The following is a 57,671-nucleotide window of genomic DNA, read 5'->3' as shown; positions in this document are numbered from 1 at the left end:
GAGCAGCCGCTAGCTGCTCCGAAGACGGCACATTGCCGCATACAGTGCGGACTGCTTCCCAACGCTCGACAAGGCGCTGTGGCAGCTCCTGCTGTTCCGCTGAGTCTATCGCATCGAGCACTGTCAGGCCGTTCTCCGCGAGCACCTGATCGGCGATGCTCCCGTAGCCCGCCTGGATCTTCTCACGCATCCGTCCGGGCGTAAGCACATCGCCGCGTGCCTGCCGCTCGGCTATCGCAGAAGCAACGGCTTCCTTCGACATCGCAGCCGCCGCCTCGTAGAGCCTCGCCATCTGCACAGCAGCGACGCCGACCTTAGCGCCGTGCAGCAGCGCTCTGCGCTGCTGCTGAAGGAACCGCATCTCCCAGAAATGGGAGAGGTGATGCTCTCCGCCCGAGGCCGGGCGGGAATGGCCTACAAGCAGCATGGAGATACCTGACAACGTCAGGCCCTCCATCAGCTTGCGCATGCCGAGCTCGCTGCCTGCGGCGATCTCGTCGATATTGTCGACGCACATGGCGAGACCCTGTCGCGTCATGTGCGCAGCGAGCTCGCAATACGGCTCGCCGAACAGCACCTGCCCCAGCTGCCAGTCGGCCAGCGAGGTGTACTTGCCCAACATATCGCCGAATCCGGCGGCGATCAGAGCTTTAGGCGACTTGGCCAGCAGCGCCAAGTCGGCGAAGATAGCTTCCGGCGCGCAGGCCGGAATGGTTTGCTTGAAGCCGCCGATAATAAGCGGCGCTCCAACAGAGGCGAAGCCGTCGACCGAAGGGGCCGTCGGCACCGAGAAGAACGCGCGGTCCATTTTGTGCGACACAAAACGGACCACATCGTGAATCGTGCCCGAGCCTACGGCCACGATGGCCTGCACCGCAGACGTCACGTTCAGCATCAGCTGCACGATGACGCGCTCGTCGGCGGCGAGCTCTCCGTGCTCATCAGCCGTGAGCACACACAAGGACACCTTCAGCTGAGCGGCTTCGCACAGCTCAAGCAGCTCTCGCCCAGCAGCTTCCAGCGTGTTCTTATCGACCACCAGCAGCAGCTCGCCATACCCTCGTTCCTGCGCATAGACAGGCAGCGCAGCTAACGCCCCGCTATCAATAACTACTTTGCGAATTGATACGGAGTGGGACTTGCCGCAAACGCAATCCACACTTTGTCCCAGCCATGGATCTATTTGACCCGCTTGTTCTACAGATAACATTAACAAGAACCTCCTATAATACCTCGTTGTATTTGGATAAACTTGTAACACCGCTCCCGCTATTCAAAGCTCACGAAGCAAATATTTCTAAGAAAGCTTGTCATTCATAGGGCAATACAGTTAACTTTTTAAATAAGCATTTTATAGATTATGTCTGATCTTATACCATAACCTCGAATGATGTCATCTATAGTAAGGCTACTTCTTTTTTTTACAGGATATCCTGCTTGATAGCAGCTACTTCTAATCCAATACTACCAAACTTATGATATAATTACATTAATTTAGATAGAAATCCCTTTGAGTTATATCAACTCAATATTCGATCCCATTACTATGTTCAAAGGAGATAGAAAGACTGTGGCGATCAAAACCGAAACAGAGCTTTACGCACCAGTCAAATCGTATTTCGAACAGCTGGGGTATAACGTTAGAGGCGAAGTGCACCATTGTGACTTAGTTGCGATGAGAGGTGACGAACCGCCCGTTATTGTTGAACTGAAAAAAAACTTCTCTATCCCGCTGCTCCTGCAAGGTATCAACAGGCTGCGGCTGACCCGTCAAGTATACGTTGCTTTCGAGCTTCCCAATAAAGGCCGCGCTCCCCATGGAGCCAGTTGGCCAGAGCTTCGTAAGCTTTGTCAGATGCTCGGGGTCGGCATGATAACCGTACAATTCTTTAAACGAAAAAAGCCCGCAGTCCTTTTGGAATGCCATCCGGCCGCTGCGTCCCAATTTCATGTAGAAGGGCCATCATCAGTTAATGCTGAGCCAGTGCCTGCTCCTACCGTTCTGCCGCGTCATAATAAGCGGGCTGCGGAAAGAATCGTTCATGAATTTAAGGAACGCAGGGCGGACTACAATGTAGGTGGGAGTACCAAGCTAAAGCTGATGACCTCTTACCGGGAAAAAGCGCTTCACCTAGCCTACCTACTCAACCAACAGGGCCCTCTAAGCCCACGCCGTCTGCGTGAACTTACAGGCAATCCCAATACGTCAGGACTGCTTCAAAAAAACTATTACCGTTGGTTCCAGCGTGTGGAACGAGGCATATACAAAGTAACTCCGCAAGGAGAAGAAGCTCTTCGAACCTACTCCAAAGTCGTTGAAGAGCTACCCCCGATCCATTCAAAATAAGTTTGACCGCTTTTAACTTTTACAACAAATGATGAATTATTAGTCATCCCGCAGTCATAATCCATTCTATCGCAGGATATGCATAGAGTAATAGATTATCCATGAAGGAGTCTGTGCCTATGAAAGATCCGACACTTACAACCCATGCAGCCCTTGTAGCATTACTTCTTCGGCATCGCCGATGCTTTCTTGCACTGTGCTGCCTGGTAGTGGTGTGCTTCTCCATGCTGCCTGTCTTTGCCCAAGCTCCTGATAAATCGATCTCCGGTCAACCTTCTGTCGAACCTATAAATACACCCGGTTCTCTGCTTACGCCAATATATAAATCCAAATCGGACCCATCCTTTTGGTTTGCTTCTCCCCTTGTTGTCAATGCCTTCGGACACAAGCCGTCCTATATTGGAGGTACTGCGTCCAATACGCTGTTCGGATTTATATCAGATCCCAATAATCCTACATCAACGTCTACAATTTCTGATAGCGCTGCCATTACAGATATTTCCATAGTTTCTGTAACCACAGAAATGCCTACACTTGATGTACCACCTGCAAGCCCAGTAAAGCCAGATAAGCCTGCGCGTATTCCTGTTTTGAATTACCACAGCATCACCGTTGACCCAGGCAACCCAGCCACCATTACACCTGAAAAATTTGCAGCTCAGATGCAATACTTATCTGAAAAAGGTTACAATCCCTTAACCTTGAAACAATTCTCCGACATGATCGAAGGAATCGATAAAGGCCCCGATAACCCCATCCTGCTGACCTTTGATGATGGCTATGCGGATAATTATGAACATGCAATGCCGATTTTGAAGAAGCTGGGTTTTCACGCAACCTTATTTATGTCTCCAGGCATGGTAGAGGACGGCTACTTTCTGAATTGGGATCAAGTGAAGGAGATGCATGAAGCTGGGTGGGATATACAACCCCATGGCATGACCCATCCGCATTTGCCCACAATAAGCGCTAAAAACCAGGCCTTTGAAATTACTGAAGCAAGATTCCAGATTGAGCAGATGCTTGGAACCGTAGCCGATATATACTGCTATCCTTACGGTGAATGGGACACATCCACTTTGCGGATTTTGAAAGAGCATAATTTCCGCTATGCCTTTACCATAGAGCAAGGTATGACGACACCTAGTCAAGATAGGCTAAAGCTCAAACGTATTTTTGTAAACGGAGAGGAGTCGATAGAAAAGTGGAGGTACAGATTCGAAAAATAGTAATCCAATTGCAAAAAGACCCGATTCCAACTAAAAAACGCTGGATTCCGATCTCATTCCACTTTTGGATATTGTCTTATTAAGGCTTCATTATCTTTCTAAGGTAGACTTGTTTCTTAGCTTCAGCAGTTCCTTATGAATCCATATGGCCGCTTGAGCTCCTTCACCCATTGCTATCGTCAACTGCTCAGCATGAACTCCCACATCTCCTGCAGCCCACACACCAGGCACACTTGTCATCTTTGTTCTCGGATCGGTTACAATGTGCTTGTTTTCCAGCCGCTCTACACGAAGCTGTGAAGCCAGTTCCGACTGCACCTCATTGCCGCCAAAGGCGATGAATCCACGCTCGCCTATTATTTCTTGCCCATCTATCAAACGGACTCCATGAAAGTTCCCATCACCTGATGTTATAACCTCCTGAATGGCCTGTCCTTGATAGACGATCCCTTTATCCATAAGCTTTTCTAGCAAAGCTTCACTTACCGGTGCTATATCCGCCTCATGATTGATGTAAATTAAATCACAAGTCCAGTACAACAGGAGCAGCGCCATTGACGCCCCCACATCCCCTGCACCCATTACAACCGTGCGTCGGCCTTGGGTTTCGTATCCGTCACAATCCGGGCATACGTAAACGCTGTTTCCTAAGCAGGCTATCAATCCTGGAAGCTTGGGAAAGCGATCCAGCAGGCCCGTTGCAAGCAGCAGCGTATCTGCCTTGATAGCTTGTGATTCTCCCTTTATCTCAACACCGAAGCCATTCTCTTCTTTAATCACCCGTGTCGCAGTACCACTAACAAACTGAACACCCAGTCGTTCGGCCTGCAGCCTTCCTAAACGGCGCAGTTCTTTCCCTGAAACGCCATCTGGCCATCCAAGAACGTTATGGTAGCTTTTACACAACGTCGATCTGCCATAGCCCTTGTCAATTACAAGAGTACTATGCTTATAACGGCCAAGCTGAATCGCTCCTTGTAGCCCTGCTATGCCACCTCCGATGACAATACAGTCATAATGCGAAGCCATTTAAGTAACCCGCCCTCCTGCCATTTAGAGTGCTTCATTACTTCACCAAGCGGAAGTCAAATTAGCTTTCAAAGGATTTCCAAAATAACTTAATACTATTCAAGCTTGAAGCAAACTTGCTGCCTTCACTTCTTTGTATTTATTCATTTTATTGATAATAATCAACGTTATCTTTTAATAATTACATATTCAGTTTATTGCTTGACGCAGTTGATTCCTTGGTTTTCGAGCTAGAGCGCAGCAACCACACTAAGGCAATTTGCACGATTGCGGCCCCCAACAAAACCCACGGCAATGTTTCCTCACCTGCATAACGGTTTAAACAAATTAATACTAAGATCGCTATGACCCTGCCGCAATTAATGAATATCTCCCGCACAACCACTGACTCTACCCGGAGCTGTCCCTTTAAGGGCATCATACTGATCAAACGGAAATAATGTGTTGTCATTGTGTTACCCTGTAAAGGCGCACATATGGAGTAAATAATCATGAACAGAATAACTGTGATCAGCGTCAATTTCCAAACAATTAACAACGTCCCTGCTATAAACCCCACCGTGGAAATGAGCAGAAACAGTTTAGCCAGATCCTCTCGGCCATATTTAGAAATAAATATTCCAGTCCCGATGCTCACACTGGCATACAGCACACCCAAGTAACCAACCAAATCCTCGCGGCCAACAATCTGAAACAACAAAATAGTAGGCAAAAAGAGCATAATCCCCTGCAGCATTCCGAGTACCGAGAATCCAAACAACGATCCGGTCCAGATCTTGTTTCTACGCATTAATAAACCTGTAAACTTCAAATAATAAGCCTTGTGATGGGATAATTTGGATTTAATTTTAAAGCTGCCTATTGTTGCAAGAAGGAACATAAAGAACGCTACTGAAAATACAAATGTATACCCCTGGAGTCCGTCATTTTGCCTTATAATAAATCCCGCCAATGCTGGGCCGATTAATCCTGCGAGTGTAAAGATTATCATATTAGTTGCCAAATATCGAATTCGATTTTGTTCCGTAGAGACATCGTACATTAGAGTCAAATAGCCTACCCAATAAAAGGAAGAAGACAATCCTCCAAAAACGGCGAATAGCACATAATAGTCCACAACCCGCTCCTGAGCGAACACAACGACCAAATAGAACAAGGCGATTAACGCAATACCAAACCGGTATGTGAACATCCGGTCTTTCCGTTTGATCAACCATCCTCCTAGTGCAAATGCGAGAGGAGTTGCTGCATAGGTGACCACATAATACATCCCGTTAATCCATAGGCTATGTGTTAGCCTCCATAAATATAAGGTCAGGAACACACTGGACATCGATGCGCCGAACTGAAAGCAGAAGTGAATAAATAACGACACGACAGCTTCCTTGGATAATTTTTTATCTTCAGGTACTGCATGTTTTCTTGCCTCAAGCCACTCATTGAAGCCTCTTGTGAAACGTGTAGTCATCCTCATCCTCCGTTAGCCTAACCCTTAATTACCTTCCATTGTAACAGCGCGGGATGGCTTAAGTTAAATGAATAAAGCGCCTTCAAACAGGATAAAAGCGCTTTAGCTAGGATATCCCTCCATTTCCCCTTACTATTAGGTATGGAGCAACGCTTTTGGCTCCTATGCTCTCAATTGCGCTTGCTGCTGTAAAAACTTGCTGTGGGGAGTGATGAGTGTGGGATTCCGGCCGCTGTTGAAGCTCGTGTTCCTTCGAATTGTTGGCTTGCAGCGGTGGGAACACGATCTTCAAAGGGCGGATGCTATCTCTCATCAACCCAGCACCCTTGCCCTCTCTTGTTCTACTCAGTGCTTTGCGTTACTTTCCTTCCGCTCTTAAATTGAAAAAGCCCCAGCGCAAACGCGCCGGGGCTCAATCTATTACTTTTTCAGACTATCCCAAGTTTTTTGGAATTCGTCAAACATTTGATCCTTCGTTTTCTGCTTAGCTACATAGGCTTGCATAGTTGCTGCGAATTTCTTGCTGCTTGCTTCGCCGCCTGGGAACTTGAACCAGTTCCAGCTCATTGTTTTATTATCTTTGCTGTATTTAATAATGTCAGCTGCCAATGGGCCTAATATTTTTTCATCAGCTGGAATATTGGTAAACGCAGGAATGAATTTGAATTCCTCTGTTATATACTTTTTACCAATATCCGAAGAAACGAGCCAGTTCAAGAACTTCTTAGCCTCATCCTTATTAGCTGAGTTCTTGTTAATTACCCAGTTGTTCGGTACTCCAACTGGAAGCTTATCGCTTGCCGCAACATCATCGCTAATAGGCATTGGCAGGAAACCTACCTTGATATTCGGGTTCGTTTGCGTAATTTGCAGTTGCGTCCAGTTACCTTGCTGTGTCATGGCCGCTTTGCCTGTTGCGAATTCGGTAACCTGTGTCTTATAGTCGGTTTGCAGTGGGTTTTTGTTGCCATATTTCAATTGCAGATCGAACAGCTTCACCCAGTTTTCGAAGGCTTGGTTACCGGCAATTTTACCTGTACCCTTATTTAAGCTGTCGATGAATGCGTTAGGATCAGGCTGGTTCGCGAATGGAAGGTTAACGAAATGGTTTCCTAACACCCACCACTCAGCATAGCCGTTAACAAATGGCGTTACACCTGAAGCTTGCAGCTTCTGAGCCGCTGCGTCTAGCTGTGTCAATGTTTTCGGCAGCTCTGTAATGCCTGCTTTCGTAAACAAATCTTTGTTATAAATAAAGCCGTAGCCTTCCAGATTTAGCGGTTGGCCGTACAGCTTACCGTCCTTTGTCATTGGTTCTTTCGCAACAGTTACCATATCTTTAACCCAAGGCTGATCGGATAAATCCTCCAAATGCTCAATCCATTTATCCAAGTCTGAAAATCCACCGTTATTGAAAATATCCGGTTTATCACCCGAATTAAATTTCGCCATCAGCGCTGCGCCGTAATCGGAACCGCCACCTACGGTATCGATCTGAATTTTCACTCCAGGATTCGCTTTCTCATATTCGGCAGCAAGCTTAGCTAGAGGCTCAGCGATTTCCACTTTAAACTGGAACATCTTTAGCGTTACATTCTTTCCTCCAGCAGCACCACCCGCGTTAGTACCTCCAGGGCTTGGAGCTGTTTCCGTCTTTGCACAACCGGCTAGAACGGAAAGAACCAGTATAGCAATCAAGCTGATAATTGTTAATTTTTTCATATTCGAAATGCCTCCCTTTTTTTTCTTATTTCCCTTGCTTCATTTATTTTAAGAAATGCTTTAACAACCGAACACGGACAATATTGAACATTAAGGGGGAACTTATTGACCGCATCTCCCCGTCCCCCGTCAAAAGTCAGGTGTATTGGGATCAACCTTTTATAGAACCGGCTGTAATCCCCTCAATAATATGCCTTTGCATCGATAGGAAGAAGATTACGATAGGCAATACACCAAGAACAAGCGCTGCCAGAGCCAAATCCCACTGCTTTGTATATTGACCAAAGAATGAATAAGTTGCTAGTGGAATCGTTCTAAGCTCCGGTTTGCTCAATATAAGCATCGGCAACAGAAAGTCATTCCAAATCCACAGACTATTCAGCAATACAATCGTTACTGTCATCGGCTTAAGCAGAGGGAAAACAATTTTCCAAAAGACTCCATAAGGCGAGCAGCCATCTACCCTTGCCGATTCTTCAATTTCCAAAGGAACCGACTTAATAAATCCATGGTATAGGAACACATTCAACGAAACGCCGAAGCCAAAATAGCAAATGACCAAGCCAGTAATGCTGTCCATCAAGCCAACCTGGCTTGCAACCCGCACCAATGGAATCATAATGGATTGAAACGGAATAACCATAGCTGCTACGAAAGCCATGAAGATTAAATTATTGAAACGGGTCGGAAACCGGACTAACCGATATGCAGCCATAGAGCTAATAACCACCAAGCCGATATTGCTGAATACAGTGATCAGCAGGGAGTTCCAAAACACCTTCGGAAACTTCATGATGTCCCACACTTTGCCGTAATTTGCAAAATTAAGAGACTGTGGCAAGCTGGCGGAGTTAATAAGAATATCTCCAAAGCTTTTCATCGAATTCACAATGACGAAGTAAAAAGGTACTAGGAACAACAGACCAAGTATAAGTCCGATTATTTCCAGCACGAATATCCGCGGACCGTAAGAAGATTTAACTTCCATTATACCTCAACCTCCTTTTTCTTCGTCACCCATACTTGAATCGATGTAATTACCGCAACCACTATGAAGAACACTAACGACTTGGCAGTTCCTAATCCATAACGGTTATTGCGGAACGCTTCTTCATAGATGTTAAGGGCAACCGATTGCGTTGAATTGAAAGGTCCGCCTTGCGTTAATGACACATTCAGATCATACATTTTAAATGCCCAGGAAATCGTTAAAAACAAACATACAGTAACCGCCGGCATGATGAGCGGGACCGTAATATGACGCAATACCTGAATTCGGGTTGCTCCGTCAATGGTAGCTGCTTCCGTAATATCCTTCGGAACATTAGCGAGTGCGGCAATATAGATAACCATCAGGTATCCAGCCGTCTGCCATACACTTACAATCACTAGTCCCCAGAAAGCCGTAGGTGCATCACCTAGCCATGGGAGTTTAAAAAAAGCGAGGTTCGTCAGCTCCCCAATGGTTGTGAAGCCTTTGACGAAAATGAATTGCCAAATAAATCCAAGAAGCAATCCGCCAATAACATTCGGAAGAAAGAAAACCGTACGCAATATGTTGCGTGATTTCAACTTTTGCGTTAACAGCAACGCTAAGGAGAAACCTACAATATTAGCTAACAACACATTCGTTACTGAGAAACGTACTGTAAACCAGAACGATTTATGAAAATCTTCATCAGCTACAATAATCCGTTTGAAGTTATCGATTCCGATCCACTTCATATTCGAAGTAACTCCGTTCCATTCTGTGAACGAATAGTAGATGCTAAGCAGAAATGGCGCAACAACGATCAACGCGAAAAAGACAACCGCAGGGCCAACGAAAACCGACTGATGAATCCAATTCGATGAACGGCTTTTGGCTTTCATAGAAATCTCCCCTTTTTGCATAAGTTAGTGTTCAAAATTGTCAATCTGTATGAGTTAACTTTAGTATAGAAATGAATTCATTGTAAAAACACCCACTCTCGTGACCCATCAGGTGGAATTTATTGATATCCATTGATACAATGTTCATGCACGCTGGAAGCGCCAAGTAATTAATAGGAGGAATTTCCAATGATTCGCAACAGTATTCGTAATAAACTTATCGTGTTCCTTCTTGCTGCTACAATCATGCCTATCTCTACATCCATAGTTATCACCTACTATTTTACTAAGCAAGCCGTTTCCAACGAGACCATACAAAGCAATTCCAACCTGATTTATCAGGGCAAGACGAATATCATGAACTATTTAAAAGCAATTGAGCAAAATTCCCTAAACGTATACAATGACAACACCCTCTACACGATCATTTACAACGGAGATACCGATTATTTAAGCTATAACGAAACCGTAAGAGGTCTTCAAACCATTGCCAATTCGGTCAAGGAGATCAAGCAAATCTATCTGTATATGGCCAAAAGCAACCGTTCCATCTTAATTTCTCAAGGAAACCCCAATCGAAATGATAGTCCCGGACCCAAGTATCAGCCTGAAATGAACAACGCCGAAGTTAAGCTGCAGCCTACTCACTGGAATCATGATTACAAAGTTGGAAGTTTATTTTATTTTCCCCCAACAACAGTCGTCACTATGCATCGAACCCTTCTAAATTCCCTGACGCAAGAAAGGCTAGGTATATTGTCCATCGATTTCAGTATCGAGGTCATTAAGTCCATAAGCGAGCAGCTGTACACACTGGGACAAGATGAATTCTATATTCTAGACAACGACGGAGCTGTTATTTATAGCACAAATCCTAAGGAGTGGGGGCAAGTCCTTCAAGAGCCTTGGGTCGACCACCTGCTATCCATGCCGGAATCCTCAGGCAGCTTTGAATGGAAGAGCAAGCCGTTCACTGGCATTCATATTTACGATCGTATGAGCACACCTTACATGGAATGGACGCTGGTAAAACGGATTCCTTATGAACATCTCTATAAAAATGCGCGTGACTTAACCAAAATCAATACACTAATCTTCATCCTATTTATGGTTGTCGTCATATCAGCAACGCTCTATATCTCCTTCAGGTTCACCTCGCCGATCAAAAATTTAATGGGCTATATAAGCAAAATTCAGTCCGGTAACATGCAGGTGGACATTCAAGTAACCAGTAACGATGAAATCGGTATATTGGCACGCCGCTTTCGCATGATGATGCAGACGATCAACAACCTGATAGAAAGAGAATACAAATTGGATATTGCCAATAAAACAAATCAATTGAAGGCACTGCAGGCGCAAATTAATCCGCATTTCCTGTATAATGGTTTACAGTCAATAGGGACGTTGGCTCTCCAGCATCAGGCTCCCAAAATCTATTCTCTTATTTCTTCACTCGCCAGGATGATGCGCTACAATATGAATACAAATGAAACTTTAGTGCCGCTCAGACAGGAAATAGACCATATTAAATCCTACCTTGAGCTGCAAATGCAGCGATTTGAGGACGAGCTGGATGTAACCTTTCAAGTCACTGAGCAGACCTTAGATATTCTGATTCCCAAAATGATACTTCAGCCCTTAGTTGAAAATTATTTCAAGCATGGGTTCGACCCGCGAGAAAAAAAAGGGGCACTTCTTATAGCAGGGGAAATAACGGAGGATAATCAATTAAAGCTGATTGTTGAGGATAACGGAAGAGGTATCGATCCCAAACAGTTGATTATTCTGCAAAAGCAATTAAGCCTTCAACCAGATGAGATTGCAGAAACTTCAGAAAGCATAGGATTATTAAACGTTCATTTGCGGCTGCAGCTCTATTTCCAAGGAGCCTCTATGAAACTGGATCCGTGCTATCCCACAGGCGTCCGTGTTACACTGGTTATACCTAATACGCAACAAATTTCTTCTTAGGAGGTACTCTTACTGTGAAAGCCATCATCGTTGATGATGAAAAGCATGTCCGTGAAGCTATCCGGCTGTTGGTTCCATGGGAAGAACTTGAAATCAACGAAATATTGGAAGCTCCTGACGGTCAATCTGCTATTTCTTTAATTGAAGAACATAAACCCCAAATCATTTTCACGGATATGGTTATGCCCGTTATGGGCGGGGCTCAGCTGTTAGAATGGCTTCATACACATTACCCGTCCGGCAAAACTATCGTTATCAGCGGCTTCGATGATTTTCAGCTGGTACGCCATACCGTGCAGTACGGAGGGTTGGATTATATACTTAAACCAATCGATGCTGAGCAGCTGCGTTCCGCTGTTTTTAAAGCCGCTGCAAGCTGGAGGCAAGATGAAAGCGAGCGCCAGCGTGGACAGCAGCTCAATATCGAAATGAATCAAATTCGTCCAGCCTACTGGGACAAGATGCTATCTAACTTAATAACGGAGCCCTCCGGATTCGATGCTGTAACCCACTCTTTCGCCAGTGAATTCGGTTTGGATCGCAGCGTTCGCGAGTGCCGAGTGGCTATTTTATCGTTGGATACAATAAGCTCCATGCTGAAGCAAAAGTTCGAATCCAATATGGACCTACTTTTCTTCTCAATTACGAACATATGTAATGAGTTTTTACATGCCTCCAAACAAGGTATCGCTTACCGTTATTGGAACAGTGATGATGCCATTCTTGTTCTATTATATGGACAAGGCTCAGCCGAGCAAATTATGGCCAACATTCAGCAAGGTATTTGGTCTGTCCTTCGTAGTAAAGTCGAAATAGGTATCAGCAGCGTACATGCTGTTCCTTCAGGCTTGATATTAGCTTACACAGAGGCTAAGAATGCCTTATATATGCGTAATCTGCTGCTGAAAGATAAAAAGATTCATATGTATACCGGACAAGCTTCCAGCTTGCCACCTTTGATATGCTTTAGCGATTATGCTGAGCCTATTCATCTCTCGGTTCGCAGCGGCAGCGCTGAACAGATTCGTAAAGCTGTACAACTGTGGATAGATGCAGTGAAACAGCTTGATGTCATAGATCTAGGAATGCTTGAGCTTTGGTGGCAGGAATATACCGTACTGCGCAACCGCTGGCTCAACGAGTGGTTTGGAGATCAGTATCCCGATATTAAAATAGAATCGGACTCTTCTCGCTTTCAGCTTCCTATCGACAAGGACGGTTCCTTCTCCGTCATACTTTGGCAGGAGCAGCTAACAGCCGGGCTCATCGAGCTTTCTAAACAGCTGTTGGCTCATCAGCATCAAGATAACAACGTCATCTTTGAGATTGCAAAGTATATCCAAAACCATTATCATCAGGATATTACTCTTCAGGAGATTGCCAATCATTTCTATTTAAGTCGTGAATATATTTCCCGTAAATTCAAACAGCAATTTAAAGTGAATTTATCTGATTATCTCAGCGGAATTCGGTTGGAAAAAGCGAAGCTTCTGCTGCTAAATCCTAATCTGCGAATCGCTCAAGTAGCGGAGATGGTCGGCTATGACGATGAGAAATATTTCAGTAAAGTATTTAAGAAAATGAACGGCTTTTCGCCGAATGAATACAGGAAGGTGAATCAACCATGAATACGCCCATAGTACCTGCGGATTCAGAGCAGCTCGTGGCGCGAACTGGAAAACCGAGCAAAGTAAAAGGAAGAGGAAGAACCTATCTGTTCTTGTTTATGGGGTGGACCCTGCTTATCGCTTCTGGAGCTCTTGGCGCCAAGATGTACACGGATCAGCTGCGTCAGCAAATTGCCCAGGAGATTGCTCAGCAAACCGAACAGCAGCTGCAAACCGTTCAAGAGGATTACCAGAAGCAAATCGCCCAGCTCAAAGATAACGTCAGCAGTGACCTTGTAAAAATGCAAAGCAAAATCGATTCCCTGAACGAGCTTCTTGCCTTTACCAAGGATAGCGCCAATAGCAAGACAGACAACAGCAATCAACTGTATACACAGCTTAGCGAAGTTAAGAAAAAGCTTGACGATTTGAAGAAAAACCTAGATGTACTGCAATAAGGAAGTGATCTGCCCATGAACCCGATTCCATTAATAAATCGTACTCTGTTGCTTGCAGTCGCGCCTTTTATAGGTATGATTTGCTTCTTGCTTATTTTCCAGCTTTCCGTTCAACTCCCTGAGTTAAAGCGTTATGCCAAGACGGAATTTTCCATTCAAAATCAACTGCAGCAAGCTTCACAGCAGCTGGACAAGGCAAAGACCGATGCTGCGCAAACGCGGACAACCATCGAGCGTTTCTTTCAATTATATGAGCAAAGTGCAACAGATGTAGCTAATTTGGCCAAAACAGCCGATGCCGCGTCTTCCAAACCCGCGGCCATCTTCGATACCAGAATCAGCGCCAAGCTCGGAGCTAAACCCTCCAAGCAGACGACCAGCTCTAATTTGGATATGAAGCTATATTATCTAAATGAACCTAATTACAAAGCTTACGCTCTTAAGGTTGATATGAAATCCGATAAAGCGTTGAAGATGGTGCTTGGCAAAGACAAAATTGGCAGCAGTGAAACTACGCTAGAAGCAGCCCGTCGTTATGGAGCAGTCGCTGGGATTAATGCGGGAGGCTTCGCTGATGACAATAAGACAGGCAGACGATACCCCCTCAGCAACACCATTATGAATGGGAAATTCGTATATGGATTTGAGCCAACCTTTGAGAATTTAGCCTTTATTGGTCTAAGTACTGACCGCAAGCTCATAGGCGGAAGGTTTTCCCGTCAGGAGGATCTGGACAAGCTTAAACCGTCCTTTGGTGCAACCTTCGTTCCCGTTTTGCTGCAAAACGGCAAGAAACAGGCGATACCTGCACAATGGCAATCCTCACCAGCTCGAGCTCCGCGCACAATAGTTGGCAATTTCAAGAATGATCAGCTGCTGTTTATGGTTACGGACGGATATGATGAAAGAGGAAATTCCGGAGCAACATTAGCTGAACTGCAGGAGAAGCTGTTACAGCTTGGGGTCAAGGATGCTTACAACTTGGACGGCGGCGGATCTTCCAGCTTGATCTATGATGGGCAAGTGATCAACCACCCATCCGATGGTAAACTTAGACCGCTTCCTACACACTTTTTATTTTTTAAATAAATGTTCACTTTTATAAGTTTTCTTTTCATAAACGGTTGGTTATAATAAAAGGGCAGGGGGGTGCAAACGATGTCAGCAACATTTTGGATTATGAACTTGGTATTTTTGATTTTTATCGTGGCCATACTCACTTCTTCTTACAATGATGATAAAACAAAAGGTCTGTAATGAAGAATTAAACTACTTATTCCAGACACTTATTAAAAAGCATCACGTTCCTTTAAATAAGGAATACGTGATGCTTTCTGATGTTTTACTTCTTTGTTCGTAGCATAGATAGTACAAAATTCGCTCAACCTATACAATCACGCTCGTCCTCATTAAGAGTTCACAGTCGTTTATCCTCAGTTACTACGCTCTTTCTACCATTCCACTCATCTCGCCAAGACATTCTCCGCAGATATGCCGTTCTTTAAATTCACTCACTTGCTCCATCGAACTGCAGAAGACACATCTTGGACGATATCTCTCCAGAATAATATGATCACCGCTTACCAGTATTTCAACGGGATCCCCCTCGTTCATTTGGTATCTTTTTCTTAGTGATTTGGGGAGCACGATTCGTCCTAATTGATCAACCTTTCTCACGACACCAGCTGGTTTCATTATAAATTCACCTCACTTTCCACACAAAAAAACGAACAGCATAGCCAAGCGATTAAGGAGAACCTCCCTTCAAGTGCTTGCCTCTATACTATTCGTTACTTGTGTTAAAATTCCTGCCATAATCGACTCGTTTTTTGTTATTTCAACCCCGGAAACCCAGTCTGACGCAATCCCTCGAACAATACAATTGCCGCAGAATTAGACAAATTTAACGATCTCACTGCATCTGTCATTGGCATCCGAATCAAATGATCAGGATGCTCTGCAATGATTTCGGGAGGCAGCCCTTTCGTCTCCTTACCGAAAACAAAGAAATCACCATCCTGAAATGTAAACTCAGTGTAAACACGTTTAGCTTTAGTTGTAGCCAAAAAGAATCTACCCTCCGCGTATTTATCCTTTACTTCCTGGAAGGAATCGTGATATTCAATATTAACAGCATGCCAATAATCAAGCCCTGCCCGCTTTAACGTCTTGTCATCCGTCAAGAAACCCAGTGGTCTAACCAAATGCAGCCATGTTCCGGTTGCCGCGCATGTTCTTGCTATATTTCCGGTATTAGCCGGAATTTCAGGTTCAACTAATACAATATGAAAAGCCATAGTCTGTTATCACCTCACTTAAGTCTTTCATTATACTACAATAAACGCGCAAATTTTAACACTCGCTTTACCTTTCATTAATATACGGATGATAGTGCTCTGCAATAATAGGAGTATCAAGTGTTTACGAAGTTGTTTAAGTAAAGGAGATACGAGAGATGAAGAAGAAGATTCTTGTTGTTGACGACGAACCTTCCATTTCGATGCTAATAGAGTTTAATTTAAAACTGATAGGCTATGAGGTACATTGCGTTTATGACGGTGAAGCGGTATTTCAAGCTATTCAACATTTCCGTCCAGACGTCATTGTGCTCGATCTGATGCTTCCTAAGATGGATGGTATTCAAGTATGTCGCAAGCTGCGCAGTCAGAATAATATGGTTCCGATCATTATGCTCACAGCCATGCAGGATTTATCTGACAAAATCGCTGGCCTTGACAATGGAGCCGACGATTATATGACGAAGCCATTTAGTCCTCAAGAGCTGATTTCCCGGATTCAAGCTATTTTGCGCCGCATTCAGACACTTCCATCCTTAACTGAGAGTGCATCGGTTACGATAGGACAGATCGTGATCCAACCTGATCAACGTGAGGTGTCGTTAAAAGGAGAAGCAATAGAGCTGACTCCAAAAGAGTTTGATCTGTTATTGTTTTTGTGCAAGCATCGCGGAAAGGTATTAAGTCGACAGCAGCTGCTGCACGGCGTTTGGGACTATCATTTTCTTGGCGATACACGTATTGTTGACGTCCATATCAGCCACCTGCGCGATAAAATTGAAGGTAATGCCCGAACCCCTGAATATATTGTCACCATACGTAACGTTGGGTATAAATTGACTGAGCCCTCCTTAAAGGAATCCTTAGCGTAATAAGGAAAATTTCATGGCCTCATTACAAGATGAATGTCGCAAATCAAGCGGCATTCATCTTTTTTCACGTAAAAAAACAGCCCTGGATCTTAGGGCTGCTGACAACAAATTAACCGTTACGCTTCTGAAAATCGGACATAAAGTCAGCTAAAGCTTTACAAGCCTCGTATGGCACTGCAAGGTATGCGGAAGCACGAATACCGCCTACACTACGATGTCCAGCCAAGCCTACAAAGTTATGCTGCTCCGATTCCTTCACGAATTGTTTCTCCAGCTCTTCGCTTGGCAAACGGAATGTCATATTCATAATAGAACGGCTATCTGCATCGATATTGCCGGTGTAGAAACCTCCGCTTCCGTCGATGGCATCATAGACCAAGTTGCTTTTCTCGATGCTTTGTTTCTCCATTGCCGCTACGCCGCCGTTCTTTTTAACCCATTTCAGTACCAAATTCATCATGTATATCGAATGAACCGGCGGTGTGTTGTAGAGTGAGCTATTTTTCGCATGGTTGGAATAACGAAGAATTAACGGAATATGCTTAGGCTCTTCCTTCAACAGCTCATCACTGATAACCGCTACTGTTACGCCTGACGGTCCAAGATTTTTTTGTGCTCCTGCATAGATCATTGCATATTTCTTTGAATCGATTGGACGGCTCAGAATTCCGCTTGTCATGTCACCAATCAGTGGAATATTTCCCGTCTCCGGTATGTAAGAGAACTGGGAGCCTTCAATTGTGTTGTTCGTTGTCATATGCACATAGGCCGAGTTTGGATCAATTGTAAGATCGGAAGCTTTGGGAAGGCTTCTCCATTTGCCTTCTTTATTGGAAGCAACAATTGCTGCTTCACCAACTATCCGACCTTCATCATAGGCTTTCTCCGAGAAGCTGCCCGTAATGATGTAGCTGCCGATTTTGCCGGGTTTTAAGAAGTTCAGAGGAATCGTTGCAAATTGCATGCTTGCTCCCCCACCCATGAACAAGACTTGATAGCCTGACTCCAGTCCTAGCAGTTCAAGCAAAAGCTGCTGTGTTTCGGAATTGATAGCTTCGTATTCTTTGCTCCGATGGGAGATCTCCATCAAAGACATTCCGATTCCGTTATAATCTACAAACTGCTCCTGAGCTTGCTGCAATACTTCCAACGGAAGCGCTGCAGGACCCGGATTGAAATTGTACGCGCGTTTAGTCATGAGTTCACACCTTCACCTAGTTTTCAAATCGCATCTTTTGATATGATATGGTTAATGATAGCAAAGTTTATCCCTATCCATCAAGTAGTTATGCTCATTCTTCACATCATTGATACATATTTTCATTATTATCGGATACCCTTTTAATAAATTCTACTTCTAAGGAGCCATTCCGTCATGAATAAGGCACGATTATTTCTTGCGCTTCCTCTTAGAGAGGAGCATAGCGCTTACCTGGAACAGCTCATGAGAACACTACAACCTAAACTCAGCTTTCAAAAATGGGTTCATAAGGACGATCTGCACATCACTCTTAAATTTCTCGGGGATACCGATATCCATGCAATGCCAAGCATTCAATCACTAATGAATCAGGTTGCTTTAAATATCTCACCCTTTCAACTGAATTTACACGCATTAGGCGTCTTTGGTAAGCCCTTAACTCCCAGCATTCTATGGGTCGGTGTAGGCGGCGATCTAACTGCTCTGAACGTGCTTCAGGCACAGACGGAGTCAGCCATGTCATCCTTGGACTTCACATTGGAGGACAGGACTTACAATCCTCACATAACTATAGCTAGAAAATATTTGGGTGATGGTGCTTTCTCCAAAACTGCTTTGGACTGGGCAAATAATGAATTGAAGTTATCACCGATGCAGTGGACAGCCGACAAGATAGTTCTATACCGCACTCATCTAGGGCATAAGCCTATGTATGAAGCTGTTGATACTTATCCCCTTAGCCAAACATCAGCGCCGGTTAGCAGCTAGTTATAATAAAAGAATCACAAAAAACCAGCTTCGCATCCCATTGGGATATAAAGCTGGTTCAGTTACCACTTACATTATGGACCACAGACTAAATAAAACCAAGCTTTTCGTAGGCTCCATTCATCACTGTATTCGCATCGCCCTTTAACCAATTATCAACGAGAGTATAGTAAACGGAGCGGAAGTCAACCTCATACTTCAGATCACCATTATCTAAATTAGTAAGACTCGGCATAACGCCGTACATGCCACCTTTAACCTTGCCTCCCAAGATGAAAACTGGGGCAGCCGTACCATGGTCTGTACCGCCATTCCCATTTTCCTTCACGCGGCGGCCAAATTCAGAGAAAGCCATCGTAACAACACGCTCATGCAAGCCCTGAGTTTCCAGATCCGCATAAAAGGTACCAATTGCTTCGTCAAGCTGCTTCAATAGCTTGGCATGCTGTTCCTTCTCCTGTATATGATCATCGAAGCCTCCGAGCTCTACGTAAAACACACGCGTGCCCGACTTACCTGCCAACAGCTTACTTACCACCTGTAAATCCCTAGCTATATTTGTCTTTGGATACTCCACTTTATTCTGGTAACCATTAGTTAAGCTATGAATAGCCTCTACACTTTGATAGGCATCAGTCCCGCGTTGACATGTCACTTTAATCTGTGTTCCTTGTCGATCGGGATCATACATATCAAGAAAAGCCTTGGCCAATCGATTCTGATCCGCCTTCGGCGTTTTGGGATCAAATAAGTTATAGTTCTCAATCGATTGAATAACAGGAACATTAATAAGATCTGAGTTGAATGATTTATTCGCATTACTGCCTACCTGAAGCGCCCTTAAATAATTTCTGTCCTTCGATAGAGATGATTCGATATATCGCCCTAGCCAACCGGATCGAATAAATTTATCAGGTGCTGCTGTCTGCCATATCTCCATAGACCGGAAATGCGAATGATCCGGCTTAGGATAGCCTACACCCTGTATAATGGCTAGCTTCCCTCCCTGATACAGCTCATTCAGCTTCGTCAAGCTGGGATGAAGCCCTACTTCATTATTGATTGCGAGCACTTCGCTTTGAGTAATATTTAATGTAGGACGAGAGTCAAAATATCCGCCCATTCCATACGGTATCAGCGTATTGATGCCATCATTCCCACCAGACATTTGAATTACTACGAGTACAGGGGATTCGACGCCCAGCTCAGTACTGGCAGCACTGCTCAAGGGAGGCTCGTTCTCTGCAAAAACCATCGGCCCCCCGAATCCTAAAGTAGCCAGAAGTGCGGTACCCTTGATTAGAAAATCTCTCCTAGTCAGCTTCATTTCGACTCTCCCATCCCTTTCACTCACTTATTTCATTTGTGCTTCCGGGCTTACCATAATGAGCTGCAGGAGGCCTTTCATACCATTCGTTTTTTGCGTGGAATAAATAAAAGTATCCTCAGCAAATTTAGATAGTATTTTCACCGTTTGCTCACCAAGGAACCATATACCCGCATTTTTTGAAAATTGCAGCACCCAGTCCTCTGGCTTAGCTTGCGAGCCCAATGTAAAGTCAGTACCGCCGAGCACTTTGCTGTTTAGGCGTTTGGACACTGATTCGGCAAATTGGTAGCGAGACAATAAGCTCGTCGTCATAAGCCATGTATCCCCGCCTCTCCAGCCTGCAACATCAGGCGGCAGAAACAGCTCTTGACCCATTTTCCTGGCCGCTTGAGTGAAGCCTTTGGATAACGGAATATCTAAGGACTTCAAAATGCCCACTACGTATTCAATTGGCGTCTTAATTAAGCTGCCTTGAAGATCAGACTGATAGAAAGCATCCGACAAAAACAACTTGGATAATACTTCGCCTATATTACCGGACTTTGCAAAATCATCGGCCACTAAATCTATCCATTCTTTCGATGGCTCAGCTGCTGCAAAAAACTTCAATAGCTTGCTCGCCATGAAATGAGGTAAAGAATCCTGCTTAAAGATAACGTCAATTGCACTTGTCTCGTCAAAATTTCCCTTTTCCCCAAGAATGGTTTTAACGGTGGAATCGTGCTGGCCTTTATTATAAGTAACCTCATCTGTCTTTTTATTATAAGACCATCCTGTAAAAGCGCGGGCCGTTTCCTTTATATCCTGTTCTGTATAATTCCCGATTCCGAGTGTGAAAAGCTCCATCACTTCTCTAGCATAATTCTCATTAGGCTTTCCTTTTCTATTATTACTAGAATCCAGAAATAACATCATAGCAGGGTCTTTACCCACTTCTAGAACAAGCTCATAAAAATTGCCCATTGCCTGTTTTCGAAAAAGCTCATTTTGCCTAAGAATCAATGGTATTTCTCGTACTTTTTGATAAGAGGTTGCAAAATGCCCATGCCAAAATAATGTCATCTTCTCAACCAAGGGAGCTTGTGAATGAACCATCCTGTAGAGCCAATACGTTTGTTGATCACTAATAGAATCCGCTTTCAACTCTTTGCCATCAGCTAAAAGCTGATCCAAAGACTCAAGCTGCTCCGAGCTTCCGGTAAGCGACTCTCCAGCAATAAGCCGGCGGACCGTCTCCTCCTTGCCTAATTCCAGGCTTGCAGCGACTTCGTTCTTACCTGCAGTAAAGGCTGCACGGTTCAACAGGTGCACCGCTTCTCTTTCCGTCCATTGTATTCCCATCAGTACCCCCCTCAAGCATTGGTTTGATAGTTTTATTATAATGGAGATTTATTACAAAATGGTGACAATGAGAAAATAATTGAAGAAAATCAGTGGGGAGTGAAGTTAGGAGCAAAAAGCGGGAGAGCGGCTAAGATAGCGGGCGTCGAGGCTGCGTGCTTTGTCAGTTTCTCCGATCGCTGTTGTCGGTGGATTGCTTCTATTAAGAAGGCTGCCAGAGGTTGCAATCCACCGACAAAGGCGACCACTATCATTTCTCCGTTCTCTCAATTATATATTGAGAGGGTAGAGAGAACACGAAAGAGCCCCGGGGGTGCCGGGGCTCAACCTTTGAAACTATAAACTTCTATAAAGATAGGATAAGTTCGATAGAACCTAATAATCGATCTTACAGGTCGAAGTACAAGGAGTACTCATGCGGATGAATACGGATAGCAACTGCTTTAGCTTCATCACGCTTCAAACCGATATAGTTATCGATGAAGTCTTTAGTAAACACGCCACCTTCAGTCAAGAACTCGTAGTCTGCTTCCAATGCGCTCAATGCTTCATCCAACGTACCAGGTACGCTGCGAATTTCGCCTTTTTCTTCATCGGACATTTCGTAAATGTTTTTGTCCAACGGACCGTAACCTAATGCACGAGGATCAAGCTTCTTCTTGATTCCGTCCAAACCAGCCATTAGCATAGCCGCGAACGCCAAGTAAGGGTTAGCTGTGGAATCCGGAGTACGGAACTCGATACGACAGCCTTTAGGTGTAACAGCAGCAACCGGAATACGAACAGCTGCAGAACGGTTACCCTTGGAGAATGCCAAGTTAACTGGTGCTTCATAACCAGGAACCAAACGCTTAAAGGAGTTGGTCGAAGGGTTTGTAAGAGCGATCAATGCCGGTGCATGGTACAAAATACCACCGATGTAGTTCATAGCCATTTCACTTAGGTTACCATAGCCGCCTTTTTCATAGAACAAAGGCTCACTGCCATTGAATATAGATTGGTGAACGTGCATACCGCTACCGTTATCGCCAAACAATGGTTTTGGCATGAAGGTAGCCACTTTACCGTATGAATTAGCCGTATTTTGAACAATGTATTTATATTTCATAAGGTTATCAGCTGTTTTAGTCAATGTGTCAAAACGGAAGTTGATTTCGCCTTGGCCGGCAGTAGCAACCTCATGGTGATGGCGCTCGATGCGAAGACCGGCTTCCATCAACAAACGGCACATTTCACTACGGATATCTTGTTGAGTATCAGTAGGACCTACAGGTACATAACCGCCTTTGTGCTTAACTTTAAAACCTAAGTTGCCGCCTTCTTCTTTACGATTGGAGTTCCAATGTGCTTCTTCGGAATCTACGAAGTAAGAAGAGGAATTTTGTCCGCTCTCGTAACGTACTTCATCAAAAATGAAAAACTCGGATTCAGGAGCAAAGTATGCCGTTGTACCTACGCCTGCAGTTTGAAGATACTCTTCCGCTTTTTGAGCAATACTACGCGGATCACGGTCATAACGTTCGCCATCAGGCGTATAAATGTTACACATAATGACCACAGTAGGGTGTGCTGTAAAAGGATCTACATACACAGTCTCTGTGTCAGGAAGCATAACCATATCGGACTCTTCAATACCTTTAAAGCCTGGAATGGAGGAACCATCAAAAGCTACCCCGTTCACAAATGTTTCTTCCTCAACTTCAGAAGCAGGTAAAGAAATGTGGTGAGCTCTACCTGAAAGATCTACGAAACGAAAATCTACCCACTCGATGCCTTTTTCTTTGATGATATTTAATACGTTTTGAGCTGACATTGAATCACTAACCTCCTAAATTCCGAACATTTTTCACTGTTTGTTCGAACATTGTTCAAGTTTTTGTTAATCATGGTCATATTATAAAACTTTTCAGCGACAATCGTCAATATCTATGTAAGGTATTTTTTACGAGTGTGTAAGGTATGCTCACACACTCTTAAAATCTGTTCACACTTTCGACAAAAAGAAAACTTGGTCCCCTTTTATCAAAGGAACCAAGCCGAATCTTACCTCATTTTACGAATATTATTAAACGGCAAACTCTTCCTTCTTCGTATCAAATCTTCTGCCGCAGAGCGGTGCGAGCTTCTCCAAGTCAACCATCAGCTTAGCAAATTGCTCAGGGAATAAAGATTGAACACCATCACCTGTCATCGAGTTATCAGGATCTGTATGCATTTCAACTATCAACCCATTTGCACCGGCAGCCACAGATGCTTTGCACATTGGCTCCACCAATTCGCGGCGACCTGTACCATGACTCGGATCTGATATTACAGGCAAGTGGCTCAAAGTTTGCAGTGCAGGAATAGCTGCCAGGTCCAAAGTATTTCTGGTGTAAGATTCGAACGTTCGGATTCCACGTTCACATAGCATAACGTTTGGATTCCCTCCCGCAAGAATATATTCAGCCGCATTCAGGAATTCATCGTAGGTAGAACTGAAGCCACGCTTCAATAAAACTGGAGTTTTGATTGTTCCTAATTTGCGAAGCAGATCAAAGTTCTGCATATTCCGCGTACCCACTTGAAGAATATCAGCATACTCAGCGCATACATCGACGTATTCAGGAGTCATTACTTCGGTAATCGTCAGCAAGCCATGCTTCTTGCCGGCTTCCGCCATCATAACTAGACCTTCTACACCCACTCCTTGAAAGCTGTACGGTCCCGTTCTCGGTTTAAACGCGCCTCCACGAAGGACTTGTGCTCCTGCCGCTTTAACCAAACGTGCGATCTCATCAATCTGCTCTGCAGTTTCAACCGCACAGGGTCCACCCATGATAATGAGCTGCTCGCCGCCGATCTCTACATCTTTAATTTTGATAATTGTATCATCTGGATGAAAATCTCTGCTGGCCAGCTTGTAGGATTTGGAAATTTTAACCACTTGCTCAACCCCTGTCAGTTGGCGAAGCTGCTCGCTGAGTTTAGGATCAGCATTTCCGATAATTCCGACAACAGTGCGGTCCACACCTTTGGATACGTGAGCCTGAACACCGTTTTTTTCAATATGCTGAACTATTTCGTTTATACGTTCCTCGGATACTTTATTAGAAATGATAACGATCATAATAACAACACTCCCGGTCATAAGTTTTTTGATCCAATAGACTTACACGCTTCAACGCTTATACGCTTTTAAGCTTTTAATCACTAAAGTAACTATATAACAGAGATACATTGTCGTCAAGAAAAAATTCGCCTTTGTTAATTGAACCCTTCCGAGTGTATTTCTTGGTTGTTCCTTCCCCCGGGCGATCATCTTAATCAGGATAACATCACTATTGAACGTAGGTCATGCTTGCAAGCTCAGCGGCAACTCCTTTTCCACAAAAAAAAAATCGACTCAAGGAGTCGATTCTGTGCCAACAACAAGCTCAGCTTTTCTATTTTTACGCTTTTCTTTACGTTTCTCATGATAATATTCAAGGCCCCATTTGATTGGAAAATAAAACAGCAAACCTAAAAGAAGTCCGTCAATAAGCCCTCCGACAAAAAGCTTTAAGTTTGACTTGATAAAAAGATCTATCCAATCGGGCAGAAAATTTAACAGATGTCGGCCTGTGCCGCGAGGCAGTACCATACCTCCTACCTTAATATGAACGTAGGTCAGAGGTAAATAAATAATTTTACCAAACACAAAACCGATTAATGCAGCTGCCATACTTGCTCTGAACAAATAAACTAATGGGAAAATGAGAAAGAATGCCAATCCAGCGGTAGGAAGAGTGAACATTTCGACAGACAGGCCAATGGAAAATCCCAGGGCTACAATGCCCGGACCTCCCTTAGCTCGGGTCAGCAACAAGTATTTATATTTAAACCAACGCTTAATGTTTCCAAATTTAAAAGGCTTCTTGCTTCTAGTCACTTGCTCCTGCTGCATATCCCTTCCCCTATCCCAATTTCTTTATTGACTTACGGCTTTCTGTTTGGCTGTTGGGATCAACTTGTTCATGTTAATGGTACGTTTAATTTCCCACGTAGAAGGGTTTTCTAAATCAAACTGCTCCAGGTAATTTATTACTTCCTTGGTAATCGGTGTAGGTGTCGATGCCCCAGAGGTAACACCTACTCTTCGGACAGGCTTGAGCCATTCAACCTTCAGCTCTGAAACATCTGCTATCCGATAAGCCTTTACACCGGCAATCTCCTCAGATACCTGAGCCAAACGGTTAGAGTTATTGCTGCGAGGATCTCCAACAACCAACACTAAATCAGCATCCTTAGCTTGCTCAGCTACAGCTTCTTGACGAACTTGAGTCGCCAGGCATATTTCATTGTGAATTTCTGCACGTGGAAACCGCTCCAGAAGTCGATTCATAATATGCTTAATATCCCATTGGCTCATTGTTGTTTGATTAGTAATCGTGATCTTTTTGTCCGATATATTCAGCTCATCAACTTCTTCGAGCTTTTCAATTAAATGAACCCTTTCTGGATTGATGCCAACGGCTCCTTCAGGCTCAGGATGCCCCTTTTTCCCGATATAAATAATATGATAGTCCTCGGCTGTCTTTTCTCTTATCAAATCATGAGTTTTCGTAACATCCGGACATGTGGCATCCACCACTGTAAGACCCTTATCACGCGCGCGCTTTCTAACATCAGGGGAAACACCATGTGCCGTAAAAATAACTGTACCGGTTTCGATAGTTTCCAAAATTTCCAACCGGTTCGGACCGTCAAGTGTAATAACGCCTTCTTTATCAAAATAATCAGTTACATGGGCGTTATGCACGATCATGCCTAATATATATACAGGTCTTGGCAGATTAAGGTTTTTTGCTGTTTGCATGGCAAGTGCCATAGCATCTACAACCCCATAGCAATATCCGCGGGGCGAGATTTTAATAATATCCATTTCTGCACCTACCTCTTCTTATGTGCCTATGCCAATAAGCAGCTTATTGATTGAAATCGAAATCATATTCCGACTATTCTATTATACTCGATTCTAAGGATGTAGGAAATGGCACTGGATGCACATTGTCAGAAATCTCGCTTACCGGCAGCCAAATGATAAAGGTACTGCCTTCGCCCTCGCATGTAGTTACTTCGATAGAGCCTTGGTGCTCATCTATAATCCATTTTGCAATAGATAATCCCAACCCGGTACCGGATGTTTTACCGCGCGATAGGTCTGCCCGATAGAATCTTTCGAATATCATGGGCACCTCTTCTATATCCATTCCGATACCTGTATCTTCAATACGTATGCCTATTTGTTTCTCCATTAGAATAGCATCAAGCTTAACAAAGCCTTGCTCCGTATATTTAAAGGCATTTTCTAGAAAAATGTAAATCAACTGCTGAATATAATCCCTGTTTCCATAAACATATATGCCTGTCAAAGCGGACAAGTCCCCTTGCTTCCACTCCACCTCACGCGGGAACATAAAGGCCCTTCGGTTCACTTCCTCCACAAGAGGCCGCAGCTCGATATGAGTCTTGGACATCTGGAAGCCCGCATCAGCCCTAGCAAGAGATAGAAGATCATTGACCAATCGAGTCATCCGCTCCGCCTCACCTGCTATGTCTTGCATCGCCTCCAACGAAAGCTCCAATTGCTGCCGATCCTGATCAGAGCCTATAGAGGCTGTTTTCTTCCACATTTTCTCCAATAAATCGACATTTCCACGGATAGTGGTCAACGGTGTGCGAAGCTCATGAGAAGCGTCCGATACAAAACGCCGCTGCCTCCGATACGACTCTTCCAAATCAAAATATACTTTCTGCAGACGCTCCAGCATATCATTGATTGTATTTGTAAGACGCCCGATTTCATCATTAGGGCCGTTATAATTGACCCTGTTCTCAAGATCGGAGCCCTTGCTTATGGAATTGGCCGCCACAATAACCTGTTCAATAGGCTTGAGTGCTTTTCTCGCGAGAAACCATCCAAAGGAAGCAGCCAAAAGAACAGCAACCAATGCGGTAAAAGCCAAAATTCGCTGCACCAGCGAGAACAAATTCTCAGAAGTATCTATCAGAACAGCAGCCTGGAAAACTCCTGCTAGCTCCTGTTGACCATTCTTTATCACTATAATTGGCTTGTTATATATTAGGAATGCTAAGTTTTCAATTTTGGTTTTCTCGAATAAATATTTATTTTCTACAAACTGATGGCTCTGGGCATCTGTCAATTGTGGAACAGGCAAGGTCAGATTAGCTTCAGACAAATTCGTTGAGGGTCGAATAATTCCATTTTCAAAATTCGTTATTTGATAGAACTTACCTGCACTCCCTATATTGTCTCTTCCTTGTAGGGCAAAATCAAAGCTAATTCCGCCCCCCAATGTCGGAGTCATTCGAGGCTGTATCCGTGAAAATACGGTCTCCCCTTGCTGCTGCAGCTCGTCCTCAATGAAGCTATAGTAATTATAATGAAGCAACCAATAGAGCCCAATGCCAAAAAGCATTAATGTAACGGATAAAATCGCTGTATACCATAATGTCAGGCGCAGCCTAATGGACACGTCAACTCTCTCCCTTCATTACATATCCGGCTCCGCGTACCGTCTGTATCATCCGCTTATGCCCGTACTCCTCCGTTTTTTGACGTAAAAGTGCAATATAGACCTCAAGGACGTTGGATTCACCACTGTAGTCATAACCCCATATTTTTTCCATTATTACATCACGAGACAATACCCGTTTCGGATTTTGCATAAACAAATGAAGGAGCTCGAACTCCTTGGTCGTCAACTCAATCAGCTGACTTCCACGAAACACCTCGCGTGTGTCCAAATCCATAAATACATCCTGAAATTGCAATCGGTTCGTTTGCTGTTCAGCTTTCTCCGCACTCTTCCTGCGCAGCAGCACTCGCACCCGCGCCAGCAGCTCCTCTAAGGCGAAAGGCTTGACCAAATAATCGTCTGCCCCAAGATCCAGCCCTTTAACACGTTCGCCGATCTCATCTTTGGCTGTGAGCATTAATACGGGTACCGTCGCCCCTCCCTCACGTATACGTCGTACAACCTCCCACCCATCCAATTGAGGCATCATAACATCCAAAATAACCGTATCAGGATCATGCTCCAGTATTTGCTTCAAACCATCCATACCATGCTGTGCAGTAAAAACGGTATAGCCTTCAAAAGCTAATGAACGCCTAAGCATGGAAGTGATTTTTTCATCATCGTCTATAACTAATATTTTTTCTCTCATACGCAGCACCGCCTTCATTTTTAAACACGAAACAAGTTGTAGTTCTATTTTATCATCAAATTAGTTGGATACAAAAAGAAACAGAGCTTCACTAAATTTCGCTCCGCTCTGAGTCTTTTTGTGTTCATCTTTTTCTAACCTTTTTCTCTATTCTAGTTGTAAAAGTATTTATTTAGCTTCTGCGTTACGGTCACCAATCGTCACTGTAATGCTTTCCTTCTTACCGTCACGCATAATAGTCAAGTTCGCTTGGTCGTTCACTTTCAATGCTTTGATTTTGTCGACAAGCTCTTGAGATTTTTTCACCTTGGCACCATTGACCTCGGTAATGACATCGTAAGGACGAATGCCAGCTATAAAGCCTGGGCTCTTACGCTCCACCTCAGAAACGATGGCACCTTCTGTATTTTGCAGCTTTAATTCTGTGAGCCATTCTTTATCGATATCCGCCAACTTAACACCAATATAAGGTAACGGGTCTTTTGGAATTTTCACGTTATTTTTCAGATTATCCAATACTGACGAAATTGTACTTGTAGGAATTGCAAATCCAATCCCTTGCGCTTGTGCGCTTACAGCTGTGTTAATTCCGATTACTTCCCCATTCAGGTTCAATAGCGGTCCACCAGAGTTCCCTGGATTAATAGAAGCATCTGTTTGCAGTAAGTGCTTGTATTCGCGAGTACCCTGTGTGTCAGGAATGGAAATTGGACGTTCGCGTGCGCTCAATACTCCAACAGTTACGGTGTGATCAAAGCCATACGGGTTACCGATAGCAACTACCCAGTCACCGACTTTAGTATCTTCAGCTTTACCAAGTGGCAGAGCAGCGAACTCCTTGTCGCCATCAATCTTCAAAGCGGCCAAATCCAGATCATAGCTGTTACCTAACAAGGTAGCCTTAAATGGCTTTTCATAGCCTTCTACAGTTACCCAAATTTCGTCTGCTCCGTCAATTACATGCTCATTGGTTAAAATGTAACCCGATTTTTCAAAAATAAATCCGGTTCCCATTCCTCCAGGCTGAAGCTGTCCAGAATCAGTGCCGCTTTTGGGCTGCTGCTTGCCGCCTCCGTTATCTCCAAAAAATTGTCGGAAGAACGGATCGTCTAACAGAGAGCTTCCTCCACGACTGCTAGCCTTGGCCTTAACTTTGGTTTCAATCTTTACGACCGCCGGACCCGATTGCTCAGCAATTTGTGCGATGTTCTCCGGTCTGCTTCCGAGGTCGAAAGCAGTTGGTTTCACTGTTCCGCTCCCGCTTGAACCTGAGGTCGATTGACCTGTGGTTGCTGACGAGGCTTTATTTGACATCACACCTTGAGGACCTGTAAACCAGTTCATTTTGTCAGAAGCGAACATCAAGCTCCCCACGACTACAGCCCCTGCCAAAAAAGCGGTAAATCCGGTTCTTAGAGAAGAACCTTTCTTCTTATGATCATTCTGCTGCCAGCTGTTAGAATCATGCATAGGCTTATCGGTTACGTTGTAAGAGAACGGTCTCATTGGCCGCGGCGGAGTCATTTCCACCTGTGCTGTTTCTTCGCTTTCACTTCTTACGCCTGAGTCCGGCTCGTTTTGTCCCAAATCTGATTTATAAGGCCCATATGAGTAGTAGTGGGACGGACGCTCTTGCCTTGGCTCATTTGCTTCTGATTGGCCGGCTTGTTCGTTGGACGAACTATTAGAATCGCCATTTGGCCGGCGAAAGAAATCATCATAACCTCTTTTGTTGTCATCCATAGTAAAATTCCTCCGTTCAATTAAGATTCCAGTGATAATGTGTTATGTGTATGTGTTAATTGCTATCCTTGACTATATATTGGACTCGTAACCTTAAAGTAACATTAAAATAAAATAAACGAAAAGTTAAATTTCTTACACAATCCCCCTGGACCCAGCGTGAGAGACTATAAAGGAACCGAAGTGCTCCCTATGTACTTATCATGTTGGAACGCGTTCGTTCTATAAAGAAGGAGCTTTGCGCGGCAAAGCTCCTTCTTTATAGAACACGCTATACGTTTACGCACCTTCACCAGTGCTTGCTCTTGCTCTCGCTCTTGCTCTTGTTGCTCTTGTTCTTGCTCCTGCTCCTACTCCTACTCCTACTCCTACTCTTGCTCCTGCTCTTGCTCTTGCTCTTGCTCTTGCTCTTGCTCTTGCAACAAATGCTAGCGCGTGTCCGGGCAAACTTTGCAACGCAAAGCAGCCCGGACCGACGCGCTCCTATGCACCCAAGTCGCTCCACGCTCTAGCCCGTTACCGCAGGCATTCAAGCGTGGAGGGGTAACCTTCGCGTTAGCCAAAGGAGCCCCGACCGACGCGTTCCCTCCACCATAGACCCATCGAAGCACTAAATAACCTTCCTCCACCAAGCTTGCGGGGTCCAGGGGCGCCAGCGCCCGGAGCCCCCTTGAAGAACAAGGGGGTGGGGGGATTGAACCACCTAGGAGGAGGGGAAGGAAAGCTCTACTTTTTGCAGCAATTCCTTCGCTTTATCCACCCATTGATCCTCCACTGGAGCATCCTTGTCAATCGGCTCCTGAAATTGATCTATCATAGCACCGGTAAAGTTAACCTTGGCTTCCTTATCCAAGCCCTCGTTATAAATATGTTTCAGCACAAATGGAGTTCCTAAGTGAATAATTGCATCCGTGGAATCAGCGTCACCGTCTAACGCACCGTGTGTTACCTCAAAAGGGATACGCAACCATACTTTGTGCGCTTCATCTAAATGCCGATCAAAATAGCCGTGCTCATAATCCCAGTTGCCACCTAATGAAAAATCAAATTCATGCAAATAATTGCGAATTTCATCAAACGCTTCCTCACGGTCGACTAATTCAAATTTCAAAGGGATCATCTGTTTATCCTCCAGTTAATTTTATTAATAGAATGATCGTAAAATGCAAAAATTATGCTGTATGGAATAACTGAACGTTTGTAGTTACATGTCATAATATCTTACGTATTTCGTTGACATAACTATCATCAAAAACGTATAATAATTGGCGGAGTGCGTACATAATTTGCGTAAAACAAGGAGATGAGCTCTATGGATATATCCACCTTAGCGAGTGGATTAGACACCATCTGGGTGGTACTTACAGCGGCGATGATATTGTTGATGGAAGGCGGTTTCGCCTTACTGGAGGCCGGTTTTGTAAGACAGAAAAATGCTGTTAGCATCATAATGAAGGTATTTGTGGACATTACATTCGGGGCACTTGTCTTTTACTTTATTGGTTTCGCTTTCATGTATGGAAAAGATTTTGCCGGTTTAATCGGTACAAGCGGATTTATGATGGGAGGAGATCTCACACATATTAAGCTTTCGATTTCTAATGATACCTATTGGTTATTCCAATGTGCCTTTGTTATAGCTGTTATATCAATCGTGTCCGGCGCTGTAGCCGAACGCATTAATTTCCGCGCTTATATTCTTTACACAATTGCTATGACTGGACTCATTTATCCAGTTGCAGGTCATTGGGTTTGGAGTGTAGGCGGTTGGCTTGGAAGCCTTGGCATGATCGATTTTGCCGGCTCCGCAGTTATCCATGCTTTGGGCGGTGCTTCTGCATTAGCTGCTGCGATTTTCATCGGACCTCGTATCGGGAAATTTTCGGAAAACGGGACCCCTAACATTGTACCTCCGTCCAATCTTCCTCTAGCTTCAGTTGGTGCTTTTATTCTTTGGTTCGGGTGGTTCGGCTTCAATTCAGGTAGTACACTCAGCGCAACTAACGGTTCTATAGGACATATTGCGGTTACGACCATGCTAGCTGCCGCCTCAGGAGGTGCTTCTTGCATCCTTTTTACAATGTTTCGTTACCGCAAGGCCGATCCACCCATGGTGATAAACGGGTCCTTAGCTGGTTTGGTCGGAATTACAGCCGGCTGCGCTTTCGTCAGTGATATCGTTGCCATTGTAATTGGAGCCATATGTGGTATTGCTATGGTATTTGCAACGGAATTTTTGGAATCCAAACGTGTTGACGATCCCGTTGGCGCATTTGCCGTACACGGAGTAAGCGGAAGCATCGGAGCCCTGGCACTTGGCCTATTCGCCAAACCGGAGCTTACCGAAGGTATTGGCCAGGGCTACAGCGGTCTTTTTTACGGAGGAGGCTGGAGTCTTCTCGGGGTGCAGGCGCTTGGCCTCATCATTGTTATCGTCTGGGGCTTTGGAATGACTTGGATCGCTTTTAAGCTAATCAACCTTTTCATTCCTGCACGCGTTAGCCGCGACGAGGAGCTTGTCGGTCTTGATGTAGGGACTCATGGTGTGCCGGCTTACAGCCAAGATGATGATTTTATAGAGTTGACCAAATTAAAGAAAAGCTAATTCATTATGTTGCTAAAACAAAAAAGTGTGTCCTCAAGGTCTAAAATGACCTCAGGGACACACTTTTTTTTCTTAACCTATTGTTTCATTCAATAATTTTAATCATCCCGACTTATTCAGCACCTTACCATTTCTAAAGGTAACATTCATCGTCTTACCGTCTTGAGTTTTGTACTGATAAGTTTGAAAAGTATTCAAACCACTATCGTCTTTACTTTCTTGTGTCAGCTTCCCTATTTGACCCATTTTTTTCGATACTTCATCATAAGTCATACCGAATTCAACAGTATCTAATTGGTCCTTGGTCGCGATTGGCTGTTCCTTCGCTCCCTTAGGCGCTTCTACTGGAGCAGGATCTGATTTACCTGAGTCAGGCTTGGCAGCATCGGCATTATTTGCTGGTGGAGTTGCTGGCGTGGTTCCGCTAGGCGCTGTAGCCGGAGGCTGTATGCCGCTTGGAGAACTAACCGGTGGTTCTGTATTTTGAGCTGGTTTAGTATCTTGCTTAGAACATGCTGTACCCACTAACATTAAAGCCAGGAGTCCAATATATAGTTTATTCATTTTCATTTTCAAATCTCCTCCATCCATATTGTAGTACAAGAGAAAATTTGCCAGCTCCACACTTTCCTGCCGTAGTCACATTATATCGAATCTTGTCTTATAAATCAAAAGCTCTCCCTCTCGAATGGCAATATAGCCTTATATTGAAAAATATATAGCAAACAATCAGCAAGCAAAAAGCTGGACTCCTCAAGGAATCCAGCCTGATTCAAAAGATCATATTATCTAAATTAGTTCCTTCTCCAAATCATCACTGATTGTCACCAGATCAGAAGGATTACTATTGTTCATAATTAGCCTAGCATTCTCCAGCTCTGCACGCAGCTGCCGAATTTGCTGCATTGGTCTCTTAACATAATGGATATATTCAACTGCTAGATGATGATCCGGTTTCTTCCCCGTAAACATCCTGCGTAAAGGTGACATGGATTGATAGCTTCTTTCTTCCATATGACGCTTTTTCTCATAACGCTCAATAATTTGTTCATTCTCAGCAATTTGCTCTTCTTTACGAGCCATATAATTTTCCAAAAACGGATAAACTTCGGCTGCTTTTCGTTTATTCACCGGAATCATACTCCCTGTTAACAGAGCATTCAGCATGGAATATCACCTGTCTTTTCGTGTCAACTATCATCACAATAATAATATTTTACACTAAAGAAGCAGCTTTGAAAACACTTATTTTAAATAAAAGTGCCAGTGCTGCACTTTTATATGCAACTCTGGCACTTTTACTTACACGAGTTAACTATTGTTTTGAACTTTCATTCGTGCTCTGACTTGGATTATTCTGAGCCGCACGCTTTACATTGTTAGCCAGAACTTCTTCAGAAAACTCTGTATCATTTTGTTGATTTTGTTGTTGCTGTTGGTTGTTATTGTTGAATTTGTTGTTATTTTTGTTTTTTGCCATGGTTTATCACCTCCCCTTACAACTATAGTATGGGAAGAACAACCATGATTTATGTTGGAAATTTAAAACAATATTTCGTCTTGAAGCTGATTCCACATGACCTCGGTTATTTTCCCTCCGCCTTGCTTAACAATAAAGACATTCAAGGTTTTTTTACCCCATTCTTTGTAGACCTGGTCTTTCGTCTCAAAGTAAAGGTCAATCCGATTTCCCTTAATAGCTCCGCCTGTATCAGCAACAACACCATATCCATAGCCAGGAATCCATAATACCGTTCCAATCGGAAACACCTTTGGGTCGGCGGCTATTGTTGACAAAGAGTTTTTATTACGCTTCACTTTCATTCCCGAATAGGTAACTCCGTATTCAGGATGCCCAGGATTTTTACCTGTCGATTCCTTGCCAGCATAATACCCTGTAGCCACTACTTCTACAGCTTTTAACCTTGATAAGTCTTGGTTCAAATTAGGCAAAATGTTATATTTATTCGTTTTCTGCTTATTTTCTGCACGGAGGTTAGAACTTACAGTGGACACAGCCCTCGTCTCATTGCTTTTAGGATCCTGATCTTGTATTCTACTGACTGGGTCACGTGCTTGCTCCTGCTCTCGGTTAAGTTCCGGATACATTTGCGTGGCTGTACTGACCTGATCCCGTTGCTCCTGTACGAACAGAAGAAACAATACCAGCAAAACAGAAATCAAAAAAATCCACTTTGCATGATTTACGGCTTTAGGTAACATAGCTTCTTTAAACCACCCCTTATTATTAAGAGGCTGTCCAATTATTAAAGGAAGTATACGTAAAATCAATTAGACATTGGTAACATTCATTCTATCTTGAATTGTTGAATCCATAAAAAAACAAGCCTCCGTCCCCACTTTGGCAGTGGTTTCGGAAGCTTGATCTTTACATCTATTAGTCGATTTGCTTTGTTCTTATTGCTGTTTCAATCATAGCCACGACACTATCCAAGCTCTGGATGCCCAGATCGCCTTCTCCGCGTCTACGAACAGACACACTTGAGCTATTCATTTCATTTTCTCCTACAACAAGCATATAAGGAATCTTCTCGAGCTGAGCCTCACGTATTTTATAGCCTAGCTTCTCGTTGCGAAGATCCGATTCCACTCGTACACCAGCAAGCTGAAGCTTCTCAGCGACCTCTTTAGCATAGCTTTCAAATGCTGTTGAAACCGGGATTACCTTGGCTTGTACCGGACATAACCAAGTTGGCAAAGCCCCTGCAAAATTTTCCAAAAGGAATGCAGTCATTCGTTCCATCGTAGAGATGACGCCGCGGTGGATAACCACAGGACGATGCTTCTGTCCATCATCTCCGACGTATTCAAGCTCGAAACGCTCTGGCAGCAAGAAGTCAAGCTGAGCTGTCCCCAGAGTTTCTTCCTTTTTCAGAGCAGTTTTGATCTGCACATCGAGCTTTGGACCATAGAAAGCAGCTTCGCCTTCCGCTTCATAGAACGGCAAGCCCAATTCCTCAACCACCTCACGAAGCATACGTTGAGACATTTCCCACATTTCGTCATTCGGGAAGTATTTCTCTGTATCCTTAGGATCCCGGTAGGACAAACGGAAACGGTAATCCTTAATACCGAAGTCTTCATAAACGTGACGAATCAAGTTAACTACTCGTGCAAACTCTTCTTTAATTTGATCCGGGCGGCAGAATATATGCGCATCATTCAATGTCATGGCTCTAACTCGGTGAAGCCCTGTCAAAGCACCTGACATTTCGTAACGATGCATGGTTCCAAGCTCAGCTATTCGTACGGGAAGATCTCTGTAGCTGCGCATATCGCTTTTATATACCATCATATGATGGGGACAGTTCATTGGACGAAGGACAAGCTCTTCATTGTCCATAATCATTTTCGGGAACATATCCTCCTGGTAGTGCTCCCAGTGACCTGATGTTTTGTATAACTCAACGTTAGCAAGCACCGGTGTGTACACATGCTGGTAGCCCAATCTTTCTTCCAAATCAACAATATATCGTTCCATAGTACGGCGTAATTTAGCACCATGCGGCAGCCATAACGGCAATCCTTGTCCCACTTCACGGGAGAAAGTGAACATTTTCAATTCCTTGCCCAGCTTGCGGTGATCACGCTTTTTAGCTTCCTCCAGCAGGTGCAGGTGCTCATCTAGATCAGCCTTTTTCGGAAAAGCTGTTCCGTATATACGTTGAAGCATTTTATTCTTAGAATCCCCGCGCCAGTAAGCCCCTGCTACACTTAGAAGCTTAAAGGCTTTAATGCGTCCTGTTGAAGGCAAGTGAGGTCCACGGCAGAGGTCAAAAAACTCCCCTTGATCATAAATAGTCAATTCAGCATCTTCCGGTAAATCACGGATTAATTCAAGCTTTAATGGATCCTCAAGCTCAGTAAAGATACGATTGGCCTCTTCTCGGCTAACCACACGTCTGCGGATTGGCAGATTTTCTTGAGCAACCTTCTCCATTTCCTTCTCGATCTTGACCAGATCGTCCGGAGTCAGCGGTGTTTCCAGGTCAATATCGTAATAAAAGCCATCTTCGATCACAGGACCGATTCCGAGCTTTACTGCCTTCTCACCATAGATGCGTTTAATCGCCTGTGCCATTAGATGGGCTGTACTGTGTCGATATACCTCCAGGCCATCCTCGCTGTCCAGTGTCACAATGGATATAGCAGCATCCTGCTCCAATGGTGTGTTCAGGTCTACAGCTTTTCCATTAATTTTACCAATCACTGAATTTTTCTTAAGTCCTGAGCTGATCGAACCGGCAATTTCTTCAATTGTGATTCCTTGCTCATACTCTTTTACTGCTCCATCCGGAAAAGTTACTTTTACTGCCATTTTGTTTCAGCTCCTATTCTTTTTATGCAAGCAAAAAAGCGCATCATCCCAGAAAGGGACGAGTGCGCTTGGTCTCGTGGTTCCACCCTAATTCGATTCGCAGTCTTTCCTGATTAAGCAGGTTGAAACAACGAATCCTCAATAAGCATCTGATAACGGAAATGAACCGGAGAAATTTACTAGTCAGGCAAAAAACACCTGCGTTCCATCTCCCAACTACAAAGGGGTAAATGAATGTCGTTTAACTGAAGGAGATTACAGCCAAGTCTCCTCTCTCTGTGCAGCACTTCATCATTGTTGTCTTTGATTTCAGTCTTATCCCTTATTATAATCAGATGCAGCCGAGCGGTCAAGATTTTGGCATAACCTACAATATTCACAAATCTCAACACGATTTTCAAAAATTTGCTTAATCGTTTGGATAATTTGTACATCTGGATCTCTTGTGTGAATATAAATAAGCTGTGGGGATACAGAAATTAGCGTACTTACGATGACATCCTCAAAATTAATGTCTTTTTCAAGCATTTCGATGGTCAAAGTTGTATCGCCTGTTGTATCGATTTTTTCCATTTCTTCGTTTAAAAGCAAGAACTCATTGCCGCCTTTATGTATTAAATGGGCAAGCGGTATTTTGGCTTCCTGAATGTATACAAAATATTGTAGCAGCGAGATGAACTCCCGATATTGTTGATCCATTAAAAACTCATCTATGGCATACTCCGCCATTTCCCGGAGCTCTTCCCTATATTCATTTAGACGAAATTTCATGAAGCCGTCGATGTTCAACACTGTATTTTCCTGCATAAAAGTGTAGATGCTCAAGCGGATTTTTTCCTTACGGTGCAGCACCAGTTCTCGCTGCTCCCAGCTTTCGTCCGTCCTCTCCATATGCAGCATTTGTCTGTAATAACTTAGGATCGAGCTAATATCATTTTCTTGCTTGTAATCAAATTCTTTCAAAATCAGAGCCTTCAGCAATTCCTCTTCTTTATCACTTATAATCCAATCTGCAACTTTCTCAGAAACTTTCTGAAGAAGCGCGTCCATACGTTTGTCCAATTGAAATCGCGGCATGACTCCATTAACTTCAATTACAGAACAAATTTTATCTTGCTTTAGGTCAATTACTGCATTTTGTTTATAAGAATCCCATACCGCAGCTGCTATCGATTCTTGAAGACGTTGAACCGATTCGTCCGGTACTTTCATTAAAGTCAAAGCAAACAGCTTCATACCATTCACTCCCTTCTTACCTAATAGCTCTTACTTAAAGTATATGGTCACTTGAAGGCATATATACAAACAACAATTTCCCATGGTATAGTTAAGTAATTAGAAAGCCGCAATAATGGAGTGACAACTGAATGGGGTTTGACTTTATACAATTGGTTAACTTGCCTCTATGGAACCGTAAGCTATTAAACGGTTATTGGATTATTATAGGCCTTGCTGTTTTGTTCTCCATTGTGAGTAATGTGATTAGTTATTTTACCAAGCAATACGATTCGATACCGATAATCACTCTTGGAGTCGTGTGGATTCTTGGGGTGGCAGTTTTGGAGGCGGCCAATTATTGGCTGAAGAGAGGGCATGATTATCTCATTATTACGGGTGCCTTCATTATTCCTGACAGTCTGATTTATGTATTTCCTGAAGACAGCGTTTTATTAACAACGTTGTACCTTCCCATTCTAATCTCCGTATTATATTTTCAGTTCCGTAAGGTTATTTTCTCAGCAATCCTTAGTTTAATTAGCTTCTTCGCACTTTACGTATTGTGCTTACGTGAGACGGCCTTGTATTCAACAAATGACCTCATTATTATGACCTGTGTTCTTCTCTGCGGCGCAATTGTTGCATTAAGTGTTATGAGCCGCGGGTCTGAGCTGTTGAAGCATTTGCAAACTTCACTCGCATCTAGCCAAGATCTTCTTGTGAAAAATGTAATCATGGACAAGCTAATAAAAACCGATGCACTAACCGGATTATATAATCACATGTCCTTCCATGAATATTTGGACAAGTTAATTGAGCAAGGGGAGAAATACGATCTTTCTTTCCAACTAGCAGTTCTGGATATTGATCACTTCAAGAAGGTAAACGATACCTTCGGTCACCGAGCAGGCGATGCTGTACTGAAGAAGGTCGCACATTCTATAACATCGCTGGTTTCACCCAACGATTTTACAGCGCGTTATGGCGGCGAGGAATTTGCTGTTATTTTTACAGATATCGAATTGAATGAAACTCTGATCAATCTCGAGAACATTCGTACCTACATTGAAGAGCAGCATCATGAGGAACTGAAGGGCAGTGCGGTAACTATCAGTATCGGTGTTCAAGATTATGAAAAGGGCTGTACCAAGGAAGCACTCTTCACAGGAGCCGATCAGGCATTATATGAAGCGAAAAGAACTGGACGCAACCGAACGGTGGTCCACGATCCACAAAAAGAAACAACGAACTCGAATTAATCGGGTTCGTTGTTTTTTTATTATCATTTCTATTAATTTTGCATCATAAAGTCGTTTTCAATCTTTTCATTTACATCGTCAAACACGCGGATAATGTCATACTTAGTATTGCGCTGTGCAGGGATTTTACCTGCTTCACGGATGATGTCCAAAGTAGATGAAATATTAACCTTGTGCGTGGTACCAGCGGCGGAAACAACATTCTCCTCAATCATGGTAGAACCAAAATCGTTGCAGCCATAATGAAGGGATTGCTTCCCAACCTCAGGTCCCATTGTTACCCAAGAAGATTGGAAGTTAGGGATGTTATCCAGCATGATCCGGCTGATCGCGACATTTTTCAGATAATCTTGAGGCCCCAGCTTCTCAGCTTTCAAATTGGTATTATCGGGTTGAAACAACCAAGAGATAAAGGCTAGAAATCCAGGTGTCTTATGCTTATTGGCAATGCATTCGTCTTGCGCGTCACGAATCCGAAGCAAGTGAAGCGCGCGCTCCTCCATGGATTCACCAAAACCAATTACCATGGTACCTGTGGTATGCATACCGATTTTATGAGCCGTTTGCATTACGTCCATCCAATCACGCCAGGACCCTTTCAGACGACTGATCTTTCTACGCGTACGATCATCCAATATTTCAGCGCCCCCGCCAGGCAATGAATCTAATCCAGCCTCGTGCAGCTCGCGCATAACCTCTTCAAGCGTAAGCCCGTCCGATACATCCTTCATCTTCAAAATTTCTGCTGGAGAGAAAGAGTGCATTTGAATGGAAAACCGCTTCTTAATCTCGCGAAGAATGTTTGTATAGTAAGTAAACGGAAGGTTCGGGTTCGTACCGCCCTGCATCAATATCTCCGTACCGCCAACATCCAACGTCTCTTGAATTTTATTGAAGATAGTCTCGTCCGATAGAACGTAACCCTCTTTAGAACCAGGAGCACGGTAGAAGGCACAAAACTTACAGTACACATCGCAAATATTAGTGTAATTGACATTACGACCAATAACGAATGTAGTTATCGGCTCCGGATGGTGCTTGAGCATAATTTGATTGGCTACATGTCCCATTTTCTCAATCTGGTCAGATTCATATAATTCGATGCAGTCCTCAAGACTGATACGGTTTCCTGCTAAAGCACTATCAAGGATGCGGTCAACGGAACTCATCCTGCTCACTCCTTTTATTCTGGCTATATGTTTTGTATACGAAGAAAATCATCTAAACTATCGTACCATAAACGAAGAGCTTAGTCATTAAAGAAATCCTCAGAAGTGCAGAGAGCTATCGTTGTAATAACCCGTTGCATAGGTAGGTAATCGATTATCTATAAATGCCTTATTAACAAACAAGAGATTACCCCGAGTAAATGGCTCTTCGGTAATCTCTTGTTTTAGTACATATCGTATTAGGCGCTATAAACTTGACGATTCCCTCTTATCTTCTCTTTCACCAATCGAAACTGTTGGGTCCGATCTTGATCGGCAACGAAAGGCTCCGGTCTTGCGAAATAAAAGCCTTGCCCCATCTGTACCTGCATTTCATACAAAATATCAGCTTCTTCTTGCCTTTCAACACCCTCAGCAATAACTTGGCAATTGATATTTTCCGCAAAATGAAGCATAGCGCGAAGAAGCGACTGTTTCACTTCGAACTTATCGATATTTTGGATAAGCGACCTATCGATCTTAATGATGTCGGGTACCAGCTCCGAGATTGTTTGTAGACTCGAGTACCCTGCACCAGCATCATCAACAGCAAAACGAAAGCCATGAGAGCGGTATTTGGTTAATAAATGACCCATGTACTCAAAGTTACGGATGGCATGGCGCTCTGTGATCTCTAAGACGATCTGCGAGGGTGAAATTTCCGGATGCTGAGCCATTACAGCAAGCAGTTGATTCAGAAAAAGTGGATGGCACAAAGTAACAGGAGTGATGTTGATGAACACTTGCTCGCGGATGTGTCGTACGGCAATTTCATTAAAAGCTTTCTTGATAACCAAGAACTCCATTTTCGATAATAAATCAGCCTGATAAGCAAAATCAAACAGTTCCACAGGAGAGTGAAAAGGAGTATTATGCGGACCTCGTGTCAAAATCTCCCACCCGAATATTTCACCCGTGTTTAAATTCATAATCGGCTGCGTCAGCACCGAAATATTCTCCGTATGTATAATATCAACTAAGTGCTGCCTGGATTTAGTGAAATGAGCTGGCAGTTTCTTCGTTGCAATCGAATGGGCATAATGGTAGGCACTATGTATGGCCGCTTCTGTATTTTCAATATCCTGATTGATCATATAGCAGCCGGTCTGGAATGTGTATGATGCCTCTTCATGAAATCGGGCAGGCAAGCGCAATCTACGTTCTAACTCATTCCGAAGCAGTATAGATTTGCGGTGCAGCTCGTCATAGGAAAAGCCTTGATGCTCCTTTATGAAAATACAGAAATTTTCACCGCCGAATTGCTTAATTCCAAGAATATCTTGTTTCTTAAAAAACGAGGGAATCACTTCCCGCATAGTTAAGCGTATGTGCTTTTGCAAGTTCTGGATAAAAGAGTGGGGATATGTAGCAAAAAGATGATGAAAATCTTCCATATAAAGCAAAATTAAACCGCAACTACCGCCTTGACGCCGGTATTGTTGAAGGATCGATACTATTGGATCTCGCAGTGAAAAATCAGGGGGGAAATACTTCAATGACTTGTTGGAGAAAGGTAAGTAACAAATCAATTTAAATTTTTCTTTCCATTTATAAAAAGAAAGTAAGGACATTGTATCCCCCATTTTGCCGCCAACAATTGTTGGAAATTTGAAATTAATCATATCATGAGTTAACCATTAGTGAATAGTATGAATCACCAAAAAACAGCGCTTTCAGAATAAAAATGATGCCGAAGAACTAAGTAATTGCTCAAAAAACATAAACAAACAGCCGAAGAATGTCAATTACCATTCCTTCGGCTGAAAAACTGACATTATTCGTCAAATGACAATGCATGCTCCAGATCGGCTATCAAGTCCTCAATACTCTCAAGACCTACTGAATATCGAATTAAACCATCCGTAATTCCTCGCTCTAATCGAACCTCTCTTGGCATTGCCGCATGAGACATCATGGCTGGGTAGGACAGTATACTTTCCACAGCACCCAGACTGACTGCAACCAATGGAATCTCGACCTTGCTTAATACCTTTTTGGCACGTTCTCCTGAGCCTACGTCAAAGGATACAACTGCGCCGTACCCAAGAGATTGTTTCTCATGAATGGCTCGGCCCGGATGACCCGGCAACCCCGGATAATAAACGGTTTCTACTTCAGGATGCTCTGTAAGCCATTCAGCCAATCGGAGCGCACTTTTCTCATGGGCATCCATGCGGGTTTTCAGGGTTTTCATTCCACGCATTAACAGCCATGAATCCGATACTCCAAGAATGGTTCCAAGCCCGTTCTGCAGCTGCTTCATACGTAATCCTAAGCTATCATTGGCAACAACGGCGAGACCGGCAGTGACATCACTATGTCCGCCCAAAAACTTGGTTGCACTATGCAGTACAATATCAACGCCATGTTCAATAGGACGTTGATGATACGGAGTCATGAACGTATTGTCTAGCAGCGTTAGAAGGTCGTGCTGCTTAGCCCATGCTGTAATCGCACCAATATCAGTAATCTTAAGTGTAGGGTTAGACGGAGTTTCCATGAATACAGCCTTTGTATTCGGCTTGAGCGCAGCCTTTACCTTGTCCAGATCCGTCATATCGACAAAGGTTGTCTCAACATTCATCCGTGTCATGATCGTACTCAACAGACGATAGGTACCGCCGTAGACGTCTTCTGTGCAGATGATATGATCACCTGACGAAAGCAGCATGGCAGCAGCCGAAATAGCCGCCATACCGGATGCGAAAGCAAAACCGCGCGTTCCGCCCTCCAGCACCGCAATGTAGTCCTCAAGAGCTTGCCGTGTCGGATTTCCTGAACGTGTGTAATCAAATTCCTGCTGATCATCCAGAGCTTCTTGATGGAAAGTCGAAGCTTGATAAATTGGAGTGCTGGAAGCTCCTGTAGTTGAATCGATGGCTCTATTAAAATGAATGAGCTTCGTTGCGAATTGACGCTCAGCTTGTCCTTCCGTGCGTTTGCGTGCCATCGACTAAACCCCCTCGACTTCCGCTTGTGCCAGATCAATCGCTCTAGACAGATCAGCAATCAGGTCGTCCACATGCTCAATGCCGACTGAATAACGAAGCAACCGGTCATCCACACCAATTTGACGGCGTATTTCTTCAGGAATATCCGCATGGGTTTGGATCGCAGGGTAAGTCATAAGCGACTCCACTCCTCCCAGACTTTCTGCGAAAGCAATTAATTTAATATGTCGTAATATCGGTTCTATGAATCGGGCATCTTTAAGCTTAAAGGAGAATATACCCGTGTTGCCTGAAGATTGCCTCTTCTGAATTTCATGGCCTGGATGGCTCTCCAAGGCCGGATAGTAAACATCCTCCACCTGCGGATGCTGCAGCAGGAAATGAGCCATTTTTGTAGCGTTATATTGATGGCGTTCCATGCGGATTGCCAGAGTCTTCATACCTCTCATTAACAACCAGCTGTCCTGAGCGCCTAGAACGGCTCCCATGGAGTTATGTAAGAATGCCATTTGCTCTGAGAGTTCCTTGCCCTTAGTTACAATTAGCCCGGCAAGCACATCGTTGTGTCCACCCAAATATTTCGTCGCACTATGAATAACGATGTCGGCTCCGAGTTCAATAGGGCGTTGGAAGAAAGGAGTTAACAAAGTGTTATCGACAATCGATAAGATGCCTTTCTTCTTAGCCCAACCACATACGAGCTCAAGGTCAGTAATCATCATCAACGGGTTAGTTGGTGTTTCGATCAGCACCGCTTTGGTATTCGCCGTATAATGCGACTCCAATGCATCCAGATCATTCGTATCCACATACGTAGCTGTTACACCAAAGCGGGACATGATTTTCTCCAGCAAACGATAAGTGCCTCCATATAAATCAAGGGAAACAATCAGGTGATCGCCTTGACTGAACAAAGCAAAGATGGTTTGCAGCGCAGCCATACCCGAGCTGCAGGCAAAGCCCGCGTCACCAGATTCCAGCTGTGCGATAGCTTCCTCCAGCACCTTGCGCGTGGGGCTTTTCGTACGTGCATAATCAAAGCCAGTGCTTTGACCCAGCTGTGGATGGCGGAAAGCTGTTGCTTGATAGATCGGGAAGCTAACCGCTCCTGTAACTGGCTCCTCTATGGAACCGATTTGAGCCAATCGACTCTCGATTTTCAAATCTTTATTTTGTTCGTTCATATAGAAAAGTCCTCCTTGTGTAAATCATACGGGGTTTCTTGGTACACATAGTAGTTCAACCAATTCGAGAACAGCAGGTTCGCATGAGCTCTCCACGAAACAAGAGGTGGCTGCGATGGATCATCGTTAGGATAGTAGTTTTTTGGCACCTTTACTTCCATTCCTTTGTTCACATCACGGTCATATTCAACCTTCAATGTACATGCATCATATTCAGAATGGCCAGTTACGAAAATATGCTTGCCATCCTTAGTTCCAACTATATAAACGCCGGCCTCAGGAGACTCCGATAATATTTCAAGATGAGGCACCTTTTCGATATCCTCTTTACGAACCTCGGTATGACGGGATTGCGGTACCAGGAACATTTCGTCAAATCCACGCAGTAATTTAACATTTTGCTTGCTGGTCACATGCGGGAATACGCCGAACATTTTTTCATCCAAACCGTATTTGGGTATACCAAAGTGATAATAAAGTCCCGCCTGCGCTGCCCAACAAATATGCAAAGTTGAAGTAACGTTACTTCGGCTCCATTTCAAAATTTGCTTCAGTTCTTCCCAGTAGGTTACATCTTCAAATTCTAGCTGCTCAACAGGTGCTCCAGTGATGATAAGACCATCGAATTTCTCATGCCTAATATCCTCGAAAGTTTTATAAAATTGTTCCAAATGTTCAGCAGAAGTATTCTTAGAAGTATGCGTTCCTGGATGCAGCAGCACAAACTCCAATTGCAGCGGTGTATTCCCAATTAATCGCAATATCTGCGTTTCCGTTGTTTCTTTGGTTGGCATCAAATTCAATATGGCAATCCTCAAGGGGCGGATATCCTGGTGATAAGCCACCGTCTCATCCATCACGAATATGTTTTCATTTAATAGGATGTCCTTTGCTGGCAAGTAATCGGGAATTTTAATAGGCATGTGTAAATCACTCCTTTAAGTGGTTTCGTAGAAAGTTTGCTTCGTAAGCATTATCTCCGTTGTATATCATCGAAATTCCGCAAAAAGGCACAAAAAAGGCCTTTTTCGCGCGAACGAGAAAGGCCTTGTTATATACTTAACAATGTCCTCTCTCATCTCCCAGAAGCTTAAAGCTTCCGCAAGAATTAGCACCGTGCATTCTTCTATCTACACGCTGTTAGCGTATTGACAAAAGTTTGTCGGTTGCCGGGTGTCATCGGGCTAGTCCCTCCACCTGCTCTTGATAAGAGTTTAAATCTAAAGTTTTATGAAGTTGTCATCCGAATCGTTCAGCTTACGCTGATTATAAGATTCGGATGTTATAAGAAAAGCTTTCAATCGATGCTTATTCGACGAAGATTCATTCGTGTATAAGCAGTTGCTTTTCTTGAAACATCTGAATCATTCAGCTTACGCTGATTATAAGATTCGAATGTTATAGCAATACTTTATACGAAAACTTCTTTAACGTCAAGCGGTCAAAATATGTTGAAACGTTAAAGCTATCCGCCCATTCTGAGCACCATCTCCCCCCTTTTTTGCATACAATATTATAAATACAAAAAACATATATAATCCATTCATTTCACCTTGATGTGTGGAAAATGAAGGGTTATACTAGACAAGTATTCGACAACATTGGCAAAGGGGTGCAGCAATCGAATGGACGGAGACCCGAGGAGTAGTATCTGCGTTCAAGTACAACCGAATATTTCGTTTGGAATGCAGTCGGCTTACGCCGCCGATTCGCTTGCGCCGAACAGACCTTAGCCGTTTCATTATGCTTTTAACTGTTGATATTATCCTATTTACCTAAGGAGCTGTCTCGCACGAATCGACGACGTTTCTTCTGTGCTGTATTCCTCACGGTTACAGTGCAACCATGACTTCAGACAAAAAGAAGCTTGGTTGTCACTTATCTATGTGAAGGGGTGAGGCAGATGAAAACACGTTTGGTGCAGGACGGTATTTTTACGTTGATTGAAGATGTAACTCATGCGATGGAAGCGCCGGAACACGGCTTTTATTGGATTGATGCGGACACAGAAGATTTGGAGATTCTGCAGCCTTTATTCCATCTTCATGAATTGGCTGTAGAGGACTGCTTGACCGAAGAGGAGCAACGTCCCAAAATCGAACTCTACGATTCTAATTATTTCATAGTGATTAACAGCATTCGTTTTGATGACGAAGAAATCTTTCTGCGAGCTCTGAACATTTTTCTTGGCAAGCATTACATCATCACGGTTACACGTCAAAAAATTAATGAGCTGCGAGCGTTAAAGCCGATATTGTGGGAGGAAGAGGTTGCTGCGCCGGACCGGTTCCTTTACCATCTGATGGATCTTGTAGTCGATAATTATACCAGCGTTGGCGATCGGATTGAAGTTAAGATCGAGAAGCTGGAAGAAGATATATTAATGCACACGAAGAAATCTCACTTGAACGAAATCATCGGTTTGCGTAGTGAAATTTTATGGTTGAAGAAGGTACTCGTTCCACAGAAAGAAGTCATTTCTACTTTAAACAAAAAGGAACTAAGATTGATCAGCGAGCCGCTCAAAAAATATTTTGGAGACATCTACGAAAATGCCGTCAAAATCTCAGAGACATTCGATACTTTCCGCGATCTGATGGGCAACTTACGTGAGGCCTACCAATCCAGTCTGGCCAACCGAGCGAATGAAATCATGCGAGTTTTTACGGCATTGACTACCATATTCATGCCGCTAACATTTATCACCGGAATTTATGGAATGAACTTCGAGTATATCCCAGGTATTCATTGGGAATACGGTGGCTTGGCAGCCGTTATTTTCATGTTCTTTGTGGGTATATCTATGCTGGTATTATTCCGTAAAAAGGATTGGCTGTGAGTCACCGTTTCAACAAAGCTTCTACCTAGGCATTCAGCCGAAGGTCGAGGCTTTTTTTCTATGAAAAATGACATCATATTGTCGCGCAAGAAATATTTGTCGAATTATGTTTATTTTTGTAGAAAATTGTCGCATAAACAACTATAATATTCCTTATTACCCATACTAATCACAGTGTGAAAGAAGGAATGAACGTTGAAAATAGCCAACTATAAATTAAACTCCGTTAAAAACCGTCTAATCATCACCTCTTTAATTATTCTCATTATCCCCAGCTTATGTATTGGCCTGTTATCCTATCAAAGCGCAAAGACAGAATTGGAAAATAAAATGATCGCCTCTACAAAAGAAACCATTGAAATGACCAACAATACCATCGATCAATACATCGCTCCTGTCATGAGGGATGTGGACTTACTCTCCTCACAAATCACATCTTCTTCTGTAGACAAAAAAGATCCAGTTACCCGAAGCTTGATTGAAGGCTTTATAGCCAAACACCCCGAGCTTGAGCTAGTCACATTAGGAAACCAAAATGGTGCATGGATGAAGGCGCCTGATCCAGGCCCACAAAATTATGATCCTAGAACAAGAGACTGGTATATCGCTTCCATGAAAAATAAAGGACAAGTCAACATTTCCTCTCCTTATGTATCTGCCACTACTAAGAACATGGTAATTTCGGTTTCAAAAACCTTCGGTGACGGAAACGGAATGATCGCAGTAAATCTTGATTTATCGAAGCTAGGGGCTCTTCTGAACCAAGTAAAGATCGGTTCTCGCGGTTACATATATTCACTTGATCAGACGAGCAGGTATATCTCTCATCCGACCGTCAAACCAGGTGAAGAGGCTATTGAAGATTATTATAAGGACGTTATGAATAATGATAGCGGTGTCATTAGTTATGATAAGGATGGCCAAAAAAAAGAGGGCTTCTTTACTACAAATAAAATGACCGGTTGGAAAATTATTGGTGCCATTCTAGTAGACGAGTTCAGTGAGGCATCACAGCCTATCTTACACAAAACGATGGCGGTTATTGCCGTTGCTCTTATCGCATCAGGTATTTTAATCTTTTTCATGGTTCGATCAATCATAATGCCATTAGGATTATTGAGAAAAGGGACAAGCAGCATTAAAGACGGTGACCTTACCCAACGTGTGCAGTTACATCATAAGGATGAGTTTGGCGAGCTGGCGAAGGATTTTAACGATATGGCCGACTCCTTACAGGCTCTTGTCAGTGAAATAGGAGAAACCTCCATGCAGCTCGCCTCCTCCTCACAGGAAATGACTGCAACCATTGAACAAACAGAAGAGTCCGCAGAGCATGTTACAAAAGCCATTGTACAAATCGCACTCGCAGCGGAAACACAGTCACAAACAACGGACGAAACGGCAAAAGCCATGGAAGAAATGGCAGTAGGCATACAGCGAATTGCTGAAGCCGCGGGAACCATCGTTGATTCCGTACTAAAGGCCAAGCAAGATGTAAGTACAGGCAGCGAAACCATTCAACAAGTAAAAGAACAAATGTCGAATATTAAAATCTCAGTGAATGAATCTTCAACTATTATCAGTGACCTCTCGCAGTCATCCCATCATATCCGTGAAATGAATTCAGTTATTACGGAAATCGCGAGTCAGACGAACTTGTTGTCTCTGAATGCCGCTATTGAAGCCGCTCGTGCGGGAGAAGGCGGAAAAGGGTTCGCAGTTGTTGCCAGTGAGATCAGAAAGCTTGCTGACCAATCCAAAACAAGCGCAGATAGCATCAATTCCGTCATTTCCGAAATGCTCGCAATGATCGAGAAAGCTGGTCAGGTAATGAACAATAAAGTAACTATTGAAGTTGATAAAGGCTTGCTTGTTACGGAAAAAGCAAACCAAGCATTTATCGAGATTGCGCGCTCTGCCAATGATACGGTGAGTCAAATCCATGACATCTCAGCAATAGCAGAGGAAATGTCAGCCAGCTCGGAGCAAGTAGCTTCTTCCGTTGTCGAAATATCCACAATGTCTTTGGCATCAGCAGGCCATACACAGAATATTTCTGCGGCTTCGGAAGAACAGCTTGCATCTATGCAGGAAATAACCTCCTCCTCCGAGGAATTAGCAAGAATGGCTGAGAAAATGCAAAAAGTAGTGGAAAAGTTTACTGTATAACTTATTTCATTCAGCTCAGTTTCGAAATATTCTGAATGGTTTAATAATATAAATAAACAGAATAATGAGGTGATAGCCATGTTTAACAAAATATTGGTTGCCTATGACGGTTCTGAAACCGCAACGAACGCATTGAATAAAGCTATCGAAATGAAAATGACACTAAAGGATTCATTTCTTGAAGTCGTACATGTATTTCAAATGGTTACTGCGGTACTTGGTGATGCGGTATTAACCGCGCCAATAATGGTGCAAGACGAGCTGTATGAAGCCGCAGAAGTAATAGCTAATGAAGCCAAGCAGCAAGTCGCCCACCTTCCTTTTGCATCAGCAACTTTATTAGACGGAGGACCTCCAGCCAAAGTTATTTTGAACTATGCGGATGAGCATCAATTTGATCTTATCATTACAGGCAGCAGAGGTTTAGGCACTTTTAAGGAGCTGCTGCTGGGCAGTGTAAGCTATGAAATTGTACAGCATGCCAAGATACCCGTAATGATCGTTAAATAAATGCGCCGATACGAACTGACACATTCGTCTGAAAGAGTATTTCCCTTAATTGTTGACCGAATAACCTGACAAGATCATAATTGCTATAACAAAAAAGGCTTTTCACCTCAGCAAGTATAGGGTGAAAAGCCTTTCTTATTCAATCATCAATGTCCTTTAGCCCGCTTCAGCCTGCCTCACCATATTCACGCGGCGAAACTTCATCCGCAGCACCCTCAGCCATTCATAAATACGGTCCACTTCTTTAGCTTCAAGCTCATCTTGCTTGTACAAAGCTTGAAGTACAGGCTTTAAATAACGGTCTCCTTGCAGCTCAAAGGCAGCCCAAGCCAGTTCCTGCTCCTCAGCAGATACATCTAAAAGCATACGTTCAATGTATGGCTCCAGATCATAGCCTTCCCGATCTAACTCCTCAATCCACAGCAGCAAATCTCTTCGCTGCAGCTGTGTCTGCTCTCGCAAAGCGTCCAAGCTATCTCCGCGCGTTATAGCTTCAAGAAGCTTACGCTTGGTATCCCGCTTATTCTGCTCCGCCTTCAGCTTACGGTCCTTCTCATGCTGCACCCATGCATTAAACTTGGCAGGGTCGACCTGCGATTCTACCCAATTCAGTGGGAACGTAGTTCCTCGTTCGTGCTTTTGGGTAAATTCGAGCAGATCATTGCCATAAGCTGTGATCTTGTTTGCACCTAAGCCGGGCAGCTGCTGCAGCTCCTCTGTGGTGTGTGGAAGAAAGGTGCAGATCATCCGCAGCAAGCGGTTCGTAGCTACCAAGAATGGCGACTTGCTCTCTAGGTCTGACTGCTTTAACCGCCACTGTCGCAGCTGCTCGTATAGCTCCTCGTTCACATGGAGCTCACTATAATAATGCAGCAACTGAATTTGCGCTGATCTACTTTCAAGATTTACAGCTTCCGTCTGGATTATGCCATCGAATACGGGGATGAATCCATCACATTGTTTAGTAAAAATGTTTGTTCGAAAAACAGTTAACATCTCTTCTAAGCTGATCCCTTCATACCAGGATTCATGATGAAATACAGCGTCCTCCTCCGTTTCCTTCCAATTCACAAACCAATACCCTTGACTTTCACTTATGGAAACCTGAGCACTTCGTACCTGATCCTTCCCCACCTTCTTCTCCAAACTGTTCAAAAACAACATATTCAACAAGCATCCCTCCACCCTTGTATTATTCAAACGCAAAAAGCACCCCTCCTACTAAAACTAAAGTAAGAGAGGTGCTTCCTCAACGGTTTGAAATTATTTCCATTTTAGCATAATAAGTGGATCCTAGCAATATAAAAAAGAGAATTAGATCGAAATACGGCGAAAAATGGATAATGACTCATTCAATGGACATCCTATTCACAAAACACCATAGGAGGAGGCGTCTGCAGCTATGAGCTTTTTTCAAAAGAAAGACAAATTCATCGAAGAGGACCGTAACAAATATACCGATCTGGCAACGGTGGAATCCCAGCGCAATGACCTTATTGCCGAGGAGTTTCCTGAAGGTCCGTATGGCTCCAGTATAATAGCTGAGTCCCTTGGCAAAAGTACACCCTGGCGAGAGGACCAACGCCCGCCAAACCAGTTTACCTATGAGAACCGCGAGCTGCACGCAGGTATTTCCCGTGATTACCCCGGGGCGCATCCAACCCATGACTCTTCAGCCGATGACCAAGTTGAAAATATTGAAGACTAAACAATCGATACTTTGAGAACCAACAAAGTGATCTTCATGAATTAGGATAACCATTTAACTGCATTGAAGTTAATGCAAAAAAGACAGGAGGGACATCCCTGTCCTCCTGCCTTATCCTGTATAGATATTAGATCTTCATAACTCCGCCAGTACTTGCGGAAGTAACCAATTTCGAATAGCGAGCCAAGTAACCTGTTTTAACCTTCGGCTCAAAGCCCTTCCAGTTCGCCTTACGAGCTTCCATCTCTTCATCAGAGATTTGAAGGTCAATCGTACGATTAACCAGATCCAATTCAATGATATCGCCGTCTTCAACGAACGCTATTGGACCGCCTTCAGCCGCTTCCGGTGAGATATGACCTAGACTAATTCCGCGAGAAGCACCAGAGAATCGACCGTCTGTGATAAGAGCTACTTTAGCGCCGAGACCCATTCCAACGATTTGTGAGGTAGGTGCAAGCATTTCCGGCATTCCTGGTCCACCCTTCGGACCTTCATAACGGATTACAACAACATGTCCTTCTTTTACCTTGCCGTTAGCAATTCCTGACAAAGCTTCATCCTGAGACTCGAAGCAAATAGCAGGTCCTTTATGGTAGCCGCCAACCTCTTTATCGACTGCTCCTACTTTAATAATGCTTCCGTGAGGAGCAATATTACCAAATAATACAGCCAATCCGCCTTGCTCACTGTGAGGATTGTCCAATGGATGGATAACGTCCTTATTCAAAATTTCGCAACCAGCCACGTTCTCGCGAAGCGTTTTACCGGTTACGGTGATGCAATCCCCATTCAATGCGCCTGGTTTCTTCAACAGCTCATTGATAATTGCACTTACGCCGCCAGCATTGTGAACATCTTCAATGTGATAATCGGAAGCCGGAGCAATCTTCGCCAAGTGAGGCACTCGTTTGGCTACTTCGTTGATACGCTCAATCGGATATTCAAATCCTGCTTCATGTGCAAGAGCCAGTGTGTGAAGAACCGTGTTTGTTGAACCACCCATCGCCATATCAAGAGCAAATGCGTTATCGATAGCTTCCAAAGTAACGATATCACGCGGCTTAATATCCAGCTTGATAAGCTCCATAAGTTGCTTAGCGGAGCGCTTAACAAATTCCTTGCGTTCTTCTGCTACGGCAAGAATCGTTCCGTTACCTGGAAGCGCAAGGCCAAGACCTTCTGCCAAACAGTTCATTGAGTTGGCTGTGAACATACCTGAACAGGAACCGCATGTAGGACAACCATATTGTTCAAGCTCCGTCAAATCTGCTTCTTCAATTTTCCCAGCTTGGTAAGCTCCTACACCCTCAAACACAGAGGATAGCGAGATAGACTTACCGTTCTTGTCTTTACCCGCTTTCATAGGGCCGCCACTGACGAACATAGTCGGAATGTTGACGCGCAATGCTCCCATCATCATACCCGGAGTGATTTTGTCACAGTTTGGAATACAAACCATGCCATCGAACCAATGGGCAGCTACTACAGTTTCAAGGGAATCCGCAATAATTTCGCGGCTTGGCAGCGAATAACGCATCCCGATATGGCCCATAGCAATTCCGTCATCTACACCGATTGTATTAAATTCAAAGGGTACGCCGCCCGCTTCGCGGATAGCTTCCTTAACAATTTTCCCGAACTCCTGAAGATGAACATGACCAGGAACAATATCAATGTAAGAGTTACAAACAGCAATAAAAGGCTTGTCGAAATCTTCCTCTTTGACGCCTGCTGCACGCAGCAAACTGCGATGCGGTGCGCGATCAAAGCCTTTTTTAATCATATCACTTCTCATTTTAGTTTTAGACATTTCAAGTACGGCCTCCCGTTTCTTATAAGGTCAATTACATAGTACTCATGATGCTTGTATTCTTTAAATTCTATCATGTTTGACAGCAAATGAAAACGTTAAGTAGCGAAATAGATCTGCTATCCTTTTGCCGGAACTCCAATGTTCATGTATAATCAGGGTACACTGCTATTATGACTGAACGGAGTGACATGAAATTATGTATGATTTCGATTATTTATACGATACGAACGAGGAAACAACCACCCGCTTTGTCTGCTTTGTGGGTGCATCGTTGCACCGGTTCGATTTAGCTATCACTAACACGAACCGTTTTTTTGGAAAGAAGCTCATTACCGATTTGCAATCGGGACGTACAGCCGTTATCGGTCCTGATGATTTGCAGGAAGAAGGCTATCTGGAGCATGTATACAAGATCACCGAAGAAGAAGCCGTTGAACTAACTGAATTCCTGTCGCAAATTGTTGGCACCATTAATTTCACAGACATCTGATCTGATCGGGTCCACCCGAAAGACCGGGCAAGCTGCGTATTAGCAGTTGGCAGCGGTCTTTTTTTATAATGAAACGGTTTCGCTCAGAAGCAATATAGCTTCATACAGAAGTGGAGGGATGTCATGCAATTATCTGTATCTGAACAATTTACCCTGCTAGCTTTGGACAATAGCTCTGGCCTATTCAACAAACAACTGTCGGGAATGCTCGGATTTTATTTGGCAGCATCGGGCCTGCTGGAGTTAATGCTGTCGGATACCATCCGGCTTACCAGCAACGATCAAGTGATGTTTAACAAAGCACAACCTGCAGGATCTCTATCCCATTTGGATTTAATTACCTATAAAATAAAAAAGAAACCCCAACCCGATTCCATCAAAAATTGGATTGTCTCCCTCTACACATGGAACAGCCGAACTATACAACAGCAATTAACCGAATCAATGGAAGCACAGGGACTCATGGAAAAGCATCAAAAGAAATGGTTATCACTCCTTCCGTTCACCTACTGGAAGGTATCAGAGAGTATGAAGGAATCCCTCGTCCAACGACTAAGAAATGATTTATTAAGAGAAGGAGTCATGAGCAATGAGATGCTCTCTATAGCTCTGCTTGCTGCCCATTCTAAAATTTTGAACGATTATTTGTATAGCGAGGAAATTGAACTAGTGAAGCAGCGGCTCGCCCTTCTCCAAACAAATCATGATTCGCCTGCAATTCTATTTTGGTACAGTCAAGTAAAACGGGCTTACACGGAAGCAGCGGCTTCTTCATGGTCCATCTAAGACGAATTACCGTTTTTAACAAATAAAAAACAGAGCTGCACCAGCCCCAACAACATCAGGAAGGTACCCGCTCTGTTTTTTAATGCAACCGCTTGTCCAAATCGGACGCCTGCCAAATTCAAATTATCGTTTAACCAAATCTTCCCGAACCGGAGTAAATGTATCCAGCAGGATGCTAGGTTCCAAAGCCTTGGCACCGTGTTTAGCTCCACTTGGGATAAAGATAGTTTCCCCAACGCCAATCACTGTCTTTTGTCCGTCGATCGTAAATTCGATCTTCCCTTTAATTAAGTAGGACAGCTGCTCATGAGGATGGCTGTGCTCGTATCCTTCGGCGTTCTCTTCAAAATGAACTTCCATCATCATAATCGTTTTACCTGGTTCAAAAATTTTCCGTTTTACGCCAGGCTCCGCATTTTCCCATACACCAATATTGCTCATTCCTATGTACCTCCCATGTAATAAATAAGTGTACTCCATACTATTGTCTTGCAATTGTTCATGTGTATAAATTCATATTAATTATACCGCAACCACCAGGGCGATGGCTATTGCTCGAACAATAGCTGACATTTCATTTCATACCCAACATCCGGAGCCACTCCATACAATTGAATAACCCTTATCCTTAAGAGTACTCTATATGTGGCCGCGGATGCTTGGGATTTTTTTAGATTATGTTGTATCTTTTTAATATATTTGCCAACTGAAATGACCTTCCCTACCGAGTAAACGAAAGCACGGAAAGCACTCTGGATAACATAACCGCACTTTGGGCACGGGTAGCAACATCGAAAGGCGCGAAACTATCGGTAGATACGCCTTCCATCAGTTTCATGCCGGTCAAGCGGTGAACTGCCTCTTGTGCCCAGTCCGCTATTTTCTCCTGATCAGCAAACAGAGACTGCTTATTGACTGGCTCTTGATCCTTGCTCCCTGCGAATTGAATAGCGCGATAGATCATAAGTGCCATCTCCTGCCGGCTAATGGTTTGATCGGGACGGAAGCTGCTGTCTTCATATCCACTCACAATACGGGATCCTACAGCCGCTGCAACGGAACCACGGTACCATGCATCGCTTGGGATATCCTTGAAGCTGAGCTCGCTTGACAGATCGGCATTCTCTAATCCAAGAAGGCGGGTGATGAGTGCAGCGAATTCAGCACGCGTAACAGGTTCATTCGGACTGAATGCCTCCGATGTCACCCCTTGAACAATTCGTTTGTTGGCCATTTTCTGAATGTCGGCTTTGGCCCAGTGATTCTCAATATCCTTGAAGGAAAGTGGATTGTCTATCAGCATGTAAGTACTGTTCGTTCTGCTGTAAATAGTCACTTCATTGCCTTTTGCAGAAAATGGTACCGGCGAGTAGCTCACCTTACCGCTACTATCGGTCGAAACGCGGACTGCAGCCAGACTCCCATCATTGAATGGGCTCTCCGATTTGATACTCCTAGCTACATACTGGGTAAATGAATCGATATTCAACGTTTTTCCATCTGACGAAGATACCTGCACTGTAAAATCTACTGCGCCAAGCACCTTAATTCCGGATGCTCCAGCACGCTGCTCGGCGCCATCGTTCCTGCTAATAATGATCTCAAGCTGCATATCTTCGCGTTTGACGTTCAATTGTGCTGCCCATTGGAGGATGTGAATTTGCTGGATCGGCAGCAGATACGTACCTAGCTTGGTATCAATCGAAATAGTCTGAATCGATTGGGCATCAATTATTTTTTGCAACGCTTTACTGTCCAGCTTAATATTCACTTGTTCGGCCTCCCGGCTATCAACCGAGATGGTAAGCAAACCTGATTTTATGTTTTGCAAAGCCTTTTCAACCTGTCCTTCGTTTACAATTGTAAACGCCACCGGCTTGCCATCCATGGTTTTGATTTCCGTTACTCCTGTAGCTCCCGTAACTGCTGTATCAGCAATACTTGAGGAAGTTCCGCCTGGGTTCCGGTTACGGGAACTGTCTGATCCAAGTCGTTTAACTATCACTGTATACGTTTTGGCTGATTTATTCGCAGCTGTAACTATCACTTGAATCGGGTTATCTCCTACGTTCAAGCTCAGCCCACTATAAGTTGCTCCGCTCACACTTGCAATACCGTT

52 protein-coding genes and 1 riboswitch (1 of these 53 running past the window's edge) are annotated in these 57,671 nt (G+C 43.8%); of the genes, 16 read left to right on the top strand and 36 right to left on the bottom strand.

All coding sequences use genetic code 11. The features are described from left to right. On the bottom strand, window positions 1-1,210 hold the 5' portion of the coding sequence (locus GC093_RS02955; RefSeq protein ID WP_171650369.1) for a sn-glycerol-1-phosphate dehydrogenase. It extends 131 nt beyond the left edge of the window; only the first 1,210 of its 1,341 coding nucleotides appear in the window; the start codon lies at window positions 1,208-1,210; its stop codon lies beyond the left edge, outside the window. 360 nt (window positions 1,211-1,570) lie between these two features. Between GC093_RS02955 and GC093_RS02950 the strand changes: the two genes are divergently transcribed. Next, the gene (locus GC093_RS02950; protein WP_171650368.1) at window positions 1,571-2,347 is read left to right on the top strand and encodes a DUF2161 domain-containing phosphodiesterase; all 777 of its coding nucleotides are present in this window, start codon (window positions 1,571-1,573) and stop codon (window positions 2,345-2,347) included. A gap of 119 nt (window positions 2,348-2,466) precedes the next feature. After that, the gene (locus GC093_RS35650) at window positions 2,467-3,576 is read left to right on the top strand and encodes a polysaccharide deacetylase family protein (RefSeq protein WP_246313309.1); all 1,110 of its coding nucleotides are present in this window, start codon (window positions 2,467-2,469) and stop codon (window positions 3,574-3,576) included. Between the two features lie 90 nt (window positions 3,577-3,666). Here the strand turns inward: GC093_RS35650 and GC093_RS02940 are convergent, their stop codons facing one another. The 6 genes from GC093_RS02940 to GC093_RS02915 all read right to left on the bottom strand — a co-directional run bounded on the left by GC093_RS02940 (window position 3,667) and on the right by GC093_RS02915 (window position 9,667). After that, window positions 3,667-4,605 (bottom strand): NAD(P)/FAD-dependent oxidoreductase, encoded by a 939-nt coding sequence (locus tag GC093_RS02940; RefSeq protein WP_171650367.1) that lies wholly within the window; start codon window positions 4,603-4,605, stop codon window positions 3,667-3,669. A 181-nt stretch (window positions 4,606-4,786) separates the two neighbouring features. Further along, a complete protein-coding gene (locus GC093_RS02935; RefSeq protein WP_171650366.1) occupies window positions 4,787-6,073 on the bottom strand; it encodes an MFS transporter in 1,287 nt (428 codons plus the stop codon). A gap of 106 nt (window positions 6,074-6,179) precedes the next feature. Beyond that, window positions 6,180-6,386 (bottom strand): hypothetical protein, encoded by a 207-nt coding sequence (locus GC093_RS02930; RefSeq protein ID WP_171650365.1) that lies wholly within the window; start codon window positions 6,384-6,386, stop codon window positions 6,180-6,182. Between the two features lie 107 nt (window positions 6,387-6,493). Then, window positions 6,494-7,795, bottom strand: coding sequence for an ABC transporter substrate-binding protein (locus GC093_RS02925; protein WP_171650364.1), 1,302 nt, complete (start codon window positions 7,793-7,795; stop codon window positions 6,494-6,496). A 151-nt stretch (window positions 7,796-7,946) separates the two neighbouring features. After that, window positions 7,947-8,783, bottom strand: coding sequence for a carbohydrate ABC transporter permease (locus GC093_RS02920; RefSeq protein WP_171650363.1), 837 nt, complete (start codon window positions 8,781-8,783; stop codon window positions 7,947-7,949). Beyond that, window positions 8,783-9,667: a carbohydrate ABC transporter permease gene (locus GC093_RS02915; protein WP_171650362.1), complete on the bottom strand. Its 885-nt coding sequence runs from the start codon at window positions 9,665-9,667 to the stop codon at window positions 8,783-8,785. The genes GC093_RS02920 and GC093_RS02915 overlap by 1 nt, the downstream gene beginning before the upstream one ends. Before the next feature lie 189 nt (window positions 9,668-9,856). Here GC093_RS02915 and GC093_RS02910 point away from each other — a divergent pair, with 189 nt between their 5' ends. From GC093_RS02910 to GC093_RS02895, 4 genes are read left to right on the top strand one after another with little or no spacing between them, the layout of a single operon-like run. Beyond that, window positions 9,857-11,641 (top strand): cache domain-containing sensor histidine kinase, encoded by a 1,785-nt coding sequence (locus GC093_RS02910; protein ID WP_171650361.1) that lies wholly within the window; start codon window positions 9,857-9,859, stop codon window positions 11,639-11,641. Window positions 11,642-11,655: 14 nt separating this feature from the next. Then, the gene (locus GC093_RS36550; protein WP_171650360.1) at window positions 11,656-13,269 is read left to right on the top strand and encodes a response regulator; all 1,614 of its coding nucleotides are present in this window, start codon (window positions 11,656-11,658) and stop codon (window positions 13,267-13,269) included. Beyond that, window positions 13,266-13,706, top strand: coding sequence for a hypothetical protein (locus tag GC093_RS02900; RefSeq protein WP_171650359.1), 441 nt, complete (start codon window positions 13,266-13,268; stop codon window positions 13,704-13,706). Before GC093_RS36550 ends, GC093_RS02900 begins: the two co-directional genes overlap by 4 nt. 15 nt (window positions 13,707-13,721) lie before the next feature. Beyond that, complete coding sequence (locus tag GC093_RS02895; RefSeq protein WP_171650358.1) at window positions 13,722-14,795, top strand: phosphodiester glycosidase family protein; 1,074 nt, start codon at window positions 13,722-13,724, stop codon at window positions 14,793-14,795. A gap of 351 nt (window positions 14,796-15,146) precedes the next feature. Here the strand turns inward: GC093_RS02895 and GC093_RS02890 are convergent, their stop codons facing one another. Further along, window positions 15,147-15,401 carry an AbrB/MazE/SpoVT family DNA-binding domain-containing protein gene (locus tag GC093_RS02890; RefSeq protein WP_171650357.1) on the bottom strand — a complete coding sequence of 85 codons (255 nt, stop codon included), beginning with the start codon at window positions 15,399-15,401 and terminating at the stop codon, window positions 15,147-15,149. Between the two features lie 137 nt (window positions 15,402-15,538). Further along, entirely contained in the window at window positions 15,539-16,003 is a 465-nt protein-coding gene (trmL, locus tag GC093_RS02885; protein ID WP_171650356.1) for a tRNA (uridine(34)/cytosine(34)/5-carboxymethylaminomethyluridine(34)-2'-O)-methyltransferase TrmL, read from the bottom strand. Between the two features lie 158 nt (window positions 16,004-16,161). On the opposite strand from trmL, the gene GC093_RS02880 reads away from it, so the two are divergent. Then, window positions 16,162-16,875, top strand: coding sequence for a response regulator transcription factor (locus tag GC093_RS02880; protein WP_171650355.1), 714 nt, complete (start codon window positions 16,162-16,164; stop codon window positions 16,873-16,875). A gap of 109 nt (window positions 16,876-16,984) precedes the next feature. Here the strand turns inward: GC093_RS02880 and serC are convergent, their stop codons facing one another. Beyond that, window positions 16,985-18,073, bottom strand: coding sequence for a 3-phosphoserine/phosphohydroxythreonine transaminase (gene serC, locus GC093_RS02875; protein WP_171650354.1), 1,089 nt, complete (start codon window positions 18,071-18,073; stop codon window positions 16,985-16,987). A 177-nt stretch (window positions 18,074-18,250) separates the two neighbouring features. On the opposite strand from serC, the gene thpR reads away from it, so the two are divergent. Continuing rightward, entirely contained in the window at window positions 18,251-18,844 is a 594-nt protein-coding gene (thpR, locus tag GC093_RS02870) for an RNA 2',3'-cyclic phosphodiesterase (protein ID WP_171650353.1), read from the top strand. Window positions 18,845-18,932: 88 nt separating this feature from the next. Here thpR and GC093_RS02865 read toward each other — a convergent pair whose 3' ends face one another. From GC093_RS02865 to GC093_RS02815, 11 genes are all read right to left on the bottom strand, one after another. Beyond that, window positions 18,933-20,171: a DUF1501 domain-containing protein gene (locus GC093_RS02865; protein ID WP_171650352.1), complete on the bottom strand. Its 1,239-nt coding sequence runs from the start codon at window positions 20,169-20,171 to the stop codon at window positions 18,933-18,935. Window positions 20,172-20,198: 27 nt separating this feature from the next. Continuing rightward, complete coding sequence (locus GC093_RS02860; protein WP_171650351.1) at window positions 20,199-21,515, bottom strand: DUF1800 domain-containing protein; 1,317 nt, start codon at window positions 21,513-21,515, stop codon at window positions 20,199-20,201. Window positions 21,516-21,903: 388 nt separating this feature from the next. Further along, window positions 21,904-23,328 (bottom strand): type I glutamate--ammonia ligase, encoded by a 1,425-nt coding sequence (gene glnA, locus GC093_RS02855; protein WP_171650350.1) that lies wholly within the window; start codon window positions 23,326-23,328, stop codon window positions 21,904-21,906. Window positions 23,329-23,580: 252 nt separating this feature from the next. Next, the gene (gene aroF / locus GC093_RS02850) at window positions 23,581-24,624 is read right to left on the bottom strand and encodes a 3-deoxy-7-phosphoheptulonate synthase (RefSeq protein WP_171650349.1); all 1,044 of its coding nucleotides are present in this window, start codon (window positions 24,622-24,624) and stop codon (window positions 23,581-23,583) included. Between the two features lie 276 nt (window positions 24,625-24,900). Next, complete coding sequence (locus GC093_RS02845; RefSeq protein ID WP_171650348.1) at window positions 24,901-25,440, bottom strand: DUF2062 domain-containing protein; 540 nt, start codon at window positions 25,438-25,440, stop codon at window positions 24,901-24,903. 24 nt (window positions 25,441-25,464) lie between these two features. Then, a complete protein-coding gene (locus GC093_RS02840) occupies window positions 25,465-26,418 on the bottom strand; it encodes a 4-hydroxy-3-methylbut-2-enyl diphosphate reductase (protein ID WP_171650347.1) in 954 nt (317 codons plus the stop codon). A gap of 73 nt (window positions 26,419-26,491) precedes the next feature. Beyond that, window positions 26,492-28,033, bottom strand: a complete 1,542-nt coding sequence (locus GC093_RS02835; protein ID WP_171650346.1) for a sensor histidine kinase — start codon at window positions 28,031-28,033, stop codon at window positions 26,492-26,494. A 1-nt stretch (window position 28,034) separates the two neighbouring features. Then, window positions 28,035-28,727, bottom strand: a complete 693-nt coding sequence (locus GC093_RS02830) for a response regulator transcription factor (RefSeq protein WP_171650345.1) — start codon at window positions 28,725-28,727, stop codon at window positions 28,035-28,037. A 168-nt stretch (window positions 28,728-28,895) separates the two neighbouring features. Continuing rightward, window positions 28,896-30,470, bottom strand: coding sequence for a S1C family serine protease (locus tag GC093_RS02825; protein WP_171650344.1), 1,575 nt, complete (start codon window positions 30,468-30,470; stop codon window positions 28,896-28,898). A 279-nt stretch (window positions 30,471-30,749) separates the two neighbouring features. Next, on the bottom strand, window positions 30,750-30,926 hold the full coding sequence (locus GC093_RS02820) for a hypothetical protein (RefSeq protein WP_216624472.1): 177 nt from the start codon (window positions 30,924-30,926) through the stop codon (window positions 30,750-30,752). Between the two features lie 247 nt (window positions 30,927-31,173). After that, a complete protein-coding gene (locus GC093_RS02815; RefSeq protein ID WP_171650342.1) occupies window positions 31,174-31,590 on the bottom strand; it encodes a YugN family protein in 417 nt (138 codons plus the stop codon). A gap of 192 nt (window positions 31,591-31,782) precedes the next feature. On the opposite strand from GC093_RS02815, the gene GC093_RS02810 reads away from it, so the two are divergent. Continuing rightward, the gene (locus GC093_RS02810) at window positions 31,783-33,075 is read left to right on the top strand and encodes an ammonium transporter (protein ID WP_171650341.1); all 1,293 of its coding nucleotides are present in this window, start codon (window positions 31,783-31,785) and stop codon (window positions 33,073-33,075) included. A gap of 102 nt (window positions 33,076-33,177) precedes the next feature. Here GC093_RS02810 and GC093_RS02805 read toward each other — a convergent pair whose 3' ends face one another. The 6 genes from GC093_RS02805 to ytxC form a co-directional block, all read right to left on the bottom strand. Then, on the bottom strand, window positions 33,178-33,645 hold the full coding sequence (locus GC093_RS02805; protein ID WP_171650340.1) for a hypothetical protein: 468 nt from the start codon (window positions 33,643-33,645) through the stop codon (window positions 33,178-33,180). Window positions 33,646-33,864: 219 nt separating this feature from the next. Beyond that, the gene (locus tag GC093_RS02800; RefSeq protein WP_246313369.1) at window positions 33,865-34,215 is read right to left on the bottom strand and encodes a hypothetical protein; all 351 of its coding nucleotides are present in this window, start codon (window positions 34,213-34,215) and stop codon (window positions 33,865-33,867) included. 175 nt (window positions 34,216-34,390) lie between these two features. Further along, window positions 34,391-34,555 carry a hypothetical protein gene (locus GC093_RS02795; protein WP_171650338.1) on the bottom strand — a complete coding sequence of 55 codons (165 nt, stop codon included), beginning with the start codon at window positions 34,553-34,555 and terminating at the stop codon, window positions 34,391-34,393. A 62-nt stretch (window positions 34,556-34,617) separates the two neighbouring features. Next, complete coding sequence (locus GC093_RS02790) at window positions 34,618-35,298, bottom strand: 3D domain-containing protein (RefSeq protein ID WP_171650337.1); 681 nt, start codon at window positions 35,296-35,298, stop codon at window positions 34,618-34,620. Window positions 35,299-35,473: 175 nt separating this feature from the next. Continuing rightward, window positions 35,474-37,414, bottom strand: coding sequence for a threonine--tRNA ligase (gene thrS, locus GC093_RS02785; RefSeq protein WP_171650336.1), 1,941 nt, complete (start codon window positions 37,412-37,414; stop codon window positions 35,474-35,476). A 315-nt stretch (window positions 37,415-37,729) separates the two neighbouring features. Next, the gene (gene ytxC / locus GC093_RS02780) at window positions 37,730-38,650 is read right to left on the bottom strand and encodes a putative sporulation protein YtxC (RefSeq protein WP_171650335.1); all 921 of its coding nucleotides are present in this window, start codon (window positions 38,648-38,650) and stop codon (window positions 37,730-37,732) included. Window positions 38,651-38,781: 131 nt separating this feature from the next. Between ytxC and GC093_RS02775 the strand changes: the two genes are divergently transcribed. After that, on the top strand, window positions 38,782-39,891 hold the full coding sequence (locus tag GC093_RS02775) for a GGDEF domain-containing protein (RefSeq protein WP_171650334.1): 1,110 nt from the start codon (window positions 38,782-38,784) through the stop codon (window positions 39,889-39,891). Between the two features lie 32 nt (window positions 39,892-39,923). Here the strand turns inward: GC093_RS02775 and mqnC are convergent, their stop codons facing one another. From mqnC to metA, 5 genes are all read right to left on the bottom strand, one after another. Continuing rightward, the gene (mqnC, locus tag GC093_RS02770; protein ID WP_171650333.1) at window positions 39,924-41,060 is read right to left on the bottom strand and encodes a cyclic dehypoxanthinyl futalosine synthase; all 1,137 of its coding nucleotides are present in this window, start codon (window positions 41,058-41,060) and stop codon (window positions 39,924-39,926) included. 239 nt (window positions 41,061-41,299) lie between these two features. After that, window positions 41,300-42,493 carry an EAL domain-containing protein gene (locus tag GC093_RS02765; RefSeq protein ID WP_171650332.1) on the bottom strand — a complete coding sequence of 398 codons (1,194 nt, stop codon included), beginning with the start codon at window positions 42,491-42,493 and terminating at the stop codon, window positions 41,300-41,302. A gap of 380 nt (window positions 42,494-42,873) precedes the next feature. Continuing rightward, the gene (locus GC093_RS02760; protein WP_171650331.1) at window positions 42,874-44,049 is read right to left on the bottom strand and encodes a trans-sulfuration enzyme family protein; all 1,176 of its coding nucleotides are present in this window, start codon (window positions 44,047-44,049) and stop codon (window positions 42,874-42,876) included. A 3-nt stretch (window positions 44,050-44,052) separates the two neighbouring features. After that, entirely contained in the window at window positions 44,053-45,234 is a 1,182-nt protein-coding gene (locus GC093_RS02755; protein ID WP_171650330.1) for an aminotransferase class I/II-fold pyridoxal phosphate-dependent enzyme, read from the bottom strand. Continuing rightward, entirely contained in the window at window positions 45,231-46,157 is a 927-nt protein-coding gene (gene metA, locus GC093_RS02750) for a homoserine O-acetyltransferase MetA (protein WP_171650329.1), read from the bottom strand. The genes GC093_RS02755 and metA overlap by 4 nt, the downstream gene beginning before the upstream one ends. A 149-nt stretch (window positions 46,158-46,306) precedes the next feature. After that, window positions 46,307-46,447, bottom strand: a riboswitch (SAM riboswitch). Window positions 46,448-47,137: 690 nt separating this feature from the next. Here metA and corA point away from each other — a divergent pair. The 3 genes from corA (at window position 47,138) to GC093_RS02735 (ending at window position 50,752) form a co-directional block, all read left to right on the top strand. Further along, window positions 47,138-48,073 carry a magnesium/cobalt transporter CorA gene (gene corA, locus GC093_RS02745; RefSeq protein ID WP_171650328.1) on the top strand — a complete coding sequence of 312 codons (936 nt, stop codon included), beginning with the start codon at window positions 47,138-47,140 and terminating at the stop codon, window positions 48,071-48,073. Between the two features lie 195 nt (window positions 48,074-48,268). Continuing rightward, window positions 48,269-50,242 (top strand): methyl-accepting chemotaxis protein, encoded by a 1,974-nt coding sequence (locus GC093_RS02740; protein WP_171650327.1) that lies wholly within the window; start codon window positions 48,269-48,271, stop codon window positions 50,240-50,242. 78 nt (window positions 50,243-50,320) lie between these two features. Beyond that, complete coding sequence (locus GC093_RS02735) at window positions 50,321-50,752, top strand: universal stress protein (protein WP_171650326.1); 432 nt, start codon at window positions 50,321-50,323, stop codon at window positions 50,750-50,752. 156 nt (window positions 50,753-50,908) lie between these two features. Here the strand turns inward: GC093_RS02735 and GC093_RS02730 are convergent, their stop codons facing one another. Next, entirely contained in the window at window positions 50,909-51,958 is a 1,050-nt protein-coding gene (locus tag GC093_RS02730) for an HRDC domain-containing protein (RefSeq protein ID WP_246313308.1), read from the bottom strand. A gap of 196 nt (window positions 51,959-52,154) precedes the next feature. On the opposite strand from GC093_RS02730, the gene GC093_RS02725 reads away from it, so the two are divergent. Next, a complete protein-coding gene (locus tag GC093_RS02725) occupies window positions 52,155-52,460 on the top strand; it encodes a hypothetical protein (protein WP_171650325.1) in 306 nt (101 codons plus the stop codon). 127 nt (window positions 52,461-52,587) lie between these two features. Here the strand turns inward: GC093_RS02725 and ilvD are convergent, their stop codons facing one another. After that, entirely contained in the window at window positions 52,588-54,273 is a 1,686-nt protein-coding gene (ilvD, locus tag GC093_RS02720; protein WP_171650324.1) for a dihydroxy-acid dehydratase, read from the bottom strand. 199 nt (window positions 54,274-54,472) lie between these two features. Between ilvD and GC093_RS02715 the strand changes: the two genes are divergently transcribed. Then, complete coding sequence (locus tag GC093_RS02715; RefSeq protein WP_171650323.1) at window positions 54,473-54,766, top strand: DUF3055 domain-containing protein; 294 nt, start codon at window positions 54,473-54,475, stop codon at window positions 54,764-54,766. 123 nt (window positions 54,767-54,889) lie between these two features. Continuing rightward, the gene (locus GC093_RS02710) at window positions 54,890-55,552 is read left to right on the top strand and encodes a GOLPH3/VPS74 family protein (RefSeq protein ID WP_171650322.1); all 663 of its coding nucleotides are present in this window, start codon (window positions 54,890-54,892) and stop codon (window positions 55,550-55,552) included. A 123-nt stretch (window positions 55,553-55,675) separates the two neighbouring features. Here the strand turns inward: GC093_RS02710 and GC093_RS02705 are convergent, their stop codons facing one another. Next, window positions 55,676-55,993 (bottom strand): cupin domain-containing protein, encoded by a 318-nt coding sequence (locus GC093_RS02705; RefSeq protein WP_171650321.1) that lies wholly within the window; start codon window positions 55,991-55,993, stop codon window positions 55,676-55,678. Between the two features lie 280 nt (window positions 55,994-56,273). After that, on the bottom strand, window positions 56,274-57,671 hold a 1,398-nt coding region (locus GC093_RS02700), incomplete at its 5' end, for an S-layer homology domain-containing protein (RefSeq protein WP_171650320.1).

It is taken from the genome of Paenibacillus foliorum, assembly GCF_013141765.1.
Lineage (GTDB): Bacteria > Bacillota > Bacilli > Paenibacillales > NBRC-103111 > Paenibacillus_S > Paenibacillus_S foliorum.
Note: the sequence above shows the minus strand (reverse complement) of the source record. Positions and strands in the feature narration are given on the sequence as shown.

Excerpts from the sequence above, each read along its gene's own strand:
- GC093_RS35650 (WP_246313309.1), top strand. The coding sequence starts at position 2,467 with ATGAAAGATCCGACACTTACAACCCATGCAGCCCTTGTAGCATTACTT.
- GC093_RS02940 (WP_171650367.1), bottom strand. The coding sequence starts at position 4,605 with ATGGCTTCGCATTATGACTGTATTGTCATCGGAGGTGGCATAGCAGGG.
- GC093_RS02935 (WP_171650366.1), bottom strand. The coding sequence starts at position 6,073 with ATGACTACACGTTTCACAAGAGGCTTCAATGAGTGGCTTGAGGCAAGA.
- GC093_RS02930 (WP_171650365.1), bottom strand. The coding sequence starts at position 6,386 with ATGAGAGATAGCATCCGCCCTTTGAAGATCGTGTTCCCACCGCTGCAA.
- GC093_RS02925 (WP_171650364.1), bottom strand. The coding sequence starts at position 7,795 with ATGAAAAAATTAACAATTATCAGCTTGATTGCTATACTGGTTCTTTCC.
- GC093_RS02920 (WP_171650363.1), bottom strand. The coding sequence starts at position 8,783 with ATGGAAGTTAAATCTTCTTACGGTCCGCGGATATTCGTGCTGGAAATA.
- GC093_RS02915 (WP_171650362.1), bottom strand. The coding sequence starts at position 9,667 with ATGAAAGCCAAAAGCCGTTCATCGAATTGGATTCATCAGTCGGTTTTC.
- GC093_RS02910 (WP_171650361.1), top strand. The coding sequence starts at position 9,857 with ATGATTCGCAACAGTATTCGTAATAAACTTATCGTGTTCCTTCTTGCT.
- GC093_RS02900 (WP_171650359.1), top strand. The coding sequence starts at position 13,266 with ATGAATACGCCCATAGTACCTGCGGATTCAGAGCAGCTCGTGGCGCGA.
- GC093_RS02895 (WP_171650358.1), top strand. The coding sequence starts at position 13,722 with ATGAACCCGATTCCATTAATAAATCGTACTCTGTTGCTTGCAGTCGCG.
- GC093_RS02890 (WP_171650357.1), bottom strand. The coding sequence starts at position 15,401 with ATGAAACCAGCTGGTGTCGTGAGAAAGGTTGATCAATTAGGACGAATC.
- trmL (WP_171650356.1), bottom strand. The coding sequence starts at position 16,003 with ATGGCTTTTCATATTGTATTAGTTGAACCTGAAATTCCGGCTAATACC.
- GC093_RS02880 (WP_171650355.1), top strand. The coding sequence starts at position 16,162 with ATGAAGAAGAAGATTCTTGTTGTTGACGACGAACCTTCCATTTCGATG.
- serC (WP_171650354.1), bottom strand. The coding sequence starts at position 18,073 with ATGACTAAACGCGCGTACAATTTCAATCCGGGTCCTGCAGCGCTTCCG.
- thpR (WP_171650353.1), top strand. The coding sequence starts at position 18,251 with ATGAATAAGGCACGATTATTTCTTGCGCTTCCTCTTAGAGAGGAGCAT.
- GC093_RS02865 (WP_171650352.1), bottom strand. The coding sequence starts at position 20,171 with ATGAAGCTGACTAGGAGAGATTTTCTAATCAAGGGTACCGCACTTCTG.
- GC093_RS02860 (WP_171650351.1), bottom strand. The coding sequence starts at position 21,515 with ATGGGAATACAATGGACGGAAAGAGAAGCGGTGCACCTGTTGAACCGT.
- glnA (WP_171650350.1), bottom strand. The coding sequence starts at position 23,328 with ATGTCAGCTCAAAACGTATTAAATATCATCAAAGAAAAAGGCATCGAG.
- aroF (WP_171650349.1), bottom strand. The coding sequence starts at position 24,624 with ATGATCGTTATCATTTCTAATAAAGTATCCGAGGAACGTATAAACGAA.
- GC093_RS02845 (WP_171650348.1), bottom strand. The coding sequence starts at position 25,440 with ATGCAGCAGGAGCAAGTGACTAGAAGCAAGAAGCCTTTTAAATTTGGA.
- GC093_RS02840 (WP_171650347.1), bottom strand. The coding sequence starts at position 26,418 with ATGGATATTATTAAAATCTCGCCCCGCGGATATTGCTATGGGGTTGTA.
- GC093_RS02830 (WP_171650345.1), bottom strand. The coding sequence starts at position 28,727 with ATGAGAGAAAAAATATTAGTTATAGACGATGATGAAAAAATCACTTCC.
- GC093_RS02825 (WP_171650344.1), bottom strand. The coding sequence starts at position 30,470 with ATGGATGACAACAAAAGAGGTTATGATGATTTCTTTCGCCGGCCAAAT.
- GC093_RS02815 (WP_171650342.1), bottom strand. The coding sequence starts at position 31,590 with ATGATCCCTTTGAAATTTGAATTAGTCGACCGTGAGGAAGCGTTTGAT.
- GC093_RS02810 (WP_171650341.1), top strand. The coding sequence starts at position 31,783 with ATGGATATATCCACCTTAGCGAGTGGATTAGACACCATCTGGGTGGTA.
- GC093_RS02805 (WP_171650340.1), bottom strand. The coding sequence starts at position 33,645 with ATGAAAATGAATAAACTATATATTGGACTCCTGGCTTTAATGTTAGTG.
- GC093_RS02800 (WP_246313369.1), bottom strand. The coding sequence starts at position 34,215 with ATGATTCCGGTGAATAAACGAAAAGCAGCCGAAGTTTATCCGTTTTTG.
- GC093_RS02795 (WP_171650338.1), bottom strand. The coding sequence starts at position 34,555 with ATGGCAAAAAACAAAAATAACAACAAATTCAACAATAACAACCAACAG.
- GC093_RS02790 (WP_171650337.1), bottom strand. The coding sequence starts at position 35,298 with ATGTTACCTAAAGCCGTAAATCATGCAAAGTGGATTTTTTTGATTTCT.
- thrS (WP_171650336.1), bottom strand. The coding sequence starts at position 37,414 with ATGGCAGTAAAAGTAACTTTTCCGGATGGAGCAGTAAAAGAGTATGAG.
- ytxC (WP_171650335.1), bottom strand. The coding sequence starts at position 38,650 with ATGAAGCTGTTTGCTTTGACTTTAATGAAAGTACCGGACGAATCGGTT.
- GC093_RS02775 (WP_171650334.1), top strand. The coding sequence starts at position 38,782 with ATGGGGTTTGACTTTATACAATTGGTTAACTTGCCTCTATGGAACCGT.
- mqnC (WP_171650333.1), bottom strand. The coding sequence starts at position 41,060 with ATGAGTTCCGTTGACCGCATCCTTGATAGTGCTTTAGCAGGAAACCGT.
- GC093_RS02765 (WP_171650332.1), bottom strand. The coding sequence starts at position 42,493 with ATGGAAGATTTTCATCATCTTTTTGCTACATATCCCCACTCTTTTATC.
- GC093_RS02760 (WP_171650331.1), bottom strand. The coding sequence starts at position 44,049 with ATGGCACGCAAACGCACGGAAGGACAAGCTGAGCGTCAATTCGCAACG.
- GC093_RS02755 (WP_171650330.1), bottom strand. The coding sequence starts at position 45,234 with ATGAACGAACAAAATAAAGATTTGAAAATCGAGAGTCGATTGGCTCAA.
- metA (WP_171650329.1), bottom strand. The coding sequence starts at position 46,157 with ATGCCTATTAAAATTCCCGATTACTTGCCAGCAAAGGACATCCTATTA.
- corA (WP_171650328.1), top strand. The coding sequence starts at position 47,138 with ATGAAAACACGTTTGGTGCAGGACGGTATTTTTACGTTGATTGAAGAT.
- GC093_RS02735 (WP_171650326.1), top strand. The coding sequence starts at position 50,321 with ATGTTTAACAAAATATTGGTTGCCTATGACGGTTCTGAAACCGCAACG.
- GC093_RS02725 (WP_171650325.1), top strand. The coding sequence starts at position 52,155 with ATGAGCTTTTTTCAAAAGAAAGACAAATTCATCGAAGAGGACCGTAAC.
- ilvD (WP_171650324.1), bottom strand. The coding sequence starts at position 54,273 with ATGTCTAAAACTAAAATGAGAAGTGATATGATTAAAAAAGGCTTTGAT.
- GC093_RS02715 (WP_171650323.1), top strand. The coding sequence starts at position 54,473 with ATGTATGATTTCGATTATTTATACGATACGAACGAGGAAACAACCACC.
- GC093_RS02710 (WP_171650322.1), top strand. The coding sequence starts at position 54,890 with ATGCAATTATCTGTATCTGAACAATTTACCCTGCTAGCTTTGGACAAT.
- GC093_RS02705 (WP_171650321.1), bottom strand. The coding sequence starts at position 55,993 with ATGAGCAATATTGGTGTATGGGAAAATGCGGAGCCTGGCGTAAAACGG.